The sequence below is a fragment of the Lentzea sp. NPDC005914 genome (assembly GCF_040629405.1).
Taxonomy (GTDB): Bacteria; Actinomycetota; Actinomycetes; order Mycobacteriales; family Pseudonocardiaceae; genus Lentzea.
On the sequence record NZ_JBEXVQ010000019.1, the window covers coordinates 54,864 to 112,534 of the forward strand.

At 68.3% G+C, this 57,671-nt stretch carries 49 protein-coding genes (1 of these 49 only partly in view); 27 read left to right on the forward strand and 22 right to left on the reverse strand.

The annotated features are described in order from the left end of the window. The first annotated feature begins 17 nt into the window (after positions 1-17). Positions 18-1,199 (forward strand): L-tyrosine/L-tryptophan isonitrile synthase family protein, encoded by a 1,182-nt coding sequence (locus tag ABZ345_RS26075; protein WP_359853806.1) that lies wholly within the window; start codon positions 18-20, stop codon positions 1,197-1,199. Here ABZ345_RS26075 and ABZ345_RS26080 read toward each other — a convergent pair. Then, positions 1,192-2,013 carry a PIG-L family deacetylase gene (locus tag ABZ345_RS26080; protein ID WP_359853809.1) on the reverse strand — a complete coding sequence of 274 codons (822 nt, stop codon included), beginning with the start codon at positions 2,011-2,013 and terminating at the stop codon, positions 1,192-1,194. The genes ABZ345_RS26075 and ABZ345_RS26080 overlap by 8 nt on opposite strands. Before the next feature lie 262 nt (positions 2,014-2,275). Here ABZ345_RS26080 and ABZ345_RS26085 point away from each other — a divergent pair, with 262 nt between their 5' ends. From ABZ345_RS26085 to ABZ345_RS26095, 3 genes are read left to right on the forward strand one after another with little or no spacing between them, the layout of a single operon-like run. Further along, a complete protein-coding gene (locus tag ABZ345_RS26085; protein ID WP_359853812.1) occupies positions 2,276-2,875 on the forward strand; it encodes a cysteine dioxygenase family protein in 600 nt (199 codons plus the stop codon). Beyond that, the gene (locus tag ABZ345_RS26090) at positions 2,872-3,261 is read left to right on the forward strand and encodes a rhodanese-like domain-containing protein (RefSeq protein WP_359853815.1); all 390 of its coding nucleotides are present in this window, start codon (positions 2,872-2,874) and stop codon (positions 3,259-3,261) included. Before ABZ345_RS26085 ends, ABZ345_RS26090 begins: the two co-directional genes overlap by 4 nt. Before the next feature lie 52 nt (positions 3,262-3,313). Next, positions 3,314-4,435 carry a hypothetical protein gene (locus ABZ345_RS26095; protein WP_359853817.1) on the forward strand — a complete coding sequence of 374 codons (1,122 nt, stop codon included), beginning with the start codon at positions 3,314-3,316 and terminating at the stop codon, positions 4,433-4,435. Between the two features lie 26 nt (positions 4,436-4,461). On the opposite strand, the gene ABZ345_RS26100 is transcribed toward ABZ345_RS26095, so the two are convergent. The 3 genes from ABZ345_RS26100 to glgP all read right to left on the reverse strand — a co-directional run bounded on the left by ABZ345_RS26100 (position 4,462) and on the right by glgP (position 8,464). Further along, positions 4,462-4,785, reverse strand: coding sequence for a hypothetical protein (locus tag ABZ345_RS26100; RefSeq protein ID WP_359853820.1), 324 nt, complete (start codon positions 4,783-4,785; stop codon positions 4,462-4,464). A gap of 241 nt (positions 4,786-5,026) precedes the next feature. Further along, positions 5,027-5,575, reverse strand: coding sequence for a hypothetical protein (locus tag ABZ345_RS26105; protein ID WP_359853823.1), 549 nt, complete (start codon positions 5,573-5,575; stop codon positions 5,027-5,029). A 300-nt stretch (positions 5,576-5,875) separates the two neighbouring features. Next, positions 5,876-8,464: an alpha-glucan family phosphorylase gene (gene glgP, locus ABZ345_RS26110; RefSeq protein WP_359853825.1), complete on the reverse strand. Its 2,589-nt coding sequence runs from the start codon at positions 8,462-8,464 to the stop codon at positions 5,876-5,878. A gap of 116 nt (positions 8,465-8,580) precedes the next feature. On the opposite strand from glgP, the gene ABZ345_RS26115 reads away from it, so the two are divergent. Beyond that, positions 8,581-8,931, forward strand: coding sequence for an Imm1 family immunity protein (locus ABZ345_RS26115; protein WP_359853828.1), 351 nt, complete (start codon positions 8,581-8,583; stop codon positions 8,929-8,931). Here ABZ345_RS26115 and ABZ345_RS26120 read toward each other — a convergent pair. After that, on the reverse strand, positions 8,909-10,453 hold the full coding sequence (locus ABZ345_RS26120; RefSeq protein WP_359853831.1) for a protein kinase: 1,545 nt from the start codon (positions 10,451-10,453) through the stop codon (positions 8,909-8,911). The genes ABZ345_RS26115 and ABZ345_RS26120 overlap by 23 nt on opposite strands. A 239-nt stretch (positions 10,454-10,692) precedes the next feature. Here ABZ345_RS26120 and ABZ345_RS26125 point away from each other — a divergent pair, with 239 nt between their 5' ends. The 5 genes from ABZ345_RS26125 (at position 10,693) to ABZ345_RS26145 (ending at position 20,352) form a co-directional block, all read left to right on the forward strand. Then, the gene (locus ABZ345_RS26125) at positions 10,693-12,669 is read left to right on the forward strand and encodes an alpha-1,4-glucan--maltose-1-phosphate maltosyltransferase (RefSeq protein WP_359854159.1); all 1,977 of its coding nucleotides are present in this window, start codon (positions 10,693-10,695) and stop codon (positions 12,667-12,669) included. A 48-nt stretch (positions 12,670-12,717) separates the two neighbouring features. After that, positions 12,718-14,526, forward strand: a complete 1,809-nt coding sequence (gene treS / locus ABZ345_RS26130; RefSeq protein WP_359853833.1) for a maltose alpha-D-glucosyltransferase — start codon at positions 12,718-12,720, stop codon at positions 14,524-14,526. 8 nt (positions 14,527-14,534) lie between these two features. Then, positions 14,535-15,845: an aminoglycoside phosphotransferase gene (locus ABZ345_RS26135; RefSeq protein WP_359853836.1), complete on the forward strand. Its 1,311-nt coding sequence runs from the start codon at positions 14,535-14,537 to the stop codon at positions 15,843-15,845. 3 nt (positions 15,846-15,848) lie between these two features. After that, positions 15,849-18,218 (forward strand): 1,4-alpha-glucan branching protein GlgB, encoded by a 2,370-nt coding sequence (glgB, locus tag ABZ345_RS26140; protein ID WP_359853839.1) that lies wholly within the window; start codon positions 15,849-15,851, stop codon positions 18,216-18,218. Positions 18,219-18,981: 763 nt separating this feature from the next. Beyond that, positions 18,982-20,352 (forward strand): neutral zinc metallopeptidase, encoded by a 1,371-nt coding sequence (locus tag ABZ345_RS26145; protein ID WP_359853841.1) that lies wholly within the window; start codon positions 18,982-18,984, stop codon positions 20,350-20,352. Positions 20,353-20,416: 64 nt separating this feature from the next. Here ABZ345_RS26145 and ABZ345_RS26150 read toward each other — a convergent pair whose 3' ends face one another. From ABZ345_RS26150 to ABZ345_RS26160, 3 genes are read right to left on the reverse strand one after another with little or no spacing between them, the layout of a single operon-like run. Beyond that, a complete protein-coding gene (locus ABZ345_RS26150) occupies positions 20,417-21,145 on the reverse strand; it encodes a hypothetical protein (RefSeq protein ID WP_359853844.1) in 729 nt (242 codons plus the stop codon). Beyond that, positions 21,142-21,564, reverse strand: a complete 423-nt coding sequence (locus ABZ345_RS26155; RefSeq protein ID WP_359853847.1) for a DUF6114 domain-containing protein — start codon at positions 21,562-21,564, stop codon at positions 21,142-21,144. Before ABZ345_RS26155 ends, ABZ345_RS26150 begins: the two co-directional genes overlap by 4 nt. Continuing rightward, positions 21,555-22,145 (reverse strand): DUF6230 family protein, encoded by a 591-nt coding sequence (locus tag ABZ345_RS26160; RefSeq protein WP_359853850.1) that lies wholly within the window; start codon positions 22,143-22,145, stop codon positions 21,555-21,557. Before ABZ345_RS26160 ends, ABZ345_RS26155 begins: the two co-directional genes overlap by 10 nt. 182 nt (positions 22,146-22,327) lie before the next feature. Between ABZ345_RS26160 and ABZ345_RS26165 the strand changes: the two genes are divergently transcribed. The 5 genes from ABZ345_RS26165 to ABZ345_RS26185 all read left to right on the forward strand — a co-directional run bounded on the left by ABZ345_RS26165 (position 22,328) and on the right by ABZ345_RS26185 (position 26,968). Further along, positions 22,328-23,770, forward strand: coding sequence for a neutral zinc metallopeptidase (locus ABZ345_RS26165; RefSeq protein ID WP_359853853.1), 1,443 nt, complete (start codon positions 22,328-22,330; stop codon positions 23,768-23,770). 32 nt (positions 23,771-23,802) lie between these two features. Beyond that, complete coding sequence (locus ABZ345_RS26170; protein WP_359853856.1) at positions 23,803-24,597, forward strand: metalloregulator ArsR/SmtB family transcription factor; 795 nt, start codon at positions 23,803-23,805, stop codon at positions 24,595-24,597. A 37-nt stretch (positions 24,598-24,634) separates the two neighbouring features. Continuing rightward, positions 24,635-24,850 carry a hypothetical protein gene (locus ABZ345_RS26175; protein WP_359853859.1) on the forward strand — a complete coding sequence of 72 codons (216 nt, stop codon included), beginning with the start codon at positions 24,635-24,637 and terminating at the stop codon, positions 24,848-24,850. Between the two features lie 268 nt (positions 24,851-25,118). After that, positions 25,119-26,321: a histidine kinase gene (locus ABZ345_RS26180; protein WP_359853862.1), complete on the forward strand. Its 1,203-nt coding sequence runs from the start codon at positions 25,119-25,121 to the stop codon at positions 26,319-26,321. Then, the gene (locus tag ABZ345_RS26185; protein ID WP_359853865.1) at positions 26,309-26,968 is read left to right on the forward strand and encodes a response regulator transcription factor; all 660 of its coding nucleotides are present in this window, start codon (positions 26,309-26,311) and stop codon (positions 26,966-26,968) included. Before ABZ345_RS26180 ends, ABZ345_RS26185 begins: the two co-directional genes overlap by 13 nt. Positions 26,969-26,995: 27 nt before the next feature. Here ABZ345_RS26185 and ABZ345_RS26190 read toward each other — a convergent pair whose 3' ends face one another. Genes ABZ345_RS26190 through ABZ345_RS26205 form a run of 4 tightly spaced genes read right to left on the reverse strand, consistent with a single transcriptional unit; the run spans position 26,996 to position 30,957 of the window. Beyond that, positions 26,996-27,970, reverse strand: a complete 975-nt coding sequence (locus ABZ345_RS26190; RefSeq protein WP_359853868.1) for a tetratricopeptide repeat protein — start codon at positions 27,968-27,970, stop codon at positions 26,996-26,998. Further along, positions 27,967-28,791, reverse strand: a complete 825-nt coding sequence (locus tag ABZ345_RS26195) for a hypothetical protein (protein WP_359853871.1) — start codon at positions 28,789-28,791, stop codon at positions 27,967-27,969. The genes ABZ345_RS26190 and ABZ345_RS26195 overlap by 4 nt, the downstream gene beginning before the upstream one ends. Positions 28,792-28,801: 10 nt before the next feature. Beyond that, a complete protein-coding gene (locus ABZ345_RS26200) occupies positions 28,802-30,604 on the reverse strand; it encodes a hypothetical protein (RefSeq protein ID WP_359853873.1) in 1,803 nt (600 codons plus the stop codon). 47 nt (positions 30,605-30,651) lie between these two features. Continuing rightward, complete coding sequence (locus ABZ345_RS26205; protein ID WP_359853876.1) at positions 30,652-30,957, reverse strand: MTH1187 family thiamine-binding protein; 306 nt, start codon at positions 30,955-30,957, stop codon at positions 30,652-30,654. Positions 30,958-31,007: 50 nt separating this feature from the next. On the opposite strand from ABZ345_RS26205, the gene ABZ345_RS26210 reads away from it, so the two are divergent. Genes ABZ345_RS26210 through ABZ345_RS26225 form a run of 4 tightly spaced genes read left to right on the forward strand, consistent with a single transcriptional unit; the run spans position 31,008 to position 34,688 of the window. After that, positions 31,008-31,505: a MarR family transcriptional regulator gene (locus ABZ345_RS26210; protein ID WP_359853879.1), complete on the forward strand. Its 498-nt coding sequence runs from the start codon at positions 31,008-31,010 to the stop codon at positions 31,503-31,505. Positions 31,506-31,537: 32 nt separating this feature from the next. Further along, positions 31,538-32,587: a phosphotransferase gene (locus tag ABZ345_RS26215; protein WP_359853882.1), complete on the forward strand. Its 1,050-nt coding sequence runs from the start codon at positions 31,538-31,540 to the stop codon at positions 32,585-32,587. Further along, the gene (locus ABZ345_RS26220; RefSeq protein WP_359853885.1) at positions 32,584-33,651 is read left to right on the forward strand and encodes a phosphotransferase; all 1,068 of its coding nucleotides are present in this window, start codon (positions 32,584-32,586) and stop codon (positions 33,649-33,651) included. The genes ABZ345_RS26215 and ABZ345_RS26220 overlap by 4 nt, the downstream gene beginning before the upstream one ends. Further along, on the forward strand, positions 33,648-34,688 hold the full coding sequence (locus ABZ345_RS26225) for a phosphotransferase (RefSeq protein WP_359853888.1): 1,041 nt from the start codon (positions 33,648-33,650) through the stop codon (positions 34,686-34,688). Before ABZ345_RS26220 ends, ABZ345_RS26225 begins: the two co-directional genes overlap by 4 nt. Here ABZ345_RS26225 and ABZ345_RS26230 read toward each other — a convergent pair. The 8 genes from ABZ345_RS26230 to ABZ345_RS26265 form a co-directional block, all read right to left on the reverse strand. Then, on the reverse strand, positions 34,660-34,983 hold the full coding sequence (locus ABZ345_RS26230; RefSeq protein ID WP_359853891.1) for a DUF3817 domain-containing protein: 324 nt from the start codon (positions 34,981-34,983) through the stop codon (positions 34,660-34,662). The two genes, ABZ345_RS26225 and ABZ345_RS26230, sit on opposite strands and share 29 nt — an antisense overlap. A 50-nt stretch (positions 34,984-35,033) precedes the next feature. Further along, a complete protein-coding gene (locus ABZ345_RS26235; RefSeq protein ID WP_359853894.1) occupies positions 35,034-36,077 on the reverse strand; it encodes an ABC transporter permease in 1,044 nt (347 codons plus the stop codon). After that, on the reverse strand, positions 36,074-36,985 hold the full coding sequence (locus ABZ345_RS26240; protein ID WP_359853897.1) for an ABC transporter ATP-binding protein: 912 nt from the start codon (positions 36,983-36,985) through the stop codon (positions 36,074-36,076). Before ABZ345_RS26240 ends, ABZ345_RS26235 begins: the two co-directional genes overlap by 4 nt. Positions 36,986-37,064: 79 nt before the next feature. Continuing rightward, positions 37,065-37,871 carry a hypothetical protein gene (locus ABZ345_RS26245; protein WP_359853900.1) on the reverse strand — a complete coding sequence of 269 codons (807 nt, stop codon included), beginning with the start codon at positions 37,869-37,871 and terminating at the stop codon, positions 37,065-37,067. An 83-nt stretch (positions 37,872-37,954) separates the two neighbouring features. Beyond that, positions 37,955-40,201: a LuxR C-terminal-related transcriptional regulator gene (locus ABZ345_RS26250; protein ID WP_359853902.1), complete on the reverse strand. Its 2,247-nt coding sequence runs from the start codon at positions 40,199-40,201 to the stop codon at positions 37,955-37,957. 28 nt (positions 40,202-40,229) lie between these two features. After that, complete coding sequence (locus ABZ345_RS26255) at positions 40,230-42,440, reverse strand: GH92 family glycosyl hydrolase (RefSeq protein ID WP_359853905.1); 2,211 nt, start codon at positions 42,438-42,440, stop codon at positions 40,230-40,232. 286 nt (positions 42,441-42,726) lie between these two features. Next, positions 42,727-43,986: a DUF222 domain-containing protein gene (locus tag ABZ345_RS26260; protein ID WP_359853908.1), complete on the reverse strand. Its 1,260-nt coding sequence runs from the start codon at positions 43,984-43,986 to the stop codon at positions 42,727-42,729. Positions 43,987-44,322: 336 nt separating this feature from the next. After that, the gene (locus ABZ345_RS26265; protein ID WP_359853911.1) at positions 44,323-45,777 is read right to left on the reverse strand and encodes a glycoside hydrolase family 47 protein; all 1,455 of its coding nucleotides are present in this window, start codon (positions 45,775-45,777) and stop codon (positions 44,323-44,325) included. Positions 45,778-46,023: 246 nt separating this feature from the next. Between ABZ345_RS26265 and ABZ345_RS26270 the strand changes: the two genes are divergently transcribed. The 8 genes from ABZ345_RS26270 to ABZ345_RS26305 all read left to right on the forward strand — a co-directional run bounded on the left by ABZ345_RS26270 (position 46,024) and on the right by ABZ345_RS26305 (position 55,708). Then, complete coding sequence (locus ABZ345_RS26270) at positions 46,024-47,007, forward strand: LacI family DNA-binding transcriptional regulator (protein ID WP_359853912.1); 984 nt, start codon at positions 46,024-46,026, stop codon at positions 47,005-47,007. Next, positions 47,004-48,035 carry a mannose-6-phosphate isomerase gene (locus ABZ345_RS26275; RefSeq protein WP_359853915.1) on the forward strand — a complete coding sequence of 344 codons (1,032 nt, stop codon included), beginning with the start codon at positions 47,004-47,006 and terminating at the stop codon, positions 48,033-48,035. The genes ABZ345_RS26270 and ABZ345_RS26275 overlap by 4 nt, the downstream gene beginning before the upstream one ends. Beyond that, positions 48,032-48,796 carry an ATP-binding cassette domain-containing protein gene (locus ABZ345_RS26280; protein ID WP_359853918.1) on the forward strand — a complete coding sequence of 255 codons (765 nt, stop codon included), beginning with the start codon at positions 48,032-48,034 and terminating at the stop codon, positions 48,794-48,796. Before ABZ345_RS26275 ends, ABZ345_RS26280 begins: the two co-directional genes overlap by 4 nt. Then, positions 48,796-49,833 (forward strand): ABC transporter permease, encoded by a 1,038-nt coding sequence (locus ABZ345_RS26285; RefSeq protein WP_359853921.1) that lies wholly within the window; start codon positions 48,796-48,798, stop codon positions 49,831-49,833. The genes ABZ345_RS26280 and ABZ345_RS26285 overlap by 1 nt, the downstream gene beginning before the upstream one ends. A 17-nt stretch (positions 49,834-49,850) precedes the next feature. Then, entirely contained in the window at positions 49,851-50,825 is a 975-nt protein-coding gene (locus ABZ345_RS26290) for an ABC transporter substrate-binding protein (RefSeq protein WP_359853924.1), read from the forward strand. A gap of 169 nt (positions 50,826-50,994) precedes the next feature. Next, positions 50,995-52,515 (forward strand): alpha/beta hydrolase, encoded by a 1,521-nt coding sequence (locus ABZ345_RS26295; RefSeq protein WP_359853927.1) that lies wholly within the window; start codon positions 50,995-50,997, stop codon positions 52,513-52,515. Positions 52,516-52,529: 14 nt separating this feature from the next. Beyond that, positions 52,530-54,059 (forward strand): alpha/beta hydrolase, encoded by a 1,530-nt coding sequence (locus ABZ345_RS26300; RefSeq protein ID WP_359853930.1) that lies wholly within the window; start codon positions 52,530-52,532, stop codon positions 54,057-54,059. Positions 54,060-54,187: 128 nt separating this feature from the next. After that, positions 54,188-55,708, forward strand: a complete 1,521-nt coding sequence (locus ABZ345_RS26305) for an alpha/beta hydrolase (RefSeq protein WP_359853932.1) — start codon at positions 54,188-54,190, stop codon at positions 55,706-55,708. Here the strand turns inward: ABZ345_RS26305 and ABZ345_RS26310 are convergent. Both ABZ345_RS26310 and ABZ345_RS26315 read right to left on the reverse strand, forming a co-directional pair. After that, positions 55,693-56,313, reverse strand: a complete 621-nt coding sequence (locus ABZ345_RS26310; protein ID WP_359853935.1) for a hypothetical protein — start codon at positions 56,311-56,313, stop codon at positions 55,693-55,695. The two genes, ABZ345_RS26305 and ABZ345_RS26310, sit on opposite strands and share 16 nt — an antisense overlap. A 54-nt stretch (positions 56,314-56,367) precedes the next feature. Continuing rightward, positions 56,368-57,671: the 3' portion of a polysaccharide deacetylase family protein gene (locus tag ABZ345_RS26315; protein ID WP_359853938.1), read on the reverse strand. 478 nt of this gene lie beyond the right edge of the window; the window shows 1,304 of its 1,782 coding nt (coding positions 479-1,782); its start codon lies beyond the right edge, outside the window; it ends in the stop codon at positions 56,368-56,370.

Consider the following 57,671-nt stretch of genomic DNA (forward strand, 5'->3'; position numbering starts at 1 on the left):
TGCGAGGGAGCCCTGCCGTGCTCGACGTGGAAACAGTGGATCCGTGGTTCGTGATGCTCAGCCCGACGGAACCGGTGCGCGGCGGCGTGGCGGCACTCGGGGTGACCGAGCCCGAGCCGGAGGTCGTCGAGTCGATCGACCACAGGGCGCTTCGGGCGACCGCACTGGCCGAGGCTGAGGCGTTCGTCGGCAAGATCCGCCCGAAGCTGAACCGGATCGACGACCCGGCGCGGCGGATCTTCGAGATCATGGCGTGCGGGCGCTACCGGGCGGGCAGCGTCGAGAAGACCAGGTTCACCGAGAACTGGGAGCTGTGGCAGGACACCCTGCGCCTGCACGTCGAGCAGGGCACGCCGATCCCGGTGACGCTGCCGTCGTACCCGTTCAAGATCCCGAACCCGGTGAAGGTCCGGCGCCGCTCCCCCGACATGGCCGAACTGCTCAACCTGCAGCGGCTGATCGAGCTGAGCCACGCGATCAGCCTCGTGCACGAGCCGGGCGCGGTCATGCACGTGATCAGCGACGGCATGATCTACGGCCCGTTGTTCGGCGTCAGCGACCACGAGGCGCGCTGCTACCGGGCCGACGCCGAGCAGATGATCCGCGACCTCGACGCCGAGAAGACGATCACGATGGTCGACATGCTGGACGACGTCGTGGCGTCGGTGCAGGACGAGTTCGACGACGTGAAGACCCGGCTCGAACCGAAGGTACGCAAGTGGTGGGAGGACAACACCGACGACGCACACCGCACGTACCTCGTCCGCAACCTCACGGCGAACATGAACACACACGCCGAGGCCGTGCATCTGCTCAGTCAGGTGCTCTCGCGCACGGTCGCCGGTGAGGACGTTGCCGAGGCCGCGGAAGAGATGCGCGCGGTGGGCGACCACATCCTGAAGCGCGCCGACGAGTACGCACTCCGGTTCACGCTGACGCTCTACACGTTGAAGATCATGAACATGGTGCCGCGCTTCTACCCGCAGTCGATCCGCGGCACCGTCCACCCGAAGCCCGGCCAGTGGGGCTTCCACCTGGTCAACAAGTTCACGAACGTCTTCCCGTGGCAGGGCGTGGCCGTGCTGAAGCCGAACGGCCAGTGGCGGGTGCGCACCGAGCTCGACGCCAAGCTGCGCGGCGCGATCCCGGTGCACCTCCCGAACGACCCGTTCCCTTACTACTACCGGGAAGTCAGCTAGAGGGAAGATCGATGTACTCGTGCGGATCCGCCGCCGCCGGGTCGATCATGAGCTTGCCGACGCTGTGGTACCCGAGCGCGTACCTGCCGTGCTTCGGGTCCCAGCGGGAGTACTCGGCCAACGCCTGCCGCTTGCGCGCGAACTGCTTGTCCGACAACGGAAGCACGTAGTCGGCGGTGCGCTGTTCGAGCGGGTAGGTGTAGCCGTAGACCCAGTAGTAGCGGAAGTCCGCGATCTGACCTTCGAGCCCTGAAGCCGCCTCACGGCACGCCTTGTGCGTGAGGTTCGGCTCGGCGGGATCCCACCCGTAGACGACGTCGCGGTAGCCGTTGACCAGCTTGTGCGAAGCACCCGGATACCGGGCCTCGAACTCCAGGATCGTGTCGCGGACCTCCCGCACGAACCCGGCGTAGTCGGTCCACGCGGAGTCCGGCCGGTCCCGCACCACCACCCGGGAGACGCCGATACGACGGGCGGCGGCGGTGAACTCGGCGGTGCGCCCGCGGACGATGTCGTCCTGCACGAGACCGAACCTGTGCGCACCACCGCCGGGGCATTCCTGCCCGAGTGGACAGTCGGCGTCGCCGTTCATGATGTCCAGCAGCCCGCCGTTCTCGCCGCGGGTGAGCAGCACGAGGACGACCTGACGGCCGGCCTCCACGTGCTCGCGCATCGAGCCCGCCATCGCGAGCGACTCGTCGTCCTGGTGCGGTGAGTAGAAGATCGCGGGTGGCGCGGAGGCCCGCGCGGTGCCCGTGGGCAGCAGAGCGGCGGCGGCTCCGAGTGCGAGCGCCTTGCGGCGACTTAGCTCCATCCCCAGTGCATACGGTTCGGGGCCAACCGTTCGCAATCTTTGGTGAAGACCACAGACCACGTTGTGGACGCTCTAGCCACCCTCGGCGAACGTCTGGCAACATCCCCGGTGTGGTCGTCTACTGCTGGACCGACCGCACGATCGACCTCGTGCTCGTGGCGTCGTGCGGGTGTAGCTCGACGCGACGCACGCGCTGACACAAGCGCCCTGCGTCGCGTCTTGATCGCTACCCCGTACCGACGCGGCCTTCAGGAGCGAGTGCGTGACTTCGGCGTATGCCGGAAACATTTCCGGCCATGATCAATTCGACCTGCACCCGGCGCTGGAAAGCCAGCTGCTGCGCGACGTGATCCACCCGTCCCGATCTCTGTGGACGCCACGTGAACTGCGCGACCTGACGTCTTTCGTGGCAGCCGAGCTCACCACCGGCCTGCTCTCGATCCTCGACTACTCGACCGAACGCCGCTGGTGGGCGCGCCTCGGCCTGACCGAGGGAGTCGAGCTGTGGCTGCTGTCGTGGCTGCCCGGCCAGGGCACCGAGCCGCACGACCACGGCGGCTCGGCCGGGTCGTTCACGGTGCTGACCGGCACGCTGCACGAGGACTACCGCTACCCGGCGGGGCCGATCCGGTCGGCGACCCGCCACACCGGCGACGCGCTGGGCTTCGGCTCCGGCCGGGCGCACCAGGTCACGAACCCGTTCGACGCGCCCGCCGCGACCGTGCACGCCTACTCGCCACCGCTGGTGCCGACCCGCGAGTACGCCTCGCTGCACGACATCCCCGACTCGATCCCGCCGCTGCCCGCACAGCGCCTTCCCCTGTCCGAACTGCGTCAACTGGCCGACCAGGAGGGCCCGTGAGCACCGTCGACACCATCCTCGAGGACGCGCGGTCACACCTGAAGCGCCTCGAACCGCACGAGCTGCACCAGCTGGAGGACGCCCTGGTCGTCGACATCCGGCCGATCCACAACCGGCTCGCCGAGGGCGAGATCGAGAACTCGGTCGTGGTCGAGCGGATCGTCCTGGAGTGGCGGCTCGACCCGTCCGGCGACTGGCGGTTGCCCGGTTTCACCGCGGACACGACGGTCGTGGTGGTGTGCAACGAGGGCTGGGCGTCGTCGCTGGCCGCTCGCGATCTGCAACGGATCGGGCTCGCCAACGCCACCGATCTCGTCGGCGGCTACCGGGGCTGGCGTGCGGCCGGGCTGCCGATCAGGGAGGGCGGCTCCCAAGCCGTCGTCTGATCGGACTGATCCGGACGTGGAACCGCTGTCACGCCGGTAGCGTCTGGAGACCGTGACAGTTGTGCGCTGGGTCGTGGTGGCCCTGGTGGTGGTCGGCACGATCGCCTGGACCTTCCCCGACTCCCTGCCCGGCCTGGCCGGAAACCTGGCCGGCCTGCTGCTCGAACTCGCGGTGATGCAGGCGGGTCTGGCACTCGGCGCCGTCCTCTTCGGACTCCGCATCACGCACGTGATCATCGGCGTCGGCGGCGAGCTCAAGTCGTGGACCACGCCGCACCGGCGGATCGTGCTGCGCGCCCTCCCCGTGCTGGCCACGATCGGCATCACCGGGCTGAAGCCGGGTGTGCGCAGGCGGACCGTCCTGACCGGAGCGTTCTCGATCGTCCTCTGCGCGGCGGTCGCGGCGGCCACGTGGCTCGCGACCGGCTCGGCGTTCGGCAAGGGCCTGGCGCCGGCCGCCACGGCGTGCTTCCTCCTGCTGCTCGTGCCGTCCGAGCGGCCCGGCAACACCAGCCTCGGCTGGTTCGTGTTCACGCTGCCGAGGCTCACCGGACGCCGGCTGGGCGAACTCGAGGCACGACCGCGAGTGCTGGCCGGCATGGACGCCTACCACCGCGGCGACCTCGACGAGGCCGAGCGGATCTACCACGAGGTGGTGCGGGACCACCCCGACCTGCTGACCGTGATCGGGCTCAAGGTCGTGACGGCGTGCGCTCGCGAGAAGTACCTGGACGCGCTGCAGACCGTGATCGGGCTGAACGGGCGGCCCGACCTCGGCACGCGCGAGCTGGCGTTCGTCATGGCCACCACGGCCGGGGTCGCGGTGCAGGCGGTGGAGGCCGGGCAGTTCCCGGCCGAGGTGGGGCTGGAGACGGCTCGCAGCATGCTCGGCAACGCCTACGAGGCCGGGTATCCGAAGTACCGGGCCAACGGGACGCTCGCGGTCATGGCGTTGATCGAGGGCGACACCGCGAAAGCCAGGCAGCTCGCGGGGTGGGCCGCCGAGAGCAGCGAGACCGCGCTGGGACGGGCCGACGACCTGATCACGATGGCGCGGGCGTGGATGGCGGACGGCAACAACGCGAAGGCCCGCGAACTCGCGGCCGAAGCGCACGAGCTCGCGGGCTGGAGTCCGCGGGTGGCGGCGACCCGCGCCCGTCTGGAGATCAACTAACCCCTCGCTGGAGGGGTACGAGGAGATCAGCCGGGGAAACCGGGCGAATTGTTCCCGTTCCCGCCCGAGTTTCCGGCGCCGACGTTGTTGCCGCCGCCACCGTTGCTGTTGCCGTTACCTCCGTTGTTGTTGTTTCCGACGTTGTTGCCATTGCCTCCGATGTTGCCCGATCCGGTGACGTTGCCGTTGCCGGAGGTCCACGGGTTGTGCGACAGCGCGGTGACCGTGATCGGCCCCACCAGCCGCGTGTCCAGCACATCCCTGCTCTGGATGGGAGCGGCCTGTGCCGTGGCCGCGAACAGGCCCATGCCTGCGACTGCGACTCCGAGGACGATTGCTTTCTTGATCATCTGCGGTTTTCCGTTCTGCGAGCAGCGGATCGAGCAATCGCAGGTTAACCACATCATCCGAGCAGAACCGAATCGGTCGCACCATTGTGTGCAATTCCGAAAAGCACTTGAGCTGCGGCAAATGGGTGACCGCGCAGGTCGTCACGAATATTCCGCAGTGCACGGAATACTACGGAATGCACACAGGGAAAGGGCCCGTCACCGAGATCGGTGACGGGCCCTTTCCCACCCCGCGCTGGGATCAGCTGTTCTGGACCGGCAGCGGCAGGCCGGGCAGCGCGGGCAGGCCACCGGGCGGAGTCGGCAGGCCGCACTTGCTCAGCAGCTCGGTGACGGTCTTCAGCAGCGTCGTCAGGATCCCGGTGATCTTTCCGACGTCGGGCAGACCACCACTGGCGGCGCCCAGGATCGTGCCGCCGAGACCCGCGATGGTCGAGATCAGGTTCATCACGACCGGCAGGCACTGGTCGACGGGACCGGCATAGGCGGCGACGCCCTTCACCGGAACCGGCACCGGCAGCCCACTGGTCGGCAACGCGGGCAGACAACCGGAACTCTGCAACGCGGTCACCAGGCCGAGCAGGTCACCGATCAACGGTGTCACCGCACCGACGTTCGGAAGTGGCAACAGACTGCTGACGACTTTCGTGAGCTTCCCGGCGAGGTCGGTCACGATCGCGGCGCAGGCGGCTGGGAGTTCTGGCGCGGCGGGCGTCGCACTGGCAGCCGGGATCGATGAAGCGGTGAACAGAGCTGCGACGAGCGAGAGTGCGGTAATCGTTTTCTTCACGGCTACCTTCTTCCTCAATGCGCAATTCGCTGGAGCCGCGCCGGAAATGCCTTCAAGGAATTCTGGTGCGGTTCATTCCATGTGAGAGAGAGTATGCCCGCACACCGACCCCTACCAGCGGAGATCGGGAATTCACCCACTCGAAAAAGTACTCATTCGATTGAGCGAAGGCCCTGAATCGTGCACGCGCCTGAGCCAGGTCACGAGCAGTGAACAGGAAACAAAGAAGACGGACACATCAGGGCATCCAGCCCGCCGTTTGAAGGCGAACTGGATGCCCTGTGTTGATCTCGTGTCGAGTCAGCTGGCCAGAACGACCCTGCCGAGTTCCGCAGACGTCGCCAGCAAGGCGTGCCGCGGCAGCACGCGCACGGTGTAGCCGAGCGCCCCGGCGTGCGGCAGCGGCACCTCTGCCTCGTAGTTGCCGTTGCCCGCGTAGTTCATCGGCGCGGAGACGATGTCCTTCAGCTCGTCGGAGTCGTTGGACACCTTGCCGAGCACGACCTGAACGTCCACTTCGGACGGCTCCAGCCCGGCCAGCTCCACCCGTGCCCGCACGATGACCGGCGAACCCAGCACCGGCACGGACGAACCGCCGAGCACCAGGTCGCTGTCGAGCACCCGCACCCGCGTCCACGACGCGCGCAGCCGGTGCCGGTACGCGGACAGCTCCTTGGCGCCCCGGTAGCCCTCGCCGACGACGTTCTGCGCGGACGCGGCGGCCGGGGCGTAGTAGGTCTCCACGTACTCGCGGACCATGCGCGAGGCCTGCACCACCGGCCCGAGCGAGGCCAGCGTGTGCCGGACCATCGACATCCAGCGGGTCGGCACGCCGTCCTCGCCGCGGTCGTAGAACAGCGGCGCGACCTGCGAGCCCAGCAGCTCGTACAGGGCGTTGGCCTCGAGGTCGTCGCGGCGGATCGGGTCGTTGACGCCGTCCGCGGTCGGGATGGCCCAGCCGTTCGACCCGTCGTAGAGCTCGTCCCACCAACCGTCGCGAATGGACAGGTTGAGGCCGCCGTTCAACGCGGCCTTCATGCCGGACGTCCCGCACGCCTCGAGCGGGCGCATCGGGTTGTTCAGCCACACGTCGCAGCCCCAGTACAGGTACCGGGCCATCGACATGTCGTAGTCGGGCAGGAACACGATCCGGTGCCGCACGCCCACGTCGTCGGCGTAGCGCACGATCTGCTGGATCAGCGCCTTGCCGCCGTCGTCGGCCGGGTGCGACTTGCCCGCCACGACGAGCTGCACGGGCCGTTCGGGGTGCAGGAGGAGGTTCCTCAGCCGCTCCGGGTCGCGCAGCATCAGCGTGAGGCGCTTGTACGTCGGCACGCGCCGTGCGAAGCCGACGGTCAGCACGCCGGGGTCGAACACCGAGTCGGTCCAGCCCAGCTCCAACGCCGACGCGCCGCGCTGCAGCCACGACTCGCGCAGCCGGCGGCGCACCTCGTTGACCAGGCGGCCGCGCAACGTCGACCGCAGCTCCCACAGCCCGGCGTCGGTGACCGGCTCGAACGCGCCGATGCCCAGTCCCGCGCTGTTGTGGGACTCCGCCTCGGACGCTCCGAGCAGCTTGCTCATCTCGGTCGCGGCCCACGTCGGCCCGTGCACGCCGTTGGTGACCGACCCGATCGGCACCTCGGTGGCGTCGAAGCCCGGCCAGAGCCCGCGGAACATGTCCCGGCTGACCTCACCGTGCAGTTTGGACACACCGTTCGCGCGCTGGGCCAGCCGCAGCCCCATGTGGGCCATGTTGAACATGCCGGGGTTGTCCTCGGCTCCCAGCGCGAGGATGCGCTGGGTGTTCACGCCCGGCACGAGGTTCTCGGCGCCGAAGTAGTGCTGGACCAGGTCGACCGGGAACCTGTCGATGCCGGCCGGCACGGGCGTGTGCGTCGTGAACACGGCACCGGCGCGCGCGGCCGTCAAAGCCTGGTCGAAGTCGAGACCGTCGTTGGTGATGTACTCGCGGATCCGCTCGAGGCCGAGGAAGCCCGCGTGGCCCTCGTTGGTGTGGAAGACCTCGGGCTGCGCGTGCCCGGTGAGCTCGCAGAACGTGCGCACGGCGCGCACGCCGCCGATGCCCGCGAGGATCTCCTGGCGGATGCGGTGGTTCTGGTCGCCGCCGTAGAGCCGGTCGGTGACGCCGCGCAGGTCCTCGTCGTTCTGCTCCACGTCGGAGTCGAGCAGCAGCAGCGGCACCCGGCCGACCCGCGCCCGCCAGATCTTCGCGCGCAGCATCCGGTCGCCCGGCATCGCCACGTGGACGAGCAACGGCAGCCCGGACGGCTCGGTGAGCAGCTCGAGCGGTAGCCCGCGCGGGTCGAGCGACGGGTAGTGCTCCTGCTGCCAGCCGTCGAGCGACAGCGACTGCCGGAAGTAGCCCGACCGGTAGAGCAGGCCGACCGCGATCAGCGGAACGCCCAGGTCGGAGGCCGCCTTGAGGTGGTCGCCGGCGAGGATGCCGAGGCCGCCGGAGTAGTTCGGCAACGCCTCGTGCACGCCGAACTCCATCGAGAAGTACGCGACGCTCGTGGGCAACGGCGTGTCCGGCGCCCCGTGCTCGCGGCGCTGCGCGATCTCGTCCTGCCTGCGCTGGTACCAGCGCGGCCCCTGGACGTACCGCTCCAGGTCGGACGCGAGCGCGTGGAGCTTGAGCAGGAACTGCTCGTCTCTCGCGAGTGACTCCAGCTTCCCCGCGTCGACGACGGAGAGCAGGCGCAACGGGTCGCCACCCACCTCGGACCAGACGCGGGGGTCGACCGAGGCGAAGAGTTCCTGCGTGGGCGGATGCCACGTCCAGCGCAGGTTGGTGGCGAGCGTGCTCAGCGCGGACAGGGGCTCCGGCAGGCTGGCTCGGACGGTGAACCGGCGAAGTGCTCGCATGACGAGCGAACTTACCTGCCACCCCTGAGTGCCTGACAACGTTCCCGGTCACACCTGCAACGACTTGCAGAACCGGTCAAGACGAGGACCGCCCGTGAACAGCCGATACTGGTTTCATGTCCGAGTTGGCCCGCGAGTTCCTCATGTACGTCCACACTCGTGCGACCGACCGTTCCGCCAAACGTGAATGTTGGTCGTACACGCGGGGCGAGGTGACGCTGACGCTCGGCCTCGGGCCCGGCGTGGGGTTCGCACTGTGGACGGACGGCGCCGAGTGGATCACCACCGGCGGGACGAACGAGGAGCCCGTCGCCTACGAAACGGACGAATGGACCACTGAGGACTTCCCCGCGGGCTGCGAGCACCCCATCGAGGTGATCCTGGGCGTCCTGGAGCGGTTCGTCGAGCACGGTGACCTCACGAGCGACGTCGGGTGGGCGCCGTTCAGGGCCGGTTCTCGTCGATGATGAGCAGCTTCTCGCCCTTGCCGGAGATCTTGAGCGTGGACTCCTCGGTGCTGGTCTTGCTGGTCTCCGCCTCGGTGAGCTGCAGGGCGGTCGTGACCTGGAAGGTACCGTCGTCCGACGCCGTGACCAGCGGGGAACCCTTGATCGCGACCTTGGTGTAGCCGCCCCAGTACTCCTTCACGGAGTTCTCGCTCGGGGCCTTCTCCGGGTCCCAGTCGTCGAGGGTCTCCGCGGCGTTCTGCGGCAGCTTCGCGTAGTAGCGCTGCACGAACTGGACGACCTGGGCCTTGGTGAACTTGGTGGCGGGTGGCGCCGAGGTCGGCTTGCTCTGGTAGGTCTGGGACGTCGGCTTCTCGCTGGTCTTCGTCGGCGTGTCCTTGGTCGCGCTGGGGGGCGGCTGGGTCAGCGAGGGCGTGTACGAGGCCGAATTGGTGGGTCCCGCCCCGGTGTCCTTCTTGTCGCCCTGGCTCTGGACGATCGCGTAGGCCACGCCCGCGATGAGCAGCACCGCGAGGATCGAGGCGGCGACCGCGAGGCCCCGGCCCTTCTTCGGCTCCGGCTCGGGCTCGGCCAGGGGCGCGGGCGGACGGGTGCGCGGCGGCTGCGGAGGCATCGTGCGCGGGGCTTGGGTGCCCGGACCCGAGGCCGGCATCACGGCGGTACCGGACGGCGGCGACATCGGGCGCTGAGGGATCACGGTGGTGGCCGGAACCGGAACCCCGGCCGCGATCGCCTTCAGCTCCTCGGCCGCCTGCGCCGCGGTGGGCCGCTGCGACGGCTCGTTGGCCAGCAGGCGCACGAGCAGAGGCGTGAGGGGGCCCGAACGCATCGGCGGGCGGGTCTCTCCCCGCGCGACCTTGTAGAGCAGACCGAGGTCGTTGGTGCTCTTGCCGAACGGAGGCTCGCCCTCGGTCATCGCGTAGATCGTCGCGCCGAGCGAGAACACGTCCGACGGCGGCGCGGGCTCGGCACCGCGGGCCAGCTCCGGCGCGAGGTACGCGGGCGTGCCGGCGAGCATGCCGGTCTTGGTCACCGCGACGTCGCCCAGTGCGCGCGAGATGCCGAAGTCGGTGATCTTGACGTTGCCGTCGCGTCCAATGAGGACGTTTCCGGGCTTGATGTCGCGGTGCACGATGCCCGCGTCGTGCGCGGCGGCCAGCGCGGCCGCGGCGAGCGACCCGATGCGGGCGGCCTCGACCGGCGGCATCGGCCCGCGCTCGTCCAGGATCATGGACACGTTCTTGGACGGCATGTATTCCATGACCAGGCACGGCTTGCCGTTGTCGAGCACGACGTCGTACACGGCGATCGCGTGCGGGTGCTGCAGGCGGGCGGCGATGCGCCCTTCCCTCATCGCACGCTGGACGGCCTCGTGCGCCTCGTGCGGCTGCACGTCCTTGAGCAACATCTGCTTGACCGCGACGTCCCGGTGCAGGAGCTCGTCGCGCGCACGCCACACGACGCCCATCGCACCGGCACCGAGCTGGTCGAGCAGGACGTAGCGGTCGCCAAGCTTGTTCACGCGCGGGACGGTACCCGTAGCACCCTCGTAACGATGTGAGATGCCCGGGAAAGGTCCACTGGAGAGAACATGAGGCGGACACATGATGCCCAGTGACCCTGGACACGAACAGTGCTCAAGGTGTGCGATCGACAACGGCGGGGTACGGATCTAGATGGGGTAACCCGCTGACAGGCCGCTTGATCGAGCAAGGCAGGATTACCAGCGACGCGGAGCTACACGGCGGAAAGGCGCTGCCGATGAGTGGACGACTCGGTATCGACGACGTATCCCCGGTGGTTTCGGCTGGTAGATATCCAGCCAAAGCCGTTGTGGGAGAACACATTCCGGTTCAGGCCACGGTGTGGCGCGAGGGGCACGACAAGCTCGCGGCGACAGTGACGTGGCGCGGACCGAACGACCGAGTCGCCCGCCAGACGAGAATGCACGAGGTCGGAATCGGCCTCGATCGCTGGGGAGCGACGGTCGTTCCCGACTCCGAAGGCGCGTGGACCTTTCGAGTGGATGCGTGGAGTGACCCCTGGGGCACCTGGAACCACGCCGTTGAGGTGAAGATCGCGGCGGGGCAGGGTCCCGGCGATCTCGCAAACGATCTTGAACTCGGCGCACTGCTACTCGATCGGGTGGCACGTCGCCCCGATCGCAGGCAGGAGCGAGCACTTCTCACGTCCGCGGCGCAAGCACTTCGCGACGAGGACCGGCCGCTGAACGAACGCGTCGCGCCGGCCTTCGCCGACGACGTGCAGCGGATCATGTTCGAGTACCCGGTGCGCGAGCTGCTGACCAAGGGCAAGACCCACAAGATCTGGTGCGACCGGACCAAGGCCGCGTTCGGCTCCTGGTACGAGTTCTTCCCGCGCAGCACGGGCGGGATCGACGAGACCGGCCAGGCGGTGCACGGCACGTTCGCCACGGCGACCAAGGAGCTCGACCGCGTCGCGGCGATGGGCTTCGACGTCGTCTACTTCCCACCTATCCACCCGGTGGGACGCGTGAACCGGAAGGGCCCCAACAACACGCTCGTCGCGGGCCCTCAGGACTGCGGTTCGCCGTGGGCCATCGGAGCGGACGAGGGCGGGCACGACGCCATCGCGCCGGAGCTCGGCACGCTCGAAGACTTCGACGCGCTCGTCGAACGCGCGAAGGACCTCGGCCTGGAAGTGGCGCTGGACTTCGCGCTGCAGTGCGCGCCGGACCACCCGTGGGTGCTCAAGCACCCGGAGTGGTTCACCACCCGGCCCGACGGCACGATCGCGTACGCGGAGAACCCGCCCAAGAAGTACCAGGACATCTACCCGATCAACTTCGACCTCGACCCGCAGGGCCTCTACCACGAGGTGCTCCGGGTGATGCTGCACTGGGCCGAGCACGGGGTGCGGATCTTCCGGGTCGACAACCCGCACACCAAGCCACCGGACTTCTGGCAGTGGCTGATCTGGAAGGTCAAGGAGGTCTACCCGGACACGCTGTTCCTGTCCGAGGCCTTCACCCGTCCCGCGCGGCTCTACGGTCTCGCCAAGCTCGGCTTCACGCAGTCCTACACGTACTTCACGTGGCGGACGAGCAAGCAGGAGCTGATCGAGTTCGGCGAGGACCTCCGCGACCACTGGGACGAGGCGCGGCCGAACCTCTTCGTGAACACGCCGGACATCCTGCACGAGTCGCTGCAGCACGGCGGCCCCGGAATGTTCGCTCTGCGGGCTGCTCTCGCCGCCACGATCTCACCGTCGTGGGGCGTGTACAGCGGCTACGAGCTGTTCGAGCACGAAGCGGTGAAGCCGGGCAGCGAGGAGTACCTCAACTCCGAGAAGTACCAGCTGCGGCCACGCGACTACGCCCGTGCGCTGGCGGACGGGCGGTCGCTGGAACCGTGGCTGCGCAAGCTCAACCACATCCGCAAGGCGCACCCCGCGCTCCAGCAGATGCGCACGCTGAAGTTCCAGCACATCGAGAACGACGCGTTGGTCGCCTTCTCCAAGCGAGACCCGGAGACGGGCGACACGGTCGTCGTGGTCGTGAGCCTCGACCCGAACGGCGCGCAGGAGGGGACGCTGTACCTCGACCTGCCCGGGCTCGGTTTCGACTGGCACGAGCGGCTGATCGCACACGACGAGGTCACCGGCGAGACCTGGGACTGGGGCCAGGCCAACTACGTCCGGCTCGAACCATGGCGCGCCACCGCGCACGTCGTGAGCCTTCAACGTCGATTTTCCTAGGGCACGTTTCAGCACGCTCAACGCACAACCCCCGACGAGGTGGGCATCATGGTCGACGAGTCCCGTCCCGACGCTGCGCTCGGGTTGGAAGGAACACCGCACACCGGAGAGTCCATCGACGACGAGGGCTTCCTGGTCGAACCGCAGGCTGAGGACTTCAAGTCAGCCAAGCCGGCCTCGGCGAACCCGAACTGGTTCAAGGGCGCCGTCTTCTACGAGGTCCTGGTCCGCGCGTTCAGCGACTCCAACGGCGACGGGACCGGCGACCTCAGAGGGCTCGCCTCCCGCCTGGACTACCTGGAGTGGCTCGGCGTCGACTGCCTCTGGCTGCCGCCGTTCTACGCCTCGCCGTTGCGCGACGGCGGGTACGACATCAGCGACTTCCGCGCGGTGCTGCCGGAGTTCGGCACCGTCGAGGACTTCGTGTACCTGCTGGAGGAGGCGCACCGGCGCGGGATCCGCGTGATCACCGACCTCGTGCTCAACCACACCTCCGACGCGCACCCGTGGTTCCAGGAGTCGCGGCAGAACCCGGACGGCCCGTACGGCGACTACTACGTGTGGAGCGACGACGACTCGCGCTACAACGACGCGCGGATCATCTTCGTCGACACGGAGTCGTCGAACTGGACGTACGACCCGGTGCGCGGGCAGTTCTACTGGCACCGCTTCTTCAGCCACCAGCCGGACCTCAACTTCGAGAACCCGGAAGTGCAGGAGGCGATGCTCGACATCCTGCGGTTCTGGCTCGACCTCGGCATCGACGGGTTCCGCCTGGACGCCGTGCCGTACCTCTTCGAAGAGGAGGGCACGAACTGCGAGAACCTGCCGCGCACGCACGAGTTCCTCAAGCGCTGCCGCAAGGTCGTCGACGACGAGTTCCCCGGCCGGGTGCTGCTCGCCGAGGCGAACCAGTGGCCGTCGGACGTGGTCGAGTACTTCGGTGACCCGGAGATCGGCGGCGACGAGTGCCACATGGCGTTCCACTTCCCGCTGATGCCGCGCATCTTCATGGCGGTGCGGCGCGAGTCCCGGTTCCCGATCTCGGAGATCCTCGCGCAGACGCCGTCGATCCCCGAGAACGCCCAGTGGGGCATCTTCCTGCGCAACCACGACGAGCTCACGCTGGAAATGGTCACGGACGAAGAACGCGACTACATGTACGCGGAGTACGCCAAGGACCCGCGGATGAAGGCGAACATCGGCATCAGAAGGCGTCTGGCCCCACTGCTGGAGAACGACCGCAACCAGCACGAGCTCTTCACCGCGATGCTGCTGTCGCTGCCCGGCTCGCCCGTTCTGTACTACGGCGACGAGATCGGCATGGGCGACAACATCTGGCTGCAGGACCGCGACGCCGTGCGCACGCCGATGCAGTGGACGCCCGACCGCAACGCGGGCTTCTCGAGCTGCGATCCCGGCCGGATCTACCTGCCGGTGATCATGGACCCGGTCTACGGCTACCAGGGCCTCAACGTCGAGGCACAGCTCAACAACACCTCGTCGTTGCTCAACTGGACGCGCCGGATGATCGAGGTGCGCAAGCAGCACCACGCGTTCGCCGAGGGCGACTTCAGCGAACTGGGCGGCTCGAACCCGAGCGTGCTCGCCTACAAGCGACTGTGGAAGCGCCCGGACGGCCGCGAGGACATCGTGCTCTGCGTGAACAACCTGTCACGCTTCCCGCAACCCGTCGAGCTGGACCTCTCCGAGCACCGCGACTACACGCCGCTGGAGCTCACAGGAGGTGTCAAGTTCCCCTCGATCGGGGAACTCCCGTACCTGCTGACCCTCCCCGGTCACGGTTTCTACTGGTTCCAGCTGGTAGAGGCGGGCGACGACGGCGAAACGAGGTGACTCCGCGCGTGCTCGAACCCCAGGAACTAGTCGACAAGCTGGTCGCGACGCTCCCCAACCTGCTCGTCACCGAGCGGTGGTTCGGCGGCAAGGACAAGCCGATCACCGCCGTCCGTCCACTCCGGATCACCATGGTCGGCGACGACCTGGTGCACCTGATCTTCGAGGTGGCCCAGCCCGGCCGCACGGAGAGCTACCAGGGCGCGCTGAGCCTGTCCGACGGCTCGTGGGACGTGCTGCTCGACCCCGACCACAACCACGTCTTACTCACCAAGATCGCGGCGGGCGCCCGTGACGACGGCATCGTGTTCGCGCACGAACCCGGCGTCGAGCTGCGCACCGGACTGCGAGGCCGGGCGATCGGCGTCGAGCAGTCCAACACGTCGCTGATCTACGGCCAGCAGTACATCCTGAAGATCTTCCGCAAGCTCGCGCACGGCGAGAACCGCGACCTGGTGATGCACCGGGCGTTGCGCTCGGTCGGGTGCGAGCACATCGCGCAGCCGCTCGGGTCGATCTCGACCGAAGTGGACGGTGAACCCGTCACGCTCGCGATGCTGCAGGAGTTCCTGCCGGACGCGGTCGAGGGCTGGGACATGGCCAAGACCTCGGTGCGCGACCTGATGGCCGAGGCGGATCTGCACGCGGACGAGGTCGGTGGCGACTTCGCCGGCGAGGCGCAACGGCTCGGCCACGCCGTCGCGAAGGTGCACGCCGACCTGGCGCTGGCCCTCGGGACGCGGATGGCGGACGAGGACGCCATCTCGCAGGCCATCGAGGGCATGCAGAAGCGCCTGGACACCGTGCTGGAGTCGGTGCCGGAGCTGGGCCGCTACGAGGACGCGCTGCGCGTCACGTTCGAGGAAGCGCGCAAGCACGTCGGCCCGATCCCGATCCAGCACGTCCACGGCGACCTGCACCTGGGCCAGGTGCTGCGGACCGTGCACGGCTGGCTGCTGATCGACTTCGAGGGCGAGCCGGCGGCAGGCGTCGCCGAGCGCCACGCGCTGCGGTCGCCGTTGCGCGACGTGGCGGGGATGCTGAGGTCGTTCGACTACGCGGCACGGCAGCTGCTCGTCGGCCGGCCCGACGACGACCAGCTCGCGTACCGCGCGATGGAGTGGACGAAGCGCAACCGGGCGGCGTTCTGCGACGGGTACGCCGAGGTGGCGGCCGACCCGCGGGACAACGCGCACCTGCTGCGCGCGTTCGAGCTGGACAAGGCGGTCTACGAGGTCGCTTACGAGCACGCCAACAGGCCGGAGTGGTTGACGGTTCCGCTGTCGTCGATCGCCCGGATGACTTCTGGAGGAGAGTAAGCCGTGAAGGCCGACCTGGACCGACTCCTGTCCGGCGCGCACCACGACCCGCACTCGGTACTGGGTGTGCACACCGATGGCGACAAGGTGATCGCACGGGCGTTGCGGCCCGGCGCGACATCCGTAGCGGTCTCGTGGGGTGACAAGCAGGTCGAGCTGCCACGCATCGCCGACGCCCTGTTCGAGGGCGAGCTGCCGGAAGCACCCGGCGACTACCGGTTGCTGGTGTCCTACGGCGACCGCACGGTCGAGGTCGACGACCCGTACCGGTGGCTGCCGACCGTGGGCGAGCTGGACCTGCACCTGATCGGCGAGGGCCGGCACGAACGGCTGTGGGACGTGCTCGGCGCGCACGTCCGTTGCTACGAAACGGCTTCCGGCGACATCACCGGTGTCTCGTTCGCGGTGTGGGCGCCGAACGCGCGCGGCGTGCGCGTGACGGGCGACTTCGACGGCTGGGACGGACGCGCGAATCCCTTGCGCTCCATGGGTTCTTCGGGCGTCTGGGAGGTGTTCCTGCCGAACGTCCCCGTGGGCTCGCGGTACAAGTTCCGGATCCTCGACGCGAACGGGGTCTGGCACGAGAAGGCCGACCCGATGGCGTTCGCGACGGAGAAGCCGCCGCAGACCGCCTCGGTCGTCACGCGGTCCGAGTACCAGTGGCAGGACGCGGAGTGGGAAGCGCGGCGCGAGGCCACCCAGTGGTCGAACGCGCCGATGTCGATCTACGAGGTCCACCTCGGGTCGTGGAAGCCGGGTCTCGGCTACCGGGAGCTGGCCACCGAGCTCGCGGACTACTGCGAGGACATGGGCTTCACGCACCTGGAGCTGCTGCCCGTCGCCGAGCACCCGTTCGGCGGTTCGTGGGGCTACCAGGTCACCTCGTACTACGCGCCGACCTCGCGGTTCGGGTCGCCGGACGACTTCCGGTACTTCGTGGACACCCTGCACCAGCGCGGCATCGGCGTGCTGGTCGACTGGGTGCCCGCGCACTTCCCGAAGGACGCCTGGGCGCTCGCGAAGTTCGACGGCACGCCGCTGTACGAGCACGCCGACCCGCGGCGTGGTGAGCAGCTCGACTGGGGCACGTACGTCTTCGACTTCGGGCGCAACGAGGTCCGGAACTTCCTCGTGGCCAACGCGCTGTTCTGGATCGAGGAGTTCCACCTCGACGGCCTGCGGGTGGACGCGGTCGCGTCGATGCTCTACCTCGACTACTCGCGGCCGGCGGACCAGTGGCTGCCCAACGAGTTCGGCGGCCGGGAGAACCTCGACGCCGTGCGGTTCCTGCAGGAGCTGAACGCGACCGTGTACCGGCGGCACCCCGGTGTGGTGATGATCGCCGAGGAGTCGACGGCGTGGCCCGGCGTGACGCGGCCGACGCATCTGGGCGGGCTCGGGTTCGGGTTCAAGTGGAACATGGGCTGGATGCACGACACGCTGCACTACCTGTCGCGCGAGCCGATCCACCGGTCGTTCCACCACAACGAGATGACGTTCTCGCTGGTGTACGCGTGGAGCGAGAACTTCGTGCTGCCGCTGTCACACGACGAGGTGGTGCACGGCAAGGGTTCGCTGTGGCAGCGGATGCCGGGTGACGACTGGAACAAGGCCGCCGGGGTGCGGTCGCTGCTGGCGTTCATGTGGGCGCATCCGGGCAAGCAGCTGCTGTTCATGGGCGGCGAGTTCGGGCAGCAGCAGGAGTGGTCGGAGTCCCGTTCGCTGGATTGGCACCTCGTCGAGCAGGGTGGCCTGCACCAGGGCATCCAGTCGTTGATGCGCGACCTGAACAGGGTGTACCGGACGTCGGCGGCGTTGTTCTCGCACGACGTGACGCCGGAGGGGTTCCAGTGGATCGACGCGAACGACTCGGCGGGCAACGTGCTGACGTTCCTGCGGGTCGGTGAGGACGGCTCGACGCTGGCGTGCGTGGCGAACTTCGCCGGGATGCCGCACCACGACTACCGGGTCGGCCTGCCTTCCGCCGGGTGGTGGAAGGAGCTCGTGAACACCGACGCCGCGCACTACGGCGGTTCTGGTGTGGGCAACCTCGGTGGTGTCGAGGCCGAGGCCAGGCCGTGGCACGGGCGGCCGTACTCCGCCGTGCTGCAGCTACCGCCGTCCGGTGTGCTGTGGCTGGTTCCCGACACCGCGCCCGAGGCTGTCGCCGTGACCGAGGCCGTGGCCGTCGCCGAAGCCGAGACCGACGTGATCGCCGAGGCCGAGGCGGTGGTGGCCACCGAAGCCGATGTGGTCTCCGAAGCCGAGACTGCTCCGGTCACCGAACCCGAGATCGCTCCGGTCACCGAACCCAAGATCGCTCCGGCCACCAAAGCCAAGGCTGATCTGGTCACCGAGGGCGAGACTGACTGATCTGTCCGGCAGCGCTCCGTTCCAGTAGAGCGCGCCGGACACTCTCGCTGTGGCCGGTGCTCTCCCGGTACAGGTGCGGACGACCTGGTCTTTCAGGTCGAACGGTTTGTCGTCGGGGCAGCCAGTGAGCTTCAGGCTGGTCAGCGGCTCACTGCCGGTGTTGGTGACGGTGATCGTCAGCGTGTCCGGCCCGGCTTCGAGCTTCAGGTCATAGGCGGACACCCTGAGGAACACGCAGTCCCAGTGGATCTCCGTGGTCGTCGTGGCGAAAAACCGGACAGTTGCGGCGTTCTGGGGCGCGATCATGCCGTAGTTGTTGTAGCGCTTGTTCTGCTGTGGCCAGCGGGCGTAGGTCCGTCCGGTCCGGATGCCGTTCTTGTCGGCGAACCGGAGCCCGATCGCGGTCGTCGGGCCTGGCTTCCTGCTGCCCGCCCAGACGGACAGGTCGTAGACGCCGCCGGGGATCGCTTCGAGAGTGGATTCGACGGTGCCGGGCCAGGTGATCACGCCTGTGCGCGGGTTCGGCGCGATGCCTCCGATGCAGCCGGGCATGATCGGATCGGCCCCTGGCCAGGAAGGCGAGGTCGCAGGGCCCAGAAGGAGCAGCGCGGCGCACAGCAATTCGCGCACAGGTGGAAATGTAAGTCCGCTGATGGACTGCGGCCCGGTGAACCTGATCAGTCCGCCGCACGTTGGCCTCTGTATGCGCCTGAGTTCGCCGAGTAGGACGCCCCTCAAGCCGCGCGACAGGCACAATGGCTTCATGCCGCTCCGCAGCATCGCGCTGATCGTCGTCACCGCCCTGCTCGCGGTGGGCTGCACCGCGCAGGTGCCCGGCCGCCCGCGTGCCGCCAAGGTGGTGAAGAAGGAGGCGTCCACCGAGACCGTCCAGGTCCGGGGCACGGACAACGGCCCGACCGACAAGCTGGCCGCCACCGCTCTCACCGACATCGACGAGTTCTGGACGAAGTCGTTCCAGGCGACGTTCGGCAAGCCGTGGAAGAAGCTGAGCGGCGGTTACTACTCCGTCGACACGCAGGACGCCACCGCGAAGCCGCCGCCGTGCACCCAGAAGGCCTCCGACGTGGAGGGCAACGCGTTCTACTGCCCGGCCGCCGACGCCATCGCCTGGGACCGCTCGTCGCTGCTCCCGGTGCTGCAGGACCGCTTCGGCGAGGCCGCCGTGGTCGTCGTGCTGGCCCACGAGATCGGGCACGCCGTGCAGAACCGCATGGGCATCACGCCCGAGGCCGAGCGCCGCGATCCCGAGAAGTACCCGACCATCCTCACCGAGGCGCAGGCCGACTGCTTCGCGGGCGCGTTCCTGCGCAACGTGACCGACGGCAAGTCCGCCCGCCTCGACATCGGCACGGACGCCCTGGACAAGGCACTGGGTGCCCTGATCACGTTCCGCGACCCGGTCGGCACCTCCCCGGAGGACCAGCAGGCGCACGGCAGCGCGTTCGACCGCGTGGCGGCCTTCCAGGACGGCTACGAGCAGGGCACCAAGTTCTGCGGCGCGATGTCGGTGCAGAACCGCACCTTCACCCAGCGCGCCTTCACGACGGTCGCCGACCGCGCGAACGGCGGCAACCTGCAGTTCGCGGACATGCTCAAGTCCGTGACGCCCGACCTGGACGGCTACTTCAAGACCCTGGCCACGGCGGCCGGCAAGACCTGGCCGACCCCGCGCGCCGAGGCGACCCAGACCGAGCCGAACTGTTCCGGCGACCAGGGCCCGGTCGCGTACTGCCCGTCGGACCAGTCCATCAAGATCGACACGAAGGACGAGCTGCCGCTCCTGCACAAGGAGCTCGGCGACTACGCGACCGGCACGTTGATCGCCACGCGGTACGCGCTGGCCGAACTGGCCGTGCAGGGCAAGCCGATCGAGGGCGCGAGCGCCTCCGCGGCGGCCCTGTGCCTGGCCGGCGCGTACACGGGCGCGGTGTTCCAGCGCGAGGGCGCGTTCGGCCTCTCGCCGGGTGACTTCGACGAAGCCGTGACCGTGCTGCTGAAGTTCGACTACGCGGCTCGTGACGCCAAGGGCGAGGACGCGGTGGATCCGGGGTTCGCGCGGGTGGCGCGGTTCCGCGAGGGCGTGTTCGAGGGCCCGAAGAAGTGCGGACTCTGACCTGAACGAACTGAAGCCCGCACAGCCTCAGGGCGTGTGCGGGCTTCAGGGCTTTTGTGCGGCGTCAGCGCCGTTCGACGGGCGCCTGGTCTGACACGACGGAGATCCGTGCGCCCGGAATCGTCAGGTTGCCGCCCTTGAGGTCGGTGTTGCGCACCGTCACCTCGGTGAACGTCACGATCGGCACGTTCAGGGGCGGCGGGGTCGCGGCCGTGTAGTCGACCGGGATCTTGAACCCGAGCAGGTTCAGGTTGCCCTTCAGCTGCACCGTGTACAGCTCGATGATGGGCGGCGGCTCCTTCTGGTCCTTCAACGGCTTGCGGTCCACCGTGGAGGTGCTGCCCGCGCGCGCCGCGGTGACCAGCTTGTACCCCGGCTGGATATCGGCCGTCTGCACCAGATTCTTGATCTTCATTTCCTGCGTCGTGAACTTCAGGACCTTGATGACCTGACCGTTCAGCACGGAGTCGACGACCCCGACGAAGTTCAGGCCGTTGAGGTCGAGCTGGGACGCCGTGAGAGTCCACGAACGCCCTCCCGCCGCCACCGGGGCAGGGGCCGGTGGCGGGGGCGCCGACGACGAGGGCGGCTCCGTGCTGGGCGGAAGAGTCGGCACGGACGACGACGCCGGCGGTGGAGTGGCACTGCTGCTCGAGGCAGGAGGTGGCTCCGAGGTGGTCGTCGGAACCGGTGAGCTGCTGCCGGGATCCGGCGGCGGCTCTGTGGTCGACGGCGGTTGCAACGCCAGGACCGCGATCATGGCGACCGCGGCCATCGGCGGTGTTCGCATCATGTGGGTTGGACCCTCTGGGTGGGCTCGGCGCCGTTCTTGGCCTTCTTCGGCTTCTTGGGCTCGTTCGTCCACGCCACGGCGAGCGCGCCACCGAGCAGGCTGAGGATGGTGCCGACCAGGAAGCCGCCGAGGTTGGTCACGACGAGCGCGACCAGCGACAGCAGCACCGTGACGATGCCCGCCGCGAGCCGGAACTTGGGCGCCACCCACAACGCCACCGCACACACGGCCAGCAACGACCCGATCAGCAGCGCTGACACGCCGCCGAGCGTCTGGATCGAGATGACCATGTCGCCGAGCTTCAGGTTGGCGTACGGCGGAACCAGGATGATGAACGCGCCTGCGGCTACGAACAGGCCGGCCCAGAAGGGCCGGCCACGTCGCCACGCGGTGAAGCCGCGCCAGACCCTCAGAAGCACTCTTGCTTCCCCTGGCGAATGGTCAGGTTCATGCCCTTGAACCTGATGGTCTGAGCCGTGGTGGACCATGCGGTCTGCTTGAGCCCGGTGATCTTCGCCGAGTCGGCCTGCAGACCGAACGAGCCCGGCAGGCCGCGCAGGCCGTCCGGTCCCTTGGACACCTTGCCCGCGTCGACGCCGATGTCCGGAGCGCCCAGCTCCAGGTCACCGGAGAGGTCGGTCAGGTTGACGACCAGGTTGTCGGCCGACATGCCGCCGACGCCGTCCGCGGTGATGCGCATCGTCACATCGCCCACGATCGGCATGTTGGCGACGAACACCGACTGACAGAACTTGTTCAGCGAGGCGGTCTTGAAGCCGCTGACCGCGACCACGTGCACCTGGCCGGCACCCGCGTCCACTCCGCCGAACTGGACGAATCCCTTGCCGTCCAGGTAGTCGGAGGACACCTTGAAATCTTGGCCGGACACCGCGAACGATGCTGCCAGCGCTCCCTGGGACATGCCGAAGAGGAGGGCACCAGCACCAACGGCACCGATACCGAGCACCCCGACGAACCGTGCCCAGCGCGTTCTACCCATACCGCCAAACTCCTTCCACACCGAAGGCTTGCAGGGTGGGACTGTGCGCTCCGAAACATCGGTGAGACAACGAAAACGAGTCCGTGCAGTCTTGAAATCACCCCAGGGGGTGAGGACGTTTCACGTTTGGCCCCTGGTCCTTGCGCAACTCGCCTGAACCACTGTTAGTACTGTTCCGCCTCATGGGCATCGGACGAATCGCCGTGGCACTGGCCGCGGCCGCGGCCCTGACGGCCTGCGCGACCGTGGTCGAGGGCACGCCGAAGGGCGAACGCCCCGACCCTGCGAAGGTCGCGGGCCTCGAGATCTCCAACGGCCCCTCCGGCACCAGGCAGGGCGTCCCGGACGCCGACCTGAGCGTCGAGAACGGCGACGGCGGCGAGATGGACCAGCTGGCCATCAACACGCTCGCCGACGTCCAGGAGTTCTGGAAGGGCGAGATCCCCCGGTCGTTCCCCGGCAAGACCTTCGAGCCGGTGAAGCGCTTCATCTCCTACGACTCGAACGGCAAGGGCGTCGAGGTCTGCAAGCTCAACACCGCGGGCGTCGCCAACGCCTTCTACTGTGCGCTCGACGACAGCATCACGTGGGACCGGGGCGAGCTGCTCCCGATGCTCAGGGACTCGTTCGGCTCGATGGCCGTGGTGACCGTTCTCGCCCACGAGATGGGCCACGCCGTTCAGTACAAGCTCGGCCCGGCCTCCAACATCGGCGCCAACACCCCGTCGATCGTCAAGGAGCAGCAGGCCGACTGCTACACCGGCGTCTTCATGCGCTGGATCGCCGAGGGCAAGTCCAAGCACTTCGAGCTCAGCACCGGCGAAGGCCTCAACCAGGTCCTGCAGACCATGTTCTTCATCCGCGACGCCGCGGGCACCTCGTTCGAGAAGCAGGGCGCCCACGGCAGCGCGTTCGACCGCGTCTCGGCCTTCCAGTTCGGCTTCACGCGCGGCGCCACCCGGTGCGCCGAGATGAACGAGGCCGAGATCGACAAGCGCATCACCGAGCGCCCGTTCGACCTCTCCGACTCCGACCAGGGCCAGGGCCGGGGTAACGCCCAGGTCAACCAGGACAAGTACCTCAAGGCCCTGGAGGAGTCCCTCCGCGACGCCTACAAGTCGAGCGGCGCGGCCTTCCCGGCGTTCGACAAGGCGGGCATCAAGTCCTGCACCGACGCCCAGACCACCTCCCCGGCGTCCTACTGCCCGGCCCTGAACGAGATCCAGCTGGACCTGCCGTCCCTGGTCAAGGTCGGCACCCCGCCCAAGAAGGGCGCGAAGGGCGGCATCGGCGACTTCGCGGCGTTCGCCGTGATCGCGTCCCGCTTCTCCCTGTCGATCCAGCACGCCACCGGGTTCAAGCTCGACGACGACGCCGCGGGCCAGCGCACCGCCTGCCTGACCGGCGGCTGGGCAGGCCTCACCAACCGCCCCGAGCCCGCCGCGGGCCTGCGCCTGTCCCCCGGCGACCTGGACGAGGCGGTCGCTGAACTCCTGGCCGACGACAGCCTCATCGCGGCGGACGTGAACGGCAAAGCCGTCCCCTCGGGCTTCGCTCGCGTGGAAGCCTTCAGCGACGGCTTCTACCGAGGCTTCGGCTACTGCGTCAAAAAGTATTCAGTTTGATTATTCGATCGACGCGCGTCGATACTCGACGTGTGCTGACCGACGAAGCAACCACCTACGCATCGTGGTTCTCGACCCTGTCCGATCCCACCCGCGTCCGTCTGCTGCACCACGTGGCCTCGGCGCCGGGCGCGGTCACCATCGGCGAGCTGACCACCCTGCTGGGCGTGAGCCAGTCCACCTGCTCCCACCACGTCCGCAAGCTGGCCGAGGTCGGCTTCGTCCACGTCCAGCGCGAGGGCACGACCACCCTCGTCACCATCAACCCGGCCTGCTGCACCGGGCTGCCCAACGCCGCCGACGCGGTGATGGGCGCCCTGACCACGGGCACGGTCCGTCCCATGCCGGGCGTGACGATGCGCGCGATGACCTCCTCGGACTGGGCCGACGTCCGCCGCATCTACGGCGAGGGCATCGCCACGGGCAACGCCACCTTCGAAACCGAAGTCCCGTCCCGCCGCACCCTGGAGTCCAAGTGGCTCCCGGACCACCGCTGGATCGCGATGCTGGACGGCACCATCGCGGGATGGGCCGCGGCCACCCCGGTCTCCGCGCGCGAGTGCTACGCCGGCGTGGTCGAGACGTCGATCTACGTGGCCGAGTCGTGCCAGGGCCGCGGTGTGGGCAAAACCCTGCTGCACCACCAGGTCTCCTCGGCCGACGCCGACGGCCTGTGGACTCTCCAGACCTCGATCTTCCCCGAGAACCGGGCCAGCCTCGCCCTGCACCACAAGGCGGGCTTCCGAACCGTGGGCGTGCGCGAGCGAATCGCCCAGCACCACGGCGTGTGGCGAGACACCGTCATGCTGGAACGCCGCCGTCCATAGGCACAGGGTCGCGAGGGGCAGTTCCACCACCACAGCCATGGCAACGGCGACAGCCAGTTCCGGTCCGGTGGCGGTGGCGAGGTCGATGCAGGCGTCCGCGAGCAGCAGCACCGCCGCGGCGGCCGCGGGAGCGGGGTACCGGGCATCGCCGCGCACCAGACGACTTCCTGCGGTGAGCAACGCGACGGCCTCCAGTCCGTCGAGGACGACCCACGCGACGGCCTCGGCGGGCGCCAGGGTGCCGGCCAGGTAGCCGAGCCAGGGCAGCAACCCGAGCCCCGCACCCAGGAGCACCCGGCCACGCCAGCGGTTGGCGTTGCTGGCAAGAGGGGAACCGAAGGCCATGTCGGAGATCGCTTCCGTTGTCACGAACCCGGCCGTCGGGCTCGTGATCAACCCTGCGATCTCCGTCTCCCGGAGTCAGTAACACGGCTGTCCGTCCCGGGGTGGCACCAGATACACCCCCGGTGCGGATGCCAGCCTCATGGCAGGCCGTCCGACCAGCGCCTACGGTCAGTCCCGTGAAGATCCTTCCCCGGCTGCGGCGAGCGCTCACCCGCGTGACCCGCGACACGGCCTTCCTCGCGCTGGGGGCACCGCTGCACCTCCTGACGGGGTTCCTGCTGTTCATGATCTTCGGTGTCGTCTGGGAGATCATCGGCGGCGGGGACAGCAGCGCGCCGGTGATCCTGGGCGTCCTGGTGGCTCTGCTGGCGTTGTGCGTGCCGGCGTTGACCATCGCCCAGCGCTGGCGTTTCCGGCAGTTGCTGGGCATCGACATCCCGCACTCCGGTTGGCGCCGGTCGTGGCGTCAGTTCGGCTATCACGGCCTGGCCGGAGCGTTGTTGGGCAGCCTGGAAGCGCTGGTGACCGGTCTGCTGGTGGCGGCAGTGACGGCGTCGCTGACCTCGGTGTGGATCTACGCGCTCCCCTGGCAGTGGCGAGTCGGCTCCAGCCAGACGGCGGCCTACATCTCCGTGGCAGGGGTGGTGGCGCTGGCCGCCGTCCCGAGCACCGCCGCCGCCCTGGTGCGCCTGGAGAGCCAGGTTGTCCCCGCACTGCTCGGCCGCAGCAGGGAAGAGGACCTGGCCCGCCGCGTCGAGGACCTCACCGAGAGCCGGGCCGGCACGGTGGACGCCGCGGACGCGGAACGGCGCCGCATCGAACGCGACCTGCACGACGGCGCACAGCAACGTCTGGTGTCCCTGGCGCTGAACCTGGGCCTGGCCAAGGCCACCCTCGACCTGCCGCCGGAGGCACGTGAGGTGATCGACACGGCACACCGGGAGGCGAAGGAGGCGATCGAGGAGCTGAGCTCTCTCGTCCGCGGCCTGCACCCCGCGGTCCTCGACGAACTGGGCCTGGACGCGGCCCTGTCCGGACTGGCGGCCCGCACCCCGCTACCGGTGCGCCTGAGGGTGGACCTGCCCGAACGGCCGCCGCGACCGGTGGAGGCCGTCGCCTACTTCGTGGTCTCCGAGGCGCTGACCAACATCGCCAAGCACGCGCAGCAGGCGACCAGGGCGGACGTGACGGTCACCCGGCTGGCCGACATACTGCGCCTGGTGATCGCGGACGACGGCCTGGGCGGAGCCGACCCGGGCAAGGGCAGCGGCCTCACGGGCCTGGCTCAACGGGTGCGATCGGTAGACGGAACGTTCCGGATGAGCAGTCCGGTGGGGGGACCGACCACGATGACCGCGGAACTGCCGTGCCAGAGCTGAAGCGCGCGGTGATCGCCGAAGACTCCGTGCTGTTGCGGATGGGCCTGGTCAAGGTCGTGGAGATGGCGGGCTTCGAGGTGGCGGCCGAGGTGGGCGACGCCCGGCAGCTGCTGGCCGCGGTGGCGGAGCACCACCCGGACCTCGCCGTGGTGGACGTCCGAATGCCACCGGGCTTCACCGACGAAGGCGTGCGCGCCGCCCTCTCGATCCGCGGCACCCACCCGTCGACCGCCCTGCTGCTGCTCTCCCAGTACGTCGAGGAGCGCTACGCCGTGGAGCTGCTGGCCACCAACACCAGCGGCGTCGGCTACCTGCTCAAGCAACGGGTGGCGGACGTGGAGGAGTTCATCGAGGCCCTGCGCCGGGTGGCGAACGGCGGGACCGCACTGGATCCGCAGGTGGTCGCTCAGCTGCTGGTGCGGCGACCGAGCGATCCGCTGGACCGGCTGACGGCCCGCGAACGGGAGGTGCTCGCCCTGATGGCCGAGGGCCGCTCGAACGCGGGCATCGCCGCCCAGCTGGTGGTCAGCGAAAGCGCGGTCGCCAAACACATCAACAGCATTCTCGCCAAGCTGGACCTGCCCAAGGCGGACGCGGATCACCGCCGGGTGCTGGCCGTGCTGCACTTCCTGGGAGTCGGTGCCTGACCGCGAGCACGGCGACCACCGACGGCCTCAGTACAACGCGGAGGCCAGGTTCCGCCGAGCCGCGGCCACCCGAGCGTCATCAGCGGGGAACAGCTCGAACAGCCCCACGAGGTGCTGCCGGACCCGATCCCGGTCATCTCCGTAGACCCGCCGAACCGTGTCCACCAGCCGCTTGAACGCCTCTTCGACCTGCTGCAACGCCACCTGCGCGTCCGCGGCGGCCAGTTGGGCGTCGATGTCGTCCAGCGCCCCGTCGGCCTTCGCGATCACCGCGGGGTCGACCCCTTCGGCCCGCTCGGCGAACCGGGCCTGCGCCAGCCCTTCCTTGGCCAGCTCGTTCCCAGGCTCCGAAGCGAGGATCTGCGAGTAGTACCCCTGAGCGGCCGCGTAGTCCCCGCGCTCGAACGCCTCCTCGGCGGCGACGATCAGCGGGTCCTCGATGATGTCTTCCTCGGCGGCAGCGGGAACCCCTGCCCGCGCCTCGCCGGCGCGAATCCCGGGCAGCCGCTCCCGCAGAGCGTCCAGCAACCGGGCCACCCACGCCGACAGCTCGGCGTCGTCGATGGGCCCGGCAAAAGCGTCAATGGGCTGACCAGCGGCAACGGCCACGGTCGTCGGCACGGACTGAACGCCGAACGCCTGCCCGATCCGCGGCGCCTGCTCGAGGTCGACCCGCGCGAGAATCCACGAGCCGCCCGACGCGGTGGCCAGCCGGGTCAGCGACGCGGCCAGCTGCTGCGACTCCGGCGAGTAGGAAGCGCCGAGCAGCACCACCACGGGCACCTGCAGGGACTGCTCGACCACTGCCTGGAACGAGGCTTCGGTGACGTCCACGATCCACGGCGCGGACCCGTTGTCGGCAGAGCCGGAGCCGGAGGCGGCGGCGGGGGTCGCGGCGGCCGTGCGGGCGGCGTCGGCTCGGGCCCTCAGGGCACCTAGGTCGACGGCGCCTGAGAGAGCGGCGGACAGTGCGGCGGTCTTGCGAGGATCAGGCCTTGTCACGTGTTCCATCCTGGCACGGCTAGTTCCCGGACCGGGTCCAGGGCCATCGGGTTGACGCGCATCGCCTCGTTGGCCGAAGCGATGCGTAGAGCAAGCGGCGTCATCAGGTCGATGAACCGCGACGTACGACTGGCACCCAACGCTTCCCACGGCGCCAGAGCAGCGGCATCAGTTGCACGCTCCACCGCCGGAAGGTCGCCGGGCACATCCGAAACGGCTTCCCATTCTTCCTCGGTCCAACCACGCGCGGCACGCATGTATGCCGGATCGAGGGAATGCTCTCGCGCATAAAGCGCAAGCGCTTGGCACGGGCCCACGCCGTGAGCCACCAAAGAAGCGACGTGACCATCGCCGCGGGCCTCGCGCAAGATCGTGCACGCGTGCCACAAGGCCAGATGCGGAGCAGATGGCCACGGCAACGCACGGTTAGCGGCGGCCAGCGGACGTCCAGCTACATCAACTGCCAAAGCCGCGGCACGAGCAAGCGTTGCGGCTTCCTCGATCTCAGGCGTGTCGACGGAACCCAGCATCCGGCGCAATGCCAGGTCGGCCCCTTCCAGACGCGCGCGGAGGAAATCGGCGGGCGAGGCGACCGCCCACGCGTCCGGCAGAGCGCGCGCCACCTTGCGCGGGGCGAAGTTGTAGAAGACAGCCGTCACCAGCTCCGGTGACGCGGCACCCAAAGGCGCGGCGCGCATGCCGAAGTAGCCCATCCAACCGCCCTTGCAGCCCAGCGCGTCGGTCGCGGCGCGGGACTCGGGCGTGAAGTACGTGACGTCGTGGTAAGGCTCGAACCTCAACCACAGTTGCCTCGCGTCCACGCCCGACACGCTAACCCAGCGAACGCCGGTGCACGGATCCACTCACCGTCCCGGCGTAGAGCGTTCGGCCATCCGTGGAAACGAGCAACGCCTCGACCCCGCGCTCCACGTCCGGCCCGCCGAACACGGTCCACGAACGTCCGCCGTTCAAAGACCGCAGCACACCCTTGCTGGAGCCCGAGAACGAGATCGAGCCCAAATACAGCACACCATTGGGCGCGATGGCGATCGCGGACAACTGCTCGGCCGAAACGTTGGGCACCTCGACAAAAGAAGCCCCGTTGAACGACACGAACACCGAGTTCTGCCCAACGGCGACAACGTGCCGGGAATCGCGCGGATCGACCAGCACCGAGTTCATCCGTCCTGGCAACACCTGCTTCACCGAAACACCGGCGTCGACCGACCGGTAGAGCCCGCCGGCGTCGGCGAGCCAGATTCCGGACGGATCGGCCGCAATGGTCTTGATCCCGCGCAACGAAGCGTGCACCCGCTGCACGAACGAGACCCCACCGTCCACAGACACGTAAAACGCGTTGATCAGGTAAGCACCCAGGTAAACCCGAGCAGGCAACCTCGGGTCGAAAACCAGCGACCGCGTGTTGCCCGGCATCTCAGCGGTCGTGACCCACGTGCGGCCCGAATCCAGCGACCGCTCCACGAAGATCGTGTCCTGCGACCCGCGGTACCCGTTGCGCCCGCGCAGCACGACCCCGTCCCGAGCCGCCAGCGCCCCGATCCGGTTCCCGATCGCCAGCGGCGCCGACCCGTCGAAGTCCCACTCCTGCGAGGCGACGGGCAGATCGGTCCGGTACGACCCCTGCATCGTCCCGGCGAGGAGAGACCGCCCCGACACCGCCAGCGACAGCACGTGCGCCCCGGGCACCCCGACCCGCTTGAAGTGCTCGTGATCAGCGGTCGCGTAGACGCCACCGGACCCGTAGACCCACTGCCAGTCCGGCATGTCCGGGAAGCTGCCGATCTCGGTGTAGACGTCGACCGTCGACAACGCGTCGGTGCGCTTCCACGTGGCACCCATGTCCGCGCTGATGAAGTGCCCGTCCAGCGTCTGCACCTGAATCCAGCCGTTGGCCGTGATCCCGCCGTACAAGATCCACGACGACGTCCACGGACCAGACAGCGCACGCCAGGACTTGCCGCGGTCCGAAGACAGGTGCACCCCACCGCTGAACTTCCGCGCCACCACGACGTCGCCGCGCGAGCTGATCTTGTCCGCCGGCACGTCGGACACCGACCACTTCCCGGACCGCAGCACGTGCACGACGCCACCGGCCGCCACGAGGACGTCCGGACCCACGACCTGCACGTCCTCGGCGTCAGCGGGCGACCCCGGCAGCAACGACCACCCGAGCCCGCCGGCCCCGCGATAGACGCCCTCTGCGGTAGCCGCGTACGAGAACCCACCGCCGAAAGCGACGTCCTGCACCTCGGAAGGTGTCCGCAGAGCCACCGCGAAGGACAGCCCGCCGTCGACGGACCGCAGCACGGTCCCGGCACCGCCGCCACCCTCGTACCCGGCCACCAGCACGCTGTCGGGACGGGACGGATCAGCGGCCAGCCCGTTGCCGCGCATCTCCGGGAACAACCGTCCCTGCCGCCAGCTGCGGCCCCGGTCATCGGACCGGAACACCTGCTGGCCCGCGCCCGGCAGCACGTAGGCGACGTTCTTGGCGAACGCCAGGTACCCGCCCGCGCCGTTCGGGCCGATGTTGTCCCACCTGGTGGACGGCCCGGCGTGCGCCGACGGCACGACCGCCAGCAACGCGGCCAGCAGGGTGATCACGACTCTCACGAGGTGCGCCTCCGCTCAACGACCAAACGGTCAGCGGCGGAGCACGATCATGGCGTGTCGGAGAGGTGCTCCTCAACCCGTCGCACCTTGGCGCTGAGCTGGTTCGTGTGACCGGGCCGGATGTCTGCCTTGAGCACGAGCGAGACCCGCGGGGCGCTGGCCTGCACGGCTTCGGTGGCGCGCTTGACCACGTCCATCACCTCGTCCCACTCTCCCTCGATCAAGGTGAACATCGCGTTCGTCTCATTGGGCAGACCCGACTCCCGCACGATCCGCACGGCCTCGGCCACGGCCTTGGCGACGCTTCCCGACGAGTCCGATGCGGACGGAGCAACGCTGAACGCGACAAGCACACGAGCCTCCTGATGATCCCTGGACGTACTGACTGGTAGCTTCGGTCCCCATGACACCGCTGCCGTTCGATCCGATCGCCCGCGCGGCCGAACTGTGGGACGAGCGCGTTGGTTCGGCCACCTCGATGGCGGCCGTCACGAGCGTCATGCGTGTCCAGCAAATCATCCAGTCCGCCGTGGACGCAGCCCTCAAACCGCACGGACTGACGTTCGCGCGCTACGAGGCGTTGGTGCTGCTCTACTTCTCCCGCAAGGGCGCGCTGCCGATGCGGGTCATGGGCGAGCGCCTGCAGCTGCACCCGACCTCGGTGACGAACATCGTCGACAGGCTGGAGAGCGACGGCCTGGTCCGCCGCACCCCGCACCCGACCGACCGCCGCACCACGCTGGTGGAGATCACCGACGCTGGCCTGCAGCGCCGCGAGAACGCCACCGCCGCGGTCGTCGAGGTCAACCTGGGACTCAAGGGCCTGACCGACCGCCAGACCGAGCAGCTCACCGACCTGCTGGCGAAGGTCCGCCGGGCGAGCGGCGACTTCGAGGACTGAAATCCGGTTGAGGGCGCCGCGATGATGGTCGCGTGACGGAACGGTCGATCATCGCGTTGGTCAGCGCCCCCAGCGGGTTCGCGGGCCGCACCGGGCCCATTCCGGTCGCGAGTCCGTGGTGGAGCGACGTCAAACCCGTCAACGAGGCTCTCGAACACCTGCTGGGCGTGCCGACGAGCGTGCTGCGGCTGATCTCCGTCGAGAACAGCGAGTCACCTCCCGGCGGCGGCCTGGTCACCTACCACGTCGAGGCGCACGGCGAACCGGACCGGACGCACCTGCACCCGGCTGAGGAACCTGAGGCGGACGCCCCGCGCAGGCTGCCGTGGGCTCGGCTGGGCGGACCGGCCGAGCTGGTCACGTGGGCCGACGCCGAGATCGAACGCACCGGCCCGGCCGTCCAGGTCCGCACGTGGAACCTCTCGACCGTGCACAGGCTGCCCACCCGCACCGGGCCCGTGTGGCTCAAGGCCGTCCCGCCGTTCTTCGCCGACGAGGCCGCGGTGATCAAGATGGTCGCCACGCACGACCCGACCCTGGTGCCCGAGGTGATCGCCTCGGCACCGTTCCGCGTCCTGCTCGCCGAGGCGCCCGGCGAGGACTGCTGGAACGTCAAGCCGGAGCACGTCGAGCAGATCCTGCCGCGCTGGGTCGCGGTGCAGCACGCGCTGGCCGGTGAGCCCCAGGTACGGCCGTCGGCGGCGCCGATGCCGTCGTTCGGGCTTCCGGAGACCTTGGTGCACGGCGACTTCCACCCCGGCAACTGGTTCGACAGCGGCGTGGTCATCGACTGGGCCGACGTGGTGTGGGGCCACCCCGCCCTGGACGCGGCCCGGCTGATGGGGTTCTGCCCGCCGCAGCTGCACGACCTGGTCCGTCGCGTGTGGAGCGAGGCGTGGCTGCGGCACCGCCCGGACAGCCGGCCGCTCGAAGCCCTCGACGCCGCCCGTGCCGCGTCGCACCTGCTGAACGCGGTCAAGTACCAGGAGTTCCTCGACAACATCGAGGACTCCGAGCAGATCTACCACCGCGACGACCCCGCGAACGAGCTCAGGGCCGCGCTGCGACTGGTGACCTCGTGACGGGCCGGACGATCATCGCCGTGGTCAGCACGCCCAGCGGGTTCGTGGGCCGCACCAAGAAAGTCATCCCGGTCAGGGGTGAGTGGTGGTGGGACGCCGAGTCGGTGAACGAGGCGCTCGAACCTCTGCTGCACGTGCCGACGACCGTGCTCAGGCTGATCTCCGCGACGGGTGGCGAACCGGGGTGGCGAGGCGAGGTCACCTACCACGTCGAGGCGCTCCGCGAGCCCGAGCGCGTGCACGTCCGCAGGCACCTCCACGCCGCGGAAGAACCCGAAGCCGACGCCCCGCGCCGGATGCCCTGGGCGCGGCTCGGCGGACCCGCGGAACTCCTCTCCTGGGCCGACACCAAGATCGAACGGACCAGACCCGCGGTCCAGGTGAGGACCTGGCACCTGTCGAGCCTGCACCGGATCCCCACCGCCGACGGCACCGCGTGGCTCAAGGCCGTTCCGCCGTTCCTGCAGGAGGAGGCCGCGGTGATCGAGATGGTGGCCGCGCACGACCCGACGCTGGTGCCCGAGGTGATCGCCTCCGCGCCGCACCGAGTGCTGCTCGGCGATGCACCTGGAGGCAACTGCTGGATGGTCAAGCCCGAGCACATCGACCTGATAGTGCCGCGCTGGGTCGCGGTGCAGCACGTACTGGCCAGTGAGCCCCGGCTGCGACCGGCCGCGGTGGCGATGCCGTCGTTCGGGCTGCCGGAAACGGTGGTGCACGGTGACTTCACCCCCGACAACTGGATGGCCAACGGCATGATCATCGACTGGTCCGACGCGAAGTGGGGTCACCCCGCACTGGACGTGGGCCGGCTGCTGGACTGGTTCCCGTACACCCCGATGTACCACCACGTCGTGAAGGTGTGGAGCGAGGCGTGGCTGCGGCACCGCCCGGACAGCCGCCCGCACGAAGCCCTCGACACCGCCCTCCGCGCCTCGCGCCTGCAGCGCGCAGTGAAGTACCAGGAGGTTCTCGACGAGGCCGAGGACTCCCAGCGGGTCTACCACCAGAACCGGCCGGCGTCCGCGCTGCACGCCGCGCTCAGGGCGGTGACCACCCCATGACGTCGCGGTCGATCATCGCCCTGGTCAGCGCCCCTTACGGGTTCGCCGGCCGCACCGACGCGCTGCCCATGCCCTCCGGCGACTGGAACCACGTCGAACCCGTCAACGAGGCGCTCGAAGCACTCCTGGGTGTCCGGACGAGCGTGCTCAGGCTGATCTCCGTCGAGAACGGCGGGATGATGAGCGGCGGCCTGGTCACCTACCACGTCGAGGCGCACGGCGAACCCGATCGCACGAAGCTCCACCCCTCGTGGGAACCCAGCGCGAACGCCCGGCACAGGCAGCCGTACGCGCGACCCGGCGGGCCTGCGGAGCTGGTGGCGTGGGCCGACACTCAGATCGAGCGCACCGGACCGGCGGTCCAGGTCCGCACGTGGAACCTCTCGACCGTCCACCGGCTGCCCACCGCCACCGGACCGGTGTGGCTGAAGGCGATTCCGTCGTTCTTCGCCGACGAGGGCGCGGTGATCAGGATGGTGGCCGCGCACGACCCGACCCTGGTGCCCGAGGTGATCGCTTCGGCGCCGCAACGCGTGCTGCTGGGCGACGCACCGGGTGACAAGTGCTGGCCGCTCGGGCCCGAGCACGTCGAGATGATCATCCCGCGCTGGGTGGCCGTGCAGAACGCGCTGGCCGGCGCGCCGCGGATCCGCCCGACGCCGGTGCCCATGCCGTCGTTCGGGCTGCCCGACACGCTCACGCACGGCGACTTCCACCCCGGCAACTGGCGGGCGAGCGGCGAGGTCATCGACTGGTCCGACGCCGTGTGGGGTCACCCGGCGTTCGACGCGTGCCGGGTGATCGAGTACAGCCCCGAACTGCGCGATGTGATCACTCGGGTGTGGTGCGAGGCGTGGCTCGAGCACCGCCCGGACAGCCGCCCGCTCGAAGCGCTCGACGTCGCCCGCCGAGCCGCACACCTGCACAACGCGGTGAAGTACCAGCAGTTTCTGGACAACATCGAGAAATCCGAGCGGATCTACCACGAGGGCGACCCGCAGGACGAGCTCAGAGCTGTTCTGGAACTGCTTCGCTAAGACGGCCCGTCCGGTTCGCCCAGCGCTCGAAGACGATCGTGCCGAACGGCGGGATGCTCGAGAGCAGGCCGAGCACCAGCGTGCGCGCGTCCCACTTCAGCGGCTCCTTCGCCATCAGCGTGACGAGCACGAAGCCGACGAAGACGACGCCGTGGATCGGGCCGAAGATCTTGACGCCGATCTCGTTCTGCACGACGACGTACTTGAAGAACATCCCGAGCAGCAGGCCCGCCCAGGAGACCGCCTCGGCGAGCGCGAAGATGCGGAACCGCCCGGCAACGCTGGAGAACGTCATGGCTCCCCATCATGAACCGTGACGGGGAGCACACGACTACCGGCCCTGTCCTATTCCTCCCATTTGAAGACGCGACTCGCGATGAACCCGACAACGAGTGCGAACCCGACCAGGATCGCCGAGGGCAGCACCAGCGCGTCGATCCCCTTGCCGCGCACCAGAACGTCGAGCATGCCGTCGTTCATGTGCCGCAACGGGAAGATCTTCGACACGGTCTGCAGCCACGCGGGTGCCTGGTCGACAGGGAAGAACGTGCCGGACAGGAACGCCATCGGCAGCACGACGATGTTCGCCGCCGCGGACGCCGCTTCCTCCGTCTTGGCGAACGCGCCGACCAGCATGCCGAGCGCGAAGAACGCGATGGTTCCCAGCAGCAGCAACGGAATCGCGAGCCACCACGACCCGGCCAGCTTCAACCCGAACACCGGCAGCGACGCGACGCCGACGAAGACCGCACCCTGCACCAGCGCGACACCCGCGCTGACGAGAATCCGGGACGACAGCACGGAAGTCGCGGAGACGGGTGCCAGCCGGATCCGCCGCAGCACCTGCTTTCGCCGCCACGACACCAGGGTGAGCGCCGCACCGAACACCGCCGAGACCGCCACACCCCAGGACAGGATGCCGGGCGTCAGGAACTGGATCGGCTTGAGCGAGGCGTCCTCGACCTTCTCCGCCACGAACGTGAACTTCGGCGGCTGACCGGTCGCGGCGAGGTTCGCCTTGTCCACGAACCCGTTGACGATGCCGAGCACGGTCGCGGACTTCACCTGGTCGCTCTGCGCGAACCGGACGTCGAGCTGCTGCCCGCGGATGATCAGCGCGGCGGGCAGGTCGCCGTCCTTCACCTTCTGCACGGCGGCACTCTCGTCGTTGTACGACTCGAGCTCCAGCGCACCGCTGTCGCGCAGAGCGCTGACGATCGGGCCGTCGCCGACCACCGCGATCTTGGTCTTGTCGGCGCCGACGTCGCGCAGGATCAGGCCGAAGATGACGAGGAACATCAACGGGAACAGGAAGGTGAAGAACAGCGTCACCTTGTCCCGGATGAACCCCTTGAACATCGCCAGCGAGAGCGTCTTGAACGCGGTCATGCGCGGTACTCCCGCCCGGTCAGGTTGAGGAAGACGTCTTCGAGGGTGGCCGTGCGGACCTGAAGGCCGTCGAGCGCACCGCGTTCGGCCAGCGCGGACAGCACGGGCGCGGGGCGGCGGGTCGAGATCGTCAGCGACACCTCGTTCTCGTGCGCCTCGTCGACACCGTCCAAAGCGGAAGCGTCGACCACCGACAGCACGCCCTTCTGCAGCGTCACGTGAGTGGGCGCGTCGAGGCCGCGCACCAGCACCGCGGGCGGGTCCAGAGCGAGGATCTTGCCGGTGTCCATGATGGCCACCCGGTCGCAGAGGATCTCGGCCTCGTCGAGGTAGTGCGTGGTGTAGACGATGGTCTTGCCGCGTTCCTGGATCGCGCGCAGCACGTCCCAGAGGTTGCGCCGGGCCTGCGGGTCGAGCGCCGCGGTCGGTTCGTCGAGGAACACGATGTCCGGGTCGTGCACCAGTGCGCACGCGATCGAGAGGCGCTGGCGTTGACCGCCGGAGAGCTTGTTCTCCTGCTCGTTCGCCTTGTCCGCGAGACCGACCAGCTCCAGCATGTCCGCCGCGGTGCCGGGGCTCACGCCGTAGAGCGAGCCGAACGTCTGCAGCTGCTCCTTGGCGGTCAGCTTGTCGAAGAACGCCGTCGCCTGCAGCTGCACGCCGATGCGCGGCAGCAGCTTCACGTTGCGCGGCCACGGGGTCTCGCCGAGCAGCGTGACCTCGCCGCTGTCGGGCTTGCGCAGTCCCTCGATTATCTCGAGGGTGGTGGTCTTGCCCGCGCCGTTGGGCCCCAGGATGCCGAAGAACTCGCCCTCGGCCACGGTGAACGAGACACCGTCCACCGCCTTCAGCTCGCCGTAGCTCTTGCGGATGTCCCGCACCACGACCGCCGACCGTTCCTCTGTCATGGCCGGGACGTTAGGTCAGCGAGGGGTGGTTCACGTGGCGAAACGACGAAAGTCGCCGTGAAGTCGAGACGTTCGAACGTCAGCAGCCCGACACGAGCAGCGGACTCGCGGTGTAGACGTCGTTGAGCCGGCGCAGCGCCGAGGCGAACTGCTCGAAGCGCGCTCGCGGAACTGCCGCGCGCACCTCGCTGATCGTCTGCCAGAGATAGCGGTGCTCGGAGGTCTCCATGATCGGCAGCGGCGCGGCCATGCCCATCTCCGGCCGGACGTCGCCGGCGAACGCGAGCGCGACCGTGGCCGCACGCAGGCACGCCGTCGCGAGCGTCACGCAGTCCTCGACCAGCGGACCGTCGTCCTGGGCGCGCACGACGCCGGTGACCGCGAACCGCACGGCCTGCATCAGCGCGAGGTAGAGGCGCTGGCCGGACTGGGTGCGCTCCTGCGGCAGGTACTCGGAGCCGGGACCGGGCGTGACGACGGTCATACCGACCTGGGGGCGGCGCAGCACGTGGTCGAAGAGCGCGGTCGGCGCCCAGAGCAGGGTGCGCCAGGAGTCCTCGCTGATCGAGGTGCCCATGCGTGCCGCGTTCTCGAGCACGTCGAGGTAGGCGATCAGGATGCTGGACAGGAACACGCCACCGCGGTCGCCGCCCACCCGCACGACGCCGAAACGGTCGTCGTGGCTCGCGTCACCGGTGCTGTATCCGGGTTTCCACTCGATGACGTCGCTGCTCGCGAGCACCACGCGGGCGAGCCGCTGGTGCACGGGCGACGCCGAGAGCACCGTGTCGTCCAACCCCATCTGGACGAGCATGGACGCAGCGTGCTGCAACGACTCACGCCTTTGCGGCACGAGGTCGGGGTGCAGCAGACGGAACGGTTCCACGTCGCCCCCTCCCCTCCGTTGGTTGTACTCACAATGAACGGCGGGGAGCGTGAAGTCATCCGGATGAACCGCAGCGTTACGTCTCAGTTGGACTGGGCCCAAGCCATCAGTTGCGCCCTGGTCGAAAGATTCAACGCTGTCTTCACGTTGTGCACGTGAGACTCCACGGTTCGGTGGGAGATCCCGAGCTTCGCCGCGATCTGAGCGTTGGTCATGCCCTGCGCCACCAGTTCGACGACCATGCGCTGCCGGTCGCTCAGCACGGTGTCGCGCACGATCTCCTTGTCCAGCGCGGTTTCCACGGCGTGCCGCACGTCCATCGCCTGCCCCGCGCTCACGGCCCTGGTGAAAGCCGCGCGGGACAAGGACTCCCGTGCCACGTCCAGCGCGGCGTCCAGTTTCCCGCGCCACCACGGTTCCGCCGGAAAAGCCCACGCCACGCGCATCTGCTGGCAGGCGGCCAACAGGCGCACGCCGCGCTCGTGCCGTCCGGACGCCATGGCGACCAGGCCACAGCCCTCGACCGCCTCCAGCACCGCGCGCGGCAGGTTCGCCGCGATCCGCGCGCTCTCGGCGAACCGTGCCGCCGCCGTCGTCACATCGCCTCGTTCCAAGGCGATGCAGCCGGACGTGTGCACCGCGATGGCCACGACATCCGGGCGCGCATGGGCTTTCAGCGCGGGCAACGCGGCTTCCACCAGCACACCGGCGCCGTCGACGTCACCCTGCTTCAGCAGTGACCAACTGAGATTCTGGCTCGACACAGCGACACTCACGTCGTTGCCGTTACGTACGCCGTGCTCGATCGACTGGCGCAACGCCCACGCGGTGTTCGGCACATCGCCCACGCCTTCGTAAGCGCTCGCTAACGTGCGGTAGAGCCTGCACATGACCAACTGCTGCCCACCGGCTTGCGCGGTCTCGACCGCTTCCATCGCGTACTTCACCGCTTCGTCGCGCCGCTCCTCGCACACCGCCAGCAGCGACGCGTACTCCAGCGCGAGAACCCGGTAGCGGGCCTGCGCGGACGACTGGTCCAGCACCTGCATCAGCACCGCGCCCGCCTCGGCGTAGTAGCCGCGGTCGAAGCACACCCTCAGCAGCATCGTGGCGAGCATCAACCGGCGTTCATCGTGCGCCGCCACCAAATGGGCGAACGCGTACGCCACGTTGTCGTACTCCTGGTGCAGCGCCGTGAGCTGCTCGGGCGCGAGGATCGACGACGTGACGCCGGGTTCGCCCTTCTCGCTGAGCCACGCGATGATCCGTTCGGCCGTCACGCCGTACTCGCCGTGCTCTACCAGACGTTCCTCCGCGTAGAGCCGCACCGACTCGAGCATCCGGAAGCGGCCGTCGTTCTCCCGCACCACCAGCGACTTCGCCTGCAACGCCGTGAGCAGGCCGATCACCGTGCCGCCGTGCACGACCTGGGCGATCTCGAGCCCGAACCCGCCCGGCAGCAACGCGAGCCTTCGGAAGAGCTCTTTCTCGTACGTGGTCAACAGGTCGTGGCTCCACGCGATGGCCGCGCGCAGACTCTGGTGCCGCGACTGCTCCTCGGCGTCGCTGAGCAGGTCTAGCCGGTGGTCGAGGCGGTTTGCGAGCTCGCACAGCGGCACGGTCCGCGAGAGCCGCGCGGCCAGCTCCACCGCGAGCGGGACACCGTCGAGCCGCGCGCAGATCGCCGCGATCGCGTCCTGGTCGCCCTGCACGCCGGCGCGTTCGGCGAAGAGCCGCACGGCGTCCCCGTCCATCCCGTGCACCGGGTAGACGGCCTCGCCGATCGCTCGCAGCGCTTCCCTGCTGGTGGCGAGAATCTGCACTCCTGGACAGCGCGACAGGAGCGCGTCCACGACGGCGCACGACTCCTCGACGAGGTGCTCGCAGTTGTCGACCAGCAAAAGGATTCTTCTGTTCGAGAGCTCCTGCAGCAACGTGGTCCGCAGCGCGACGCCCGCGTGCTGGTACACCCCAACGGCTTCGGCGAACGCCTGCACCACCTGGTCGGGCCTGCTCAGCTTGCCCAGCTCGACCGTGCGAACCTCGGTCTTCCTGGAGCGTTTCGCGAGCTCGACCGCGAGCCTCGTCTTGCCGACCCCTGCCGCTCCGACGAGCGTGAGCATCCTGTGCTTGCGCAGCAACGAAAGCAGCTCCGCCAGCTCGGTCTCACGACCGACGAACGCGTCCCCGTAACCGGGCACCTCGGCGACCACAGTGGACGTACCCGCGGACCGCTGACGGTAGGCGCGCTGACGGCACGCGTTCGAGCAGTACCGCGCCCGCGACGGCAGGGGCGCGAATTCCGTGCCACAGCTCGCGCAGGTGCCCATCCCACGAGACTACGACCGTTTTGGCGTCTCAATTGGAAAGTGTGTGAAGGTCGACCTCGAGAGTGGTCCCGGAAAGGAGCTCCGCGAGCTCGATCCGATCTTTGGATTTGTTGCGCCAGCCGCTCCGAATCCGCTCGACCACCTGCGTCTTCGTGGTGTCCGCGGCCTCGGCCTTGATCACGATGTCCTTGCCGTTCTCCAGGTGGACCACGGCCCCGCGGAACTGGGGAGCGTGTGGCACGAACTCGCCAGTTCCGGGCACCGCGGGGTACATCCCGAGCGCGCTGAACACGTACCAGGCCGACATGGTGCCGAGGTCGTCGTTGCCCGTGACGCCGGCGGGCCCGTTCACGAACAGCGTCTGCGCGGCCCTGACGACCACCGACGTCTTCTCGGGCCTGCCGATGAGCGCGTACATCCACGGAGCGTGCAGATCCGGCTCGTTGTTCGGGTTGTACCTGAACTGGTTGTAGTAGTCGTACGGCCCGACAACCCACTTCTCCCGCACGGTCCTCGCCGGGTCTGTCAGCAGATCCTGGTAGGCGAAGAAGTCGTCGAGCCTGGCCTCGGCCGCCGCCTTGCCGCCCAGCGCGGTGATGAGGCCGGGTATGTCGTGCTGGACCAGCCATTGGTACTGCCACGCCGTACCTTCGTGGAACCCTTCCGGCCCCTGCGGCGTGAACGGGGTGAGCCACGCACCGTTGCCCAGCTTCGGCCGCGGAAAGCCGGTGAAGCCGCGGTCGGTGACGCTGTGGTCCCAGAGGGTGCGGTGGTTCTCACCACGCTTCTTGAGCCGCTCGGCATCTTCCTTGTGGCCGAGCCCCGCGGCCATGATCGCCAGCGTGGCGTCGGCCAGCGCGTACTCGAGGGTCGCCGACGCTCCGTGGTGCGGGTCGGTGTCCTGCCCCTTCTTGGGAAAGTTCTTGTCGTACTGGACGAACCCGTTCTTGAGGTAGCTCGGGTTGCCGGACCGCCCCTGGAACCGCGACTGTTGCGGCGGGACGCCGTCGACGTTCTGCAGCAGCGCCCGGTAGGCCTGTTCCTCCAGCCCCTTGAGGTGCCCGAAGCGCCACAGGTCGACCAGGAACGGCGTGACCGGGTCACCGGTCATGCAGTTGGTCTCCTGGTTGGCGTAGGCCCAGCGCGGAAGCCAGCCACCCTGCTCGTGAATCTTGAGGATGCTCTGCGCGATGTCCTTCGCGCGTTGGGTTCGCAGTAGCGCCAGCAGCTGGTTGTGGGCGCGGTAGGTGTCCCAGAGCGAGTAGTACTCGTAGTACGTCCAGCCCTCGGCTTTGTGGATCTGGTTGTCGAAGCCCCGGTACCGGCCGTCCTGGTCGCTGCCGGTGAGCGGCTGGAGCAGGACGTGGTACAGCGCGGTGTAGAAGACCGCCCTTTCGTCCCAGTCCTCGGTGTCGATCTCGATGCAGCCGAGTTCCTTGCGCCAGGCGTCCTGGGCTTCGTTGCGGATCTCGTCGAAGGACTTGCCGCTCGTTTCCTGGTTCAGGTTGTTCGTGGCGCCCTGCTCGTCCACTTGCGACAGTGCGGTGTACGCCGTCACCGGGCCCGGTTCGAAGGTGACCCACGCACCCCTGAGACCGGCGCCGCCGGCTGATTCCCGTTGCCCGGGCCTGGGTCCTGTCGGGGTCCAGGTGCCGAACTCCTTGAAGGGGCGGTCGAACCTGGTGGTGAAGTAGGTGACGTACGGACGGCCACCGCAGAACGCCTGGGTCTCCACGGTTCCGGTGAGGGTGCGGTCGTCGACCACCCTGACACTGCTGGCCGACACGGGCTCCTTGTCGTTGGCCTGGCCCGTGTTGATCAGAAGCGTGCCGCTGATGCCGCCGCCCCAGGTGTAGCGCTCCACGCCGGCCCTGGTGGTGGCGGTGCACTCGACGGTGATGTCGCGGTCGAGCCTGACCTTGTAGTAACCGGGTTTACCGATCTCGCCGTCGTGCGTGTACCTGGTGGCGTAACGCTTGTGGTCGAGACTGGTCGGCAGCGAGCCGAAGGTGGGGAGGATCGGAACCAGGCCGCCCTGCTCCCAGCACCCCGCGCCGGACAGGAAGAAGTGGCCGAAACCGCGGATCATCGGGTCGTCGTAGCGGTAGCCCGCGTAGTGGGAGCCGACGGGGCTGGAGTGGGCCTTGCCGAAGGGCATGGACGCGCCGGGGAACGTGTTGCCCTCGTCCTTTGTGCCGATGAACGTGTTTACCGACTCAATGGGATCCAGATCGTCCACGCGGTCCAGCGTAGTTGGATCTCTGGGGGATTTCTGGGGGTGAGGTGTGGTCCGGTCGGGTGGTCCGGGGTGGGTGGTTGCTTCCGGGGGCTGGTGGTGGTCACCTTGCTTCGGCTGGTCACGATCCAGCGGAGTGGTCACCGGTGCGGGCCGGTCGCCTTGCGTTGGTGGGCACGTCATGACCGGTTGCCCAATTCCGCATTGCCTCAAGACTACTCGGATTCGCTATCGCGCGATAGGCATGCGGAGCCATCGTGCGATAACCGTGCGGAATTCGCCTTCGGCTTCACCTCGGGCAGGCCGCAGCCAATTCGCGCGAGCTCGTTGGCGTTGGCGTGAATCCTTTTGGTGCGTGGAGCAGGTTGCGTCTGGGCCTTCGGAGCCGGTCCAGCCACGCAGGCGGATAGAACACCGGTATACCGGCCGCCATTTTCACTTCCCACTCGCTTTGGTGGATGAGCGTGTGGTGGTGACGGCAGAGCAGGACGGCGTTGTCGACAGAAGTGCCGCCGCCGTCGGCCCAGTGGTGGATGTGGTGGGCGTCGCAATGTCTGGGTGGCCGGGTGCAGCCGGGGAAGGCGCAGCCTCGGTCTCTCGCGACTAGGACTCGGCGGATTCCGGCGGGGAAGCTTCGGGTCTTGCGGCCGATGTCCATCGGTTGCGACTTGTCCCCGAGCAGGAGCGGGATGATGCCCGCATTGCAGGCCAGCTGGCGGACCTGGCTGGCCGGGATGCGCTCGCCGTTGTCCAGCATCGCCTGGCCCACCCGCTCGGCGAGGTCGTCGTAGCTCATCGTCACGGTCAAGGTGACCGGCTCGCCGCCGTGCTCGGGCAACTGGTCGGCGCGCAGCACCAGGTTGACCAGCTCGGCGAAGGCGTCGCCCTCGCGCTCGGCCCGCGAGCGCAGGTCCGGGCCTTCCTCCGGCGTCTCCGGGCGCGGCTTGGCCAGCGGGTCCAGCGCCGCCTCGTAGGCCATGCCGGTGACCTTGTCGAGCAGCATCTTGACCTCGAGCTGCTGCCCGCCCTTCCTCCAGCGCTTCACGTGCTGGTTGACCAGCGGCTCCGGATCGGGATCACGAGGTTCCGGGTCGTTCTGGTAGAGCGCGTAGGCCAGCTTCTCGCCGAACTTGGGTATCGCGGCGGGCACGTGCTCGCGAGCGAAGTCCACCATGGCGGCCTCAGCTTCGGCGGGCAGGTGCTCCATCGCCCTGGCGAGCGCCGCGACGTGCTCGATCGACAACGCGCCCTCGGCCACGGCCTCGGCGGTCACGGGAAGTTCGGGGGCGAGTTCGCTGCCCGTGGGAGTGATCGTGCTGTTCAGCAGGGCGGCGCTGGCGACCCATTTCTGGGCTTCGTGACCATCCCAGCGAACTGCATCACGCAACACGTGCGCCAAATTCTTGTAACCGAGCTCGGCGGCAGCACCACGCCGATCCAACTCGGCGACCATCTTCATGATCCTGTCGTCACGAATCCGACGCTCCACCACTTCCTCGACAAAGCTGCGCAACAGCTCGCCGGTGGAAGGAAGCCGGGTTTCGCTCACGTGTTCTACTCTACCGCAAGATCACAGGACTATAACGCAAGAAATTGAACACGAAGGTGTGAACCATCCGCTTGTGGCGATCGATGGGTCTCCTTACGTCCGGACCTTTAAGGCCGATAAAGCACCTTGCAAGAGGCCCAAGGTCAAGTCCCAATCGCAATCGTCGCGAAGCGGCGATGAAATGATCCGGCCCGTCAGGACCCACCGAGCCGACCGGCCCAACTCAAGGCTGGGCCGGGGTGCCACCGCCGCCGCTCGGCACCCCGGCCCAGGTGAGACCGGATCTGAGCACCGCCGCCGCCAAGTCACGGAGCTCAGACCCGGAGTTCGCGGGAGCTACCGGCGAGCCCCCAGGAAGATGTTGCCCTCGGTCGACAGGTAGTGGCTGGTGTAGTCGAACCGGCGCGAGTCGCTGAAGATCAGCCAGTAGTACTTCAGCTGCTCCGACCACCAGTACCCGGGACAGAAGTCGCCCTGAGCGCCCGTCGTGACGTCCCGCAGGATCGTGTACCCGTAGTTGGTGCGAGAGGTCCGCTTCATCTCCTGGTAGTGCCGGTACGCGCGCTCGCGGTACACCTCGTCACGCGTCGCCAGCCACAGGAAGAAGGCACCGTCCGCGTACTCGGGCCGAAGCTGGTTGCCGACAGAGGTTGCGCGCAGAGACGTGTAGTTGATGCCCTCGGGCAGAACGCCATAGCGATCCTGAACCGCCGTCCAGGAGTCGTGGTACGAACGGCCGCGCGCCACATCCCCGCTCTCGGCCAGCAGCCCGCCGAAGAACGCCGCCAGCTCGCTCTGGGTCCGCGAGTCACGACGGCCGGTGAAAGCGTCGACCTGAGCGAACCAAAGGCGGCCCGAGGCCACATCGGTCTGGTAGCGCAGGATCGCCCGCAGCAACACGTCCCACCACGCCTTGAGGTCGCGGTCACCGAACAGGTGCCAGCCGTCCCACAGGTACTCGTAGTAGGAGTCGGCGGGCGGGCCGATGGTGGCGACGCGGTTGCGCCAGGCGCCGGTTTCGGCGTGCACGTCCCACGGCAGCAGGTCCAGGGAAGTCCGGCGGTCGAAGGTGTACTTGAAGGCCTTCTTGGCCGCGTTGTAGTACTTGCGGTCGCCGGTCCACTTCGAGAGCGAGCCGAGCTCCGTGATGTAGGTGCCGGTTTCGGCGAGGTTCGTCTCCGGTGAGGAGACGGCGCCCGTGCGCAGATTCACGTAGCGGTAAGGGATTCCGGTCGGTGACTTCGTGAAGGCGACCAGCAGGCGGTCGCCCAGGTCGCGTGCCAGGGACAGCAACGCGGGGTCTCCGCTGACGTGGTAGGCCGACAAGAGGCCGCCCAGCATGCGGATGTTCGTTTCGAAGACCTGGAACGAGGCGTCCACGTCGAAGGACAGGTGGGACTTGACCCAGCGGACGCCCTCGGCGAACTCGGCGTCGAGTTCCATGAGCCACAGGGTGTCCAGGGCTTCCACGATCGTGAGGCCCATCGGGTGGCCGTCGACGAAGAACTCTTCGGAACCGCCCGACACCGGCTTGATCTGGTCGTGGCCGAACGCGTGGTCCACATAGGACCGCCAGGCCCAGCGGACCTCGGACCGCACGTCCTCGGCGACGGCTCGCCAGCCACCGGGTGGCGGTGCCAGGGCTTGTGCGCCAACGGAAGGAGCCGCGCCGGCGTCGGACGAGGGAGGTGGCGCGGACGGAGATGGTTGAGCGGCTGCAACACCGGGCACGCCGGCAAGTCCGGCGGCTCCGAGGAGGCTGAGAACGCTTCGGCGTGGCAGGTCACGCATAGCAGTTGCTCCCCTCTGGCTGACAACGCTGTCTGTCACCAGATCCTTGCGGAGCGCACACGGGGACGGTCAAGACCACCGGTGTCACTTGTCCTGTTCAGGACACCAAGTGAGAAAATGAAGAGCCGCTTGACCGGTTCCGGAACGGTTGACAAGCCGGTAAAGCCGGGGTGAGATACGGCCACTATGACAACGTTGTCCCCCAGCGGCCCTGTTGCCGGTCAGCGCAAGGTACGTCGCGCGACGATGAACGACGTCGCACGGCTGGCGGGCGTGAGCATCAAGACCGTCTCGCGCGTGGTCAACGACGAGCCGGGCGTGCACCCGTCCACCGCCGAGCGCGTGCTCGCGGCCATCGACCAGCTCGGGTTCCGGCGGAACCTGAGTGCCCGCAACCTGCGCCGGGGGTCGTCCACCGGCACGATCGGGCTGGTGCTGGAGGACGTCGGCAACCCGTTCTACTCCGGCGTGACCCGCGCTGTCGAGGAAATCGCCCGACTGCGAGGCCGTCAGGTGATCTCCGGGTCGTCCGACGAGGATCCCGGCCGTGAACGCGAGCTGGCGCTGGAGTTCTGCAGCCGCCGCGTCGACGGGCTGCTGATCGTGCCCGCCGGACTGCAGCACAGCTATCTGGTGCCGGAGATGCGCGCGGGCACGCCCGTGGTGTTCCTGGACCGGCCCGCGGGCGACGTCGTGGCGGACACCGTGCTGGTGGACAACATCGGCGGCACCGTCGAGGCCGTCACCCATCTGGCTGCTCATGGGCATCGCCGCATCGCGTTCCTCGGCGACGCACCGGACATCTTCACCGCCAACGAGCGCCTGCGCGGCTACCGCGAGGGCTGCGTCAGAGCCGGCATCGGCTACCACGAGGAGCTGGTGGCGATGGGACCGCACGACGACAGCAGCGTGGTGACCACCCTCCAACGGCTGCAGAGCATGCGCGAACCCGCGACGGCGATCGTGGCCGGCAACAACCGCATCACCGTGAACATCCTGCGCGCGCTCGCAGGCGTCGCGGAACGGCCCGCCCTGGTGGGCTTCGACGACTTCGAGCTCGCCGACCTGCTGTCGCCGCCGGTGACCGTGATCGCGCACGACGCGAGCGCGCTCGGCAAGGCGGCCACCGATTTGTTGTTCGCCCGCTTGGACGGCGACAACTCACCACCGCGCCGCGTCGTGCTGCCGGTGCGCTTGGTGCCACGAGGATCCGGGGAGGTCCACGCGTGAGTTCTGGTGTGCTCCACCAGCCTGTCAACCTGCCGGCGAACCAGCCGAAGCAGTTCTACCGCGGCGGCGAGGCGATCGCCGCGTTGCGCGGTGGCACCAGCGGCGACTTCGGCCCTGAGGACTGGGTGGCGTCGACGACGACGCTGTACGGCCGCAGCGACGCCGGGTTGACAACGTTGCCGAACGGCGTGCTGCTGCGCGACGCCGTCGAGGCGGACCCCACCGGGTGGCTCGGCCCTGACCACGTGGCGAAGTTCGGCGCCGACACGGCGTTGCTGGTGAAGCTGCTCGACGCGGGCCAGCGCCTGCCCGTGCACTGCCACCCGTCGAACGCCTTCGCGTCCTCGCACCTGAACTGCCGCCACGGCAAGACGGAGGCGTGGATCGTCATCGGCACGACCGGCTCGGACCCGACCGTCTACATCGGATTCCGCGAGGACGTCCCGGCGGACGTCGTCGCCGACTGGGTCGCCACGCAGAACACGCAAGCGATGCTCGACGCGCTGAACCCGGTCCGCGTCCGGGCCGGTGACACGGTCTACGTGCCCGCCGGTGTGCCGCACGCGATCGGCGAGGGCGTGTTCATCGTCGAACTGCAGCAGCCCACGGACTTCTCGGTGACGCTGGAGTGGCAGGGTTTCCTCGCCAACGGCGACATCGGCCACCTCGGCCTCGGCTACGACGTCGCGCTGGACTGCGTCGACCGGCACGGCTGGGCCGGGCAGCTGGACAAGCTCGTGCGCCAGACGTCCGAGAAGTGGGCGCCGTCGGTCGATCTCCTCGGCCACGACGCGGACCCGTTCTTCCAGGCCGACCGCCTGCACGTGGAGGGCTCCTTCGCACTGGAGCCGTCGTTCGCCGTGCTGGTGGTGCTGGAGGGGTCAGGCCAGCTCGGTGAGCTGGAGGTGCACAAGGGCAGCACCGTCGTCGTGCCGCACGCGGCAGGCGAGCTCGGGCTGACCGGTGACCTGGTGGCGATCCGCTGCCGACCGCCCGTACTGTCCACAGTGGAGGATGTGTCGCCATGAGCCAGCCGTTGCTGGAGGCTCGTGATCTCACGAAGAACTACGGCACCGTGGAAGCTCTCCGCGGTGCCTCGTTCACCGCCTATCCCGGCGAGGTCGTGTCGCTCATCGGCGACAACGGCGCGGGGAAGTCCACCCTGGTGAAGTGCCTGTCCGGGGTGGAACAGCCGACCAGCGGGACTCTGCTGTTCGACGGCAGACCGCTCAGGCTGACCTCTCCCAACGACGCCCGCGACCGGGGCATCGAGACGGTGTTCCAGGACCTCGCGGTCGCGCCGGACCTCGACCCGGCCGCGAACATGTTCCTGGGCAGGGAGATCCTCAAATCCGGTCCGCTCGGCTGGCTGGGCGTGCTGGACAAGAAGGCGATGCGTCAGCAGGCGGCGGAGCACTTCGCCCGCTTCGGCGCAACACTGCAGAGCATCGACGTGCCGATCGCGGCATTGTCCGGTGGCCAGCGCCAGTCCGTCGCGGTCGCGCGATCGGTGGCCTGGGCGTCAAAGCTCGTGTTCATGGACGAGCCGACCGCCGCACTCGGTGTGGTGCAACGGGAACGCGTGCTGGAAGTGATCAAGCGCGTGCGCGACGAGGGCATCGCCGTGGTGCTGATCTCGCACAACATGCCCGAGGTGCTGTCGGTGTCCGACCGGGTCGAGGTGCTGCGCCTCGGCCGGCGGGTCGCCCGTTTCAAAGCCGCGGACACGACCGTGGAAGAGCTCGTCGGCGCGATGACCGGCGCACTGTCGCAAGAGGACGCTGCGTGATGACAGATACGAAGACAACGTTGTCTACGGACCTGAACGACGAGCGGCGCACCCCGCTGATCAAGCGGCTGACCGGGGCGAACACGCTGTGGATCGGCCTGGTGCTGCTGGTACTGGTCGCGGTGTTCGGCGCGATCCGCCCGGACGCCATCTTCCAGGTGACCACGCTGCAGTTCCTGCTCGCGGAAACCGCTGTGCTGCTGGTGCTCTCGGTCGGCATGACGTTCGTGATCATCACGTCCGGCATCGACCTGTCCGTCGGCTCGGTGCTGGTGTTCGCGAGCGTCACCTCGGCGCTGGCGATGAACAAGGTGTCTGGCGGCGACGCGACGAACGCCGGCTGGGGCGTCATCGCCTACGGCCTGCTGGTCGCGGTCGTCAGCGGCGCGGCCTGGGGCCTGCTCAACGGCCTGCTGATCTCGCGCGCGAAGATCCCGCCGCTGATCGTGACGCTGGGCTCGTTCGGCGCGGCGCAGGGCGCGGCCCTGTTGCTGAACAACGGTTCCAACGTGTCCGGCATCCCGGACAAGCTGAACACCACCTTCGGTTCCGGCACGTGGTTCGGCATCCCGAACATCGTGATCGTGGCCGCGATCGTCACCGCGCTCGGCGCGCTTCTCCTTTCCACAACGCGTTTCGGCCGCTACACCTACGCGGTCGGCTCGAACGAGGAAGCGGCCAGGCGCGTCGGCATCTCGGTGCGCAACCACCTCACCAAGGTGTACCTGCTCGCGGGAACCCTGGCGGGTCTCGCGGGTTTCATGGGCAACGCGTTCTTCCGGGTCGCGGTCGTCACCGGCCACGAGACGGACAACCTGAACGCGATCGCCGCCGTGGTGCTCGGCGGAACGAGCATCTTCGGCGGCATGGGTTCGGTGCTGGGCACGGTCTTCGGCGTGTTCATCCCGGCGGTGTTGGAGAAGGGCCTCGTGATCATCGGGGTCAGGGAGTTCTGGCAGCCGATCGCCGTAGCGATCGTGCTGGTGGCCGCCGTGTGGCTGGACCAGACACGGCGGCGGGCGCGCAACCAACGTTAGGGAAAGGTGCTGGACCAATGAAGATCCGCTCCGCAGTGGCCGTCTCGGCCGCTTTCCTGCTCGCCGCGTGTGGCGGAGGCGGGCAGATTGGTGACTCGGGTTCGGGCAACTCGCCCGCGAACAAGAAGCTGGTGCTGATTCCCGGCATCACGGCCGAACCGTTCTACATCTCGATGCAGTGCGGCTTCCAGGACGCGGCCAAGGCGGCGGGCTACGAGTTCGACACGCAGGCCCCGGCCAAGTTCGACGCGGCCCAGCAGACCCCGATCGTCACGGGCATCCTGGCCTCCAAGCCCGCGGCGGTGCTGATCGCGCCGACCGACGACAAGGCCATGGCCGGCCCGATGAAGCAGCTCAAGGACGCGGGAATCAAGGTCATCGAGGTCGACACCAAGCTCCAGGACACCTCGATCGCCTCGTCCACCATCTCGTCCAACAACGAGCAGGGCGGTAAGCTCGCCGCCGAGACGATCAACAAGCTCGCGGCCGGCAAGTCCGGCTCGGTGCTGGTGCTGAACACCAAGGCCGGCACGTCCACGACCGACGCCCGCGCCAAGGGCTTCGAGGACGCCATCAAGGCCTACCCGAACCTCAAGTACATCGGGCAGCAGTACACCGACAACGAGCCCGCCACCGCGGCCTCGAAGGTCACGGCGACGCTGGCCGCGAACCCGGACCTGATCGGCGTGTTCGCCACCAACCTCAACACCGGTGAGGGTGCGGCGACCGGTCTGCGCAACGCCGGCAAGACCGGTGCGGTGAGCCTGGTCGGGTTCGACGCCTCGCCCAAGCAGGTGCAGGACCTGCAGGGCGGCACCGTGCAGGCCCTGATCGCCCAGGACCCCGGCACGATCGGCAAGCAGGGTGTCGAGCAGGCACTGGCCGCGATCGACGGCAAGCCGAACAAGCGCAACATCGAGACCGACCTCGTCGCCATCACGAAGGACGACGCGTCGGCCAACTCGAAGTACTTCTACAAGCAGTCCTGCTGAGTTCCTGACCCACGTTGGGCCGCTCCCTTCCCAGGGGGCGGCCCTTCGGCCGTTCGGGGCATTTGACCGAGTTGGCGTACGACCAGAGTTGTACGCGTCAGTCACCCTCCGGTGGATGTCCGGCGCCTCCAAACGCGATGAGCTAGGTGCACATCGGAGGGGGCACCGAATGCATCGAAGGAAAGTCGCGGTGGCGTTGGCCGTCGTCACGGCAACGTCGCTCGTCGCACCTCAGGCTCAGGCAAGTGTTCAAGAGATCCAGTGGCAGAAGTGCTTCGACACCCTGCCACCGGGCCTCCCACCAGGCTCGGAACGGTTGGAGTGCGGCAGCTTCGCCGCGCCGATGGACTGGAACAACCAGGGCAACGGCAAGACCATCACCATCGCCGTCAGCAGGCTCAAACCCCGCGACGGCACCGCGAAGTCGACCGTCTTCACCAACCCTGGCGGACCCGGCGGGCCTGGCCGCACGCTGCCGCTGGTCTACCTCGACCGGCCGAAGCTCAGCGAGAACGCCGAGATCATCGGCATCGACCCGCGCGGGACAGGTGCCAGCAGCAACGTCACGTGCGGCGGCTACACCGCGGAGGGCGTCACCGACCCGCGCGACCGCAGCAAGGCCAACCTCGACCTGCTCTACGGCTCCATGCAGCTGCACGCGAAGTTCTGCCAGACCAAGTCCGGCGAACTCGGCCGCTACATCACCACCGACCAGACGGTGAAGGACCTAGACCTGCTGCGGCAGATCCTGCGCAAGCCCAAGGTCAGCTGGCTCGGCTACTCCGGCGGCAGCTGGATGGGCGCCTACTACGCCACCTACTTCCCCAAGACGCTGGACAAGATCGTGCTGGACTCCAACGTCGAGTTCACCGGCCCGTGGCAGCCGGTGTTCGACGACTGGGGCATGGGCTTCGAGCGGCGGTTCCGCGTCGACTTCCTGCCGTGGGTGGCGAAGTACGACAACGTCTACCACCTCGGCAAGACCGGCGAGGAAGTGCGCCAGGCGTACGAACGCACGCGCGCCAAGCTGAGCGAACAGCCAGTCATGCGTCCGGAAGGCGTCTACTACCCGGTAACGCTCGACTTCCTGCTGCGAGGCGCCCTCTACACCAAGGAGGCGTTCGCCGGCGCCGCACAGACCCTGGCCGAGCTCGCGGGTGCGGTGCAACCGCAACTGACAGCGCAGGCCACCTACCCGGACGCGCAGAACGGCACGGCGTACTCGATCGTCTGCAACGACACGCCGTTCCGCGGTGACCGCGACTACCTTGAGCGAGATGGCGCACGGGACGGCGCCAAGTGGCCGCTCGTCGGTTACTACCAGATCATGGGTCCCTGCGCGTTCTGGGACCGACCGAACGTGAACCTCAAACACCCCAACGGAATCGGCGTCGCGCCGACGTTGATGGTGCAGTCGGTGCGCGACCCGGCGACGCCGCTCGAAGGTGCACGGAAAGCGCACCGGAACTTCAACAACTCCGTCCTGCTCACCGTTGAGGATGAGGGCGACCACGGCATCTACGGGTTCGGCAACAAGTGCGTGAACGACATCGTCGAGAGCTACCTCGTCGACGGCGTCACACCCGCGAAAGACCTGACGTGCCCTGGAGTTCCGCTGCCCGCACCTGGCGAGACCGCGCAGAACCCGCTCACGAAAGCACGGCAGCTCGCCTCCCGGCTCGGTTGGTAGAAGAGGGGAAACCGATGCATTGCAAGAGAATCGCAGCAGCTCTGGCCGTCGTGACGGCGACGAGCCTGTTCGTCGTACCTCAAGTTCAAGCGAGTCCTGCCCAGACCATCAAGTGGCAGAAGTGCTTCCAGGAAGTGCCACCCGGCCTCCCGCCCGGCAGCGAACGCCTGGAGTGCGGCAGCTTCACCGCTCCGATGGACTGGAACAACCCCGGCAACGGCAAGACCATCACCATCGCGGTCAGCCGCCTCACGCCGAGCAACGGCACGGCCAAGACCACCGTCTTCACCAACCCCGGCGGCCCAGGCGGTGAAGGCCGCTCGCTGCCGCTGGTCTACCTCGACCGGCCGAAGCTCAGCGAGAACGCGGAGATCATCGGCATCGACCCGCGCGGAACGGGTGCCAGCAGCAACGTCACCTGCGGCATGTACCAGACGATCGGCTCGACGGACCCGCGCGACCGCAGCAAGGCCAACCTCGACCTGCTCTACGGCGGCATGGAGCTGCAGGCGAAGTTCTGCCAGACCAAGTCCGGCGAGCTCGGCCGCTACATCACCACCGAGCAGACCGTCCGCGACCTCGACCTGCTCCGCCAGCTCCTCGGTCGAAAGAAAGTCAGCTGGCTCGGCTACTCCGGCGGCAGCTGGATGGGCGCCTACTACGCCACCTACTTCCCGAAGACGCTCGACCGGATCGTCATCGACTCCAACGCCGAGTTCACCGGGCCGTGGCAGCCGGTGTTCGACGACTGGGGCATGGGCTTCGAACGCCGGTTCCGCGTCGACTTCCTGCCGTGGGTGGCGAAGTACGACTCCATCTACCACCTCGGCAAGACCGGCGAGGAAGTCCGCCAGGCCTACGAACGCACACGCGCCAAGCTCAAGGAGCAGCCCGTCACGCAGCCGGAGGGCGTCTACAACGAGGTCGCGCTGGACATGACGCTCAGGGCCGCGATGTACAACAAGGGCGCCTTCCCCGATGCCGCCACGACCTTCGCTCAGCTGGCCGGTGCGGTGCCCGCACAGCTGACGGCGCAGGCCAGCTACCCGGACGCCTCGACCGGCACGCTCTACACGATCCTGTGCAACGACACGCCGTTCCACGGCGGCCGGAAGTACCTGGAGCGCGACGCGGTGCGGGACGGCGCGAAGTGGCCGCTCTTCGGGTACTACCAGATCATGGGCCCCTGCGCGTTCTGGGACCGCCCGAACGTGAACCTCAAGCACCCCAATGGAATCGGCGTCGCGCCGACGTTGATGGTGCAGTCGGTGCGCGACCCCGCGACGCCGCTCGAAGGTGCCCAGCGCGCGCACCGGCGTTTCCAGAACTCCGTCATGCTCACCGTCGAGAACGAGGGTGACCACGGCATCTACGGGTTCGGCAACAAGTGCGTGAACGACATCGTCGAGACCTACCTCGTCGACGGCATCGCTCCCACCAAGGACCTGACGTGCCAGGGGATTCCGCTCCCCGCACCCGGTGACGCCACCGCGGGGAACGCGCTCGCGAAGGCGCACCAGCTCGCCGCCCGGCTCGGCTGGTAACCGTCTACAAAGGACGTGCGGTGACACTTGTCATGTGTCACTGCACGTCCTGGCGTAAGCCACAAGTCGCACGTCCCCGCCATCCTTCTGGTGATGTTTCACCGCCGGGGAACCGGTGGACTGGTGCCATGAGAAAGCAGCTGGCGGCCGTGGCCGCCGCGACGGTGGCCACCACGCTGCTCGTCGCACCACAGGCCCTGGCGAGCACCCAATTCGCAAGCCAGGAGATCAAGTGGCAGAAGTGCACCGACGAGCCCGGTTTCGAACGGCTGGAGTGCGGCAGCTTCACCGCGCCGATGGACTGGAACAACGCCGGTAACGGCAAGACCATCACCATCGCGGTCAGCCGCACCGTTCCGTTGAACGGCAAGGCCAAGACCACCGTCTTCACCAACCCGGGCGGCCCGGGCGGCGCGGGCCGCACGTTGCCGCTGATCTACCTCAACCGGCCGAAGCTCAGCGAGAACGCCGAGATCATCGGCATCGACGTGCGCGGCACCGGTGCCAGCGACAACGCCACGTGCGGCGGCTACCAGCACCGGCTCGCGACCGACTGGCGCGACCGGAGCAAGGCCAACCTCGACCTGCTCTACGGCGGTATGGAGCTGCAGGCGAAGTTCTGCCAGGCCAAGTCCGGCGAGCTCGGCCGCTACCTCACCACCGAGCAGACCGTGCGCGACCTCGACCTGCTCCGGCAGGTGCTGGGCCGTGAGAAGGTCAGCTGGCTCGGTTACTCGGGCGGCAGCTGGATGGGCGCCTACTACGCCACCTACTTCCCCAGGACGCTCGACAAGGTCGTCCTCGACTCCAACACCGAGTTCACCGAGTCGTGGCAGAAGGTCTTCAACAACCTCCCCGCCGGAGTCGAGCGCCGGTTCCGCGTCGACTACCTGCCGTGGGTGGCGAAGTACGACAACGTGTTCCACCTCGGCAAGACCGCGGAAGAGGTGCGACAGGCCTACGAGCGGACTCGCAAGAACCTGGCTGAGCAGCCTGTCACGCTCCCGGACGGCACCGTCGTGACGCCGGTCCTGCTGGACGCCCTGATCTTCGCCGGCCTGTACGACAAGGACTCCTTCGAACCCACCACGCTCCTGTGGGGGCAGTTCGCGGGCGGCCCGTCGCTGGCCAAAACCCAGGCGCCCAAGCAGTACCCGGACTCCGTGATGGGCACGCAGATGTCGATCCTGTGCAACGACACCCCGTTCCGCGGCGACCGGAAGTCGCTGGAACGCGAGGACAACAGGAGCGTCAGGCAGTACTCGCTCGTCGGCGGCTACCAGATCACCGGCCCGTGCGCGTGGTGGGACCGGCCGGACGTACACCTGAAGCGCCCCACCGGCAAGGACGTCTCCTCGCTGCTGATGGTGCAGTCGGTGCGAGACCCCGCGACGCCCTACGAAGGCGCACAACGGGCACACAAGAAGTTCGCGAACTCGCGGATGCTGACCGTGCAGGACGAGGGCGACCACGGCATCTACGGGTTCGGCAACGACTGCGTCAGCGCGGTGGTGGAGAGCTATCTCGTCGACGGCGTGGTGCCCGGCAAGGATCTGAGCTGCCCCGGCGTGCCGCTGCCCGCACCCGGTGAGGCCAGGGGCAACCCGCTCACCAAGGCACGCGAGCTGGCGGTTCAGCTCGGCTGGTGAACTTCCAGCACGGCCTCGGACAACGTGGTGTACCAGGCGCTCTCGGTGAACTTCGGGCCGGTCTCCTCGCCCAGGTACAGGTCGATGTGCCGGTTCCCGCCGAGCCCCGGCGTGAACTCGTCGGTGATCTCCCACGACGAGGACGCGAGCTTGCGGCACACAGCGGAGTCGACGTTCTCGCCCTCGGTCGTCTGTCCACACGAGACGAGCTTGATCCGTGACCCCGTCTTCAACCCGTCGGCGGCCGCGGAGACGAAGGGACGAAGAGGCTTGCCGAACGAGTCACGGGGCTCGGAGTCGAGCCAGTAGCCCTTGTCGTAGGACCAGTTGAGATACCGGCCGGAGGCGGTCCGGCCGGTACCTTCATCCTTCACCGCCTTCGCGAACGACTGCGGGAAGTTTCCGAGCAGGTCGTTGCCGTGCTCGCAGTCGATGACCGGGCATCCCCGCACGGGCACCGACGGTCCGCTGTGGAACGACTCGACCGCCGTGTAGTAGACGGTGACCTGCCAGCCCTCGTCCGTCGAGGGCGAAGGTGCGCTGCCACCGCCGGCAGAGGAGCACCCGGCCAGAGCCAGGACCACCAGCACGAGAGCCCAGCGCACGACAACCTCCTGGTCGGCCGGGAGATCTCGGGAGATCTCCCGGCCTCTTTCGGATCAGCCGGCCATCACCGTGGCGACGGACGCGAACGTGTAGCCCGCGCTCTTCAGCCCCTGAACGGTCTGCTGCAGGTACCCGGTACCGAGGTACGGGTGGTAGAAGAAGCTCGCGACACCATCATCGACCACCTTGAGCTGTTGCGCCGTCTTGATCAGGTCGGAGGGCAGCCGGGCGGGGTGGTTGTTGAACGGCTCGGGCTCGACGTTGCCCACCGCTTCCGGCGCCACGACGGAGCCGTAGATGTCGCGGACCAGGTACGGGAAGTACTGGCCGTAGATCTTGCCGTAGTCGGGCGTACCGGTGCCGCACGCGCCACCGGGGCAGTACCCGCCGAAGTACAGGCCGCGGTCGTAGCGCTTGCCGAAGTTCTGCTGGATCACCTGGTAGTCCACGGCCGACGCGGCGTAGTGCGGCGGCTCGAAGATGGTCGGCTTGCTGAAGCCCGCCAGCGCGAACTGCGTCGTCGCCGAGTTGATCCGGCCCTGCGCGTACGACGCCGAGTCACCGGGGACCGGGCCGTCGTAGATCACGCTGTTGTTCGCGTCCACGTGGGCCATGTAGAACTCGAAGTCGTTGCCACTGCGGCCGTCGTACGGGTTGATCCGCTTCCCGAACTGGTGCGTGTAGCCGTGCATCAGGATCGTGCCGCCGCGCTGGGTCATGTACCGCAGCGCGTTGACGACCTGCGGCCGCTGCGAGAGGTTCGCCGCCTCCGGCACGCCGTTGTTGTCCGCGCCGAGCGGGTTCTCGAAGCGCGGGTAGACCGCGATCGAGAACGGGATCTTCTGCGCGTACAGGTAGTCCGCGACCGCGCGCAGCTCGTTCGGGTCGGCGTCGGGGCCGACGTCCTCGATGCGCACCAACGCCCGTTTGCGGTCGGCCATCGTCGGGTTCGACACGCGGGAGATCAGGTCCGCGGCGGCCAGGTAGCGGTCACCGTGGTCGACGTAGCTGAACGGGATCTCGCCGATGTAGGTCAGGTTCTTGGCCTTGGTGGCCCAGTTGATCGGCCCGGCCGCCGACCCCGTCGCGATGGCGGGCGCCGACGCGATCGCCGGGTTGGAGATCGTGGTGACCATCAGACCGGACGGCGTGGCCAGCGGATCGCGGCCGAGGTCGGTGTTCTCGTACCGCACCGTGGTCGCCGCGCCGAAGTCGTAGCCGGCCCAGTTCCAGCCGTACGTCCCGGCGAAGTTCGGGGCGCGGGCCGTGAGCTGCCAGATGTTGTGCGCCATCCACAGCACCGGCTTCGTGGTCGCCAGCACGTCGTCGAGGAACGCCACGGGCAGCGGCTCGTCGT

What these genes read in the sequence shown, in the direction of transcription:
- ABZ345_RS26080 (WP_359853809.1), bottom strand. Translation starts at nt 2,013, where the DNA reads ATGGAGCTAAGTCGCCGCAAGGCGCTCGCACTCGGAGCCGCCGCCGCT.
- ABZ345_RS26100 (WP_359853820.1), bottom strand. Translation starts at nt 4,785, where the DNA reads ATGATCAAGAAAGCAATCGTCCTCGGAGTCGCAGTCGCAGGCATGGGC.
- glgP (WP_359853825.1), bottom strand. Translation starts at nt 8,464, where the DNA reads ATGCGAGCACTTCGCCGGTTCACCGTCCGAGCCAGCCTGCCGGAGCCC.
- ABZ345_RS26115 (WP_359853828.1), top strand. Translation starts at nt 8,581, where the DNA reads ATGTCCGAGTTGGCCCGCGAGTTCCTCATGTACGTCCACACTCGTGCG.
- ABZ345_RS26125 (WP_359854159.1), top strand. Translation starts at nt 10,693, where the DNA reads ATGAGTGGACGACTCGGTATCGACGACGTATCCCCGGTGGTTTCGGCT.
- treS (WP_359853833.1), top strand. Translation starts at nt 12,718, where the DNA reads ATGGTCGACGAGTCCCGTCCCGACGCTGCGCTCGGGTTGGAAGGAACA.
- ABZ345_RS26145 (WP_359853841.1), top strand. Translation starts at nt 18,982, where the DNA reads ATGCCGCTCCGCAGCATCGCGCTGATCGTCGTCACCGCCCTGCTCGCG.
- ABZ345_RS26150 (WP_359853844.1), bottom strand. Translation starts at nt 21,145, where the DNA reads ATGATGCGAACACCGCCGATGGCCGCGGTCGCCATGATCGCGGTCCTG.
- ABZ345_RS26160 (WP_359853850.1), bottom strand. Translation starts at nt 22,145, where the DNA reads ATGGGTAGAACGCGCTGGGCACGGTTCGTCGGGGTGCTCGGTATCGGT.
- ABZ345_RS26165 (WP_359853853.1), top strand. Translation starts at nt 22,328, where the DNA reads ATGGGCATCGGACGAATCGCCGTGGCACTGGCCGCGGCCGCGGCCCTG.
- ABZ345_RS26175 (WP_359853859.1), top strand. Translation starts at nt 24,635, where the DNA reads ATGGCAACGGCGACAGCCAGTTCCGGTCCGGTGGCGGTGGCGAGGTCG.
- ABZ345_RS26210 (WP_359853879.1), top strand. Translation starts at nt 31,008, where the DNA reads ATGACACCGCTGCCGTTCGATCCGATCGCCCGCGCGGCCGAACTGTGG.
- ABZ345_RS26225 (WP_359853888.1), top strand. Translation starts at nt 33,648, where the DNA reads ATGACGTCGCGGTCGATCATCGCCCTGGTCAGCGCCCCTTACGGGTTC.
- ABZ345_RS26230 (WP_359853891.1), bottom strand. Translation starts at nt 34,983, where the DNA reads ATGACGTTCTCCAGCGTTGCCGGGCGGTTCCGCATCTTCGCGCTCGCC.
- ABZ345_RS26235 (WP_359853894.1), bottom strand. Translation starts at nt 36,077, where the DNA reads ATGACCGCGTTCAAGACGCTCTCGCTGGCGATGTTCAAGGGGTTCATC.
- ABZ345_RS26240 (WP_359853897.1), bottom strand. Translation starts at nt 36,985, where the DNA reads ATGACAGAGGAACGGTCGGCGGTCGTGGTGCGGGACATCCGCAAGAGC.
- ABZ345_RS26250 (WP_359853902.1), bottom strand. Translation starts at nt 40,201, where the DNA reads ATGGGCACCTGCGCGAGCTGTGGCACGGAATTCGCGCCCCTGCCGTCG.
- ABZ345_RS26265 (WP_359853911.1), bottom strand. Translation starts at nt 45,777, where the DNA reads ATGCGTGACCTGCCACGCCGAAGCGTTCTCAGCCTCCTCGGAGCCGCC.
- ABZ345_RS26270 (WP_359853912.1), top strand. Translation starts at nt 46,024, where the DNA reads ATGAACGACGTCGCACGGCTGGCGGGCGTGAGCATCAAGACCGTCTCG.
- ABZ345_RS26280 (WP_359853918.1), top strand. Translation starts at nt 48,032, where the DNA reads ATGAGCCAGCCGTTGCTGGAGGCTCGTGATCTCACGAAGAACTACGGC.
- ABZ345_RS26285 (WP_359853921.1), top strand. Translation starts at nt 48,796, where the DNA reads ATGACAGATACGAAGACAACGTTGTCTACGGACCTGAACGACGAGCGG.
- ABZ345_RS26290 (WP_359853924.1), top strand. Translation starts at nt 49,851, where the DNA reads ATGAAGATCCGCTCCGCAGTGGCCGTCTCGGCCGCTTTCCTGCTCGCC.
- ABZ345_RS26295 (WP_359853927.1), top strand. Translation starts at nt 50,995, where the DNA reads ATGCATCGAAGGAAAGTCGCGGTGGCGTTGGCCGTCGTCACGGCAACG.
- ABZ345_RS26300 (WP_359853930.1), top strand. Translation starts at nt 52,530, where the DNA reads ATGCATTGCAAGAGAATCGCAGCAGCTCTGGCCGTCGTGACGGCGACG.
- ABZ345_RS26305 (WP_359853932.1), top strand. Translation starts at nt 54,188, where the DNA reads ATGAGAAAGCAGCTGGCGGCCGTGGCCGCCGCGACGGTGGCCACCACG.